The 57,671-nt window shown below is 53.2% G+C and carries 52 protein-coding genes, 2 tRNA genes, 2 other RNA genes and 1 other annotated feature (2 of these 57 only partly in view); of the genes, 38 read left to right on the top strand and 18 right to left on the bottom strand.

Annotated elements, in window-relative coordinates; genetic code table 11:
- The 3 genes from nirB to ACLGE8_RS02215 form a co-directional block, all read left to right on the top strand.
- On the top strand, positions 1 to 1,971 hold the 3' portion of the coding sequence (gene nirB / locus ACLGE8_RS02225; RefSeq protein WP_410996067.1) for a nitrite reductase large subunit NirB. It extends 2,094 nt beyond the left edge of the window; 1,971 of the gene's 4,065 nt are visible here — the last part of the coding sequence; its start codon lies off the left edge, out of view; it ends in the stop codon at positions 1,969 to 1,971.
- Positions 1,968 to 4,574 (top strand): molybdopterin-dependent oxidoreductase, encoded by a 2,607-nt coding sequence (locus ACLGE8_RS02220; RefSeq protein WP_410996065.1) that lies wholly within the window; start codon positions 1,968 to 1,970, stop codon positions 4,572 to 4,574. The genes nirB and ACLGE8_RS02220 overlap by 4 nt, the downstream gene beginning before the upstream one ends.
- A gap of 63 nt (positions 4,575 to 4,637) precedes the next feature.
- Entirely contained in the window at positions 4,638 to 6,092 is a 1,455-nt protein-coding gene (locus ACLGE8_RS02215; protein ID WP_410996063.1) for a YchO/YchP family invasin, read from the top strand.
- Positions 6,093 to 6,101: 9 nt separating this feature from the next.
- Here the strand turns inward: ACLGE8_RS02215 and narL are convergent, their stop codons facing one another.
- Positions 6,102 to 6,752, bottom strand: coding sequence for a two-component system response regulator NarL (gene narL / locus ACLGE8_RS02210; protein ID WP_035895589.1), 651 nt, complete (start codon positions 6,750 to 6,752; stop codon positions 6,102 to 6,104).
- Positions 6,745 to 8,544 (bottom strand): nitrate/nitrite two-component system sensor histidine kinase NarX, encoded by a 1,800-nt coding sequence (narX, locus tag ACLGE8_RS02205; RefSeq protein WP_410996061.1) that lies wholly within the window; start codon positions 8,542 to 8,544, stop codon positions 6,745 to 6,747. Before narX ends, narL begins: the two co-directional genes overlap by 8 nt.
- A 311-nt stretch (positions 8,545 to 8,855) precedes the next feature.
- Between narX and ACLGE8_RS02200 the strand changes: the two genes are divergently transcribed.
- The 5 genes from ACLGE8_RS02200 (at position 8,856) to narI (ending at position 17,303) form a co-directional block, all read left to right on the top strand.
- Positions 8,856 to 10,247, top strand: a complete 1,392-nt coding sequence (locus ACLGE8_RS02200; RefSeq protein ID WP_410996059.1) for a NarK family nitrate/nitrite MFS transporter — start codon at positions 8,856 to 8,858, stop codon at positions 10,245 to 10,247.
- A 393-nt stretch (positions 10,248 to 10,640) separates the two neighbouring features.
- Positions 10,641 to 14,384, top strand: a complete 3,744-nt coding sequence (locus ACLGE8_RS02195; protein ID WP_410996057.1) for a nitrate reductase subunit alpha — start codon at positions 10,641 to 10,643, stop codon at positions 14,382 to 14,384.
- Positions 14,381 to 15,919 (top strand): nitrate reductase subunit beta, encoded by a 1,539-nt coding sequence (gene narH / locus ACLGE8_RS02190; RefSeq protein ID WP_410996055.1) that lies wholly within the window; start codon positions 14,381 to 14,383, stop codon positions 15,917 to 15,919. The genes ACLGE8_RS02195 and narH overlap by 4 nt, the downstream gene beginning before the upstream one ends.
- Positions 15,916 to 16,626 carry a nitrate reductase molybdenum cofactor assembly chaperone gene (gene narJ, locus ACLGE8_RS02185; RefSeq protein WP_410996053.1) on the top strand — a complete coding sequence of 237 codons (711 nt, stop codon included), beginning with the start codon at positions 15,916 to 15,918 and terminating at the stop codon, positions 16,624 to 16,626. Before narH ends, narJ begins: the two co-directional genes overlap by 4 nt.
- On the top strand, positions 16,626 to 17,303 hold the full coding sequence (gene narI, locus ACLGE8_RS02180) for a respiratory nitrate reductase subunit gamma (RefSeq protein ID WP_410996051.1): 678 nt from the start codon (positions 16,626 to 16,628) through the stop codon (positions 17,301 to 17,303). The genes narJ and narI overlap by 1 nt, the downstream gene beginning before the upstream one ends.
- Before the next feature lie 235 nt (positions 17,304 to 17,538).
- Here narI and ACLGE8_RS02175 read toward each other — a convergent pair.
- The 6 genes from ACLGE8_RS02175 to ACLGE8_RS02150 all read right to left on the bottom strand — a co-directional run bounded on the left by ACLGE8_RS02175 (position 17,539) and on the right by ACLGE8_RS02150 (position 19,599).
- Positions 17,539 to 17,666: non-coding RNA, RtT sRNA (locus ACLGE8_RS02175), on the bottom strand.
- A 46-nt stretch (positions 17,667 to 17,712) separates the two neighbouring features.
- A non-coding RNA gene (locus ACLGE8_RS02170) (RtT sRNA) lies at positions 17,713 to 17,840 on the bottom strand.
- Positions 17,841 to 17,886: 46 nt separating this feature from the next.
- Positions 17,887 to 17,971, bottom strand: a tRNA-Tyr gene (locus ACLGE8_RS02165).
- Between the two features lie 34 nt (positions 17,972 to 18,005).
- Positions 18,006 to 18,090: transfer RNA gene (locus tag ACLGE8_RS02160), tRNA-Tyr, on the bottom strand.
- 162 nt (positions 18,091 to 18,252) lie between these two features.
- The gene (gene purU, locus ACLGE8_RS02155) at positions 18,253 to 19,095 is read right to left on the bottom strand and encodes a formyltetrahydrofolate deformylase (RefSeq protein ID WP_185669725.1); all 843 of its coding nucleotides are present in this window, start codon (positions 19,093 to 19,095) and stop codon (positions 18,253 to 18,255) included.
- Between the two features lie 45 nt (positions 19,096 to 19,140).
- Positions 19,141 to 19,599 (bottom strand): YchJ family protein, encoded by a 459-nt coding sequence (locus ACLGE8_RS02150; RefSeq protein WP_410996049.1) that lies wholly within the window; start codon positions 19,597 to 19,599, stop codon positions 19,141 to 19,143.
- Positions 19,600 to 19,710: 111 nt separating this feature from the next.
- On the opposite strand from ACLGE8_RS02150, the gene rssA reads away from it, so the two are divergent.
- The 3 genes from rssA to galU all read left to right on the top strand — a co-directional run bounded on the left by rssA (position 19,711) and on the right by galU (position 22,956).
- Positions 19,711 to 20,622 carry a patatin-like phospholipase RssA gene (rssA, locus tag ACLGE8_RS02145; protein WP_410996047.1) on the top strand — a complete coding sequence of 304 codons (912 nt, stop codon included), beginning with the start codon at positions 19,711 to 19,713 and terminating at the stop codon, positions 20,620 to 20,622.
- 91 nt (positions 20,623 to 20,713) lie between these two features.
- Positions 20,714 to 21,727 (top strand): two-component system response regulator RssB, encoded by a 1,014-nt coding sequence (gene rssB, locus ACLGE8_RS02140; RefSeq protein WP_185669728.1) that lies wholly within the window; start codon positions 20,714 to 20,716, stop codon positions 21,725 to 21,727.
- Between the two features lie 320 nt (positions 21,728 to 22,047).
- On the top strand, positions 22,048 to 22,956 hold the full coding sequence (gene galU / locus ACLGE8_RS02135; RefSeq protein WP_410996044.1) for a UTP--glucose-1-phosphate uridylyltransferase GalU: 909 nt from the start codon (positions 22,048 to 22,050) through the stop codon (positions 22,954 to 22,956).
- A gap of 167 nt (positions 22,957 to 23,123) precedes the next feature.
- Here the strand turns inward: galU and hns are convergent, their stop codons facing one another.
- Entirely contained in the window at positions 23,124 to 23,531 is a 408-nt protein-coding gene (hns, locus tag ACLGE8_RS02130) for a histone-like nucleoid-structuring protein H-NS (RefSeq protein ID WP_185669730.1), read from the bottom strand.
- A gap of 910 nt (positions 23,532 to 24,441) precedes the next feature.
- Here hns and tdk point away from each other — a divergent pair.
- Positions 24,442 to 25,071 carry a thymidine kinase gene (gene tdk / locus ACLGE8_RS02125; RefSeq protein WP_410996042.1) on the top strand — a complete coding sequence of 210 codons (630 nt, stop codon included), beginning with the start codon at positions 24,442 to 24,444 and terminating at the stop codon, positions 25,069 to 25,071.
- A gap of 137 nt (positions 25,072 to 25,208) precedes the next feature.
- Here the strand turns inward: tdk and adhE are convergent, their stop codons facing one another.
- Positions 25,209 to 27,878, bottom strand: a complete 2,670-nt coding sequence (adhE, locus tag ACLGE8_RS02120) for a bifunctional acetaldehyde-CoA/alcohol dehydrogenase (RefSeq protein ID WP_410996040.1) — start codon at positions 27,876 to 27,878, stop codon at positions 25,209 to 25,211.
- Between the two features lie 496 nt (positions 27,879 to 28,374).
- Between adhE and ACLGE8_RS02115 the strand changes: the two genes are divergently transcribed.
- From ACLGE8_RS02115 to ACLGE8_RS02080, 8 genes are all read left to right on the top strand, one after another.
- Entirely contained in the window at positions 28,375 to 29,022 is a 648-nt protein-coding gene (locus ACLGE8_RS02115; protein WP_220440816.1) for a YchE family NAAT transporter, read from the top strand.
- A 591-nt stretch (positions 29,023 to 29,613) separates the two neighbouring features.
- Positions 29,614 to 29,736 carry a hypothetical protein gene (locus ACLGE8_RS02110; RefSeq protein WP_333500087.1) on the top strand — a complete coding sequence of 41 codons (123 nt, stop codon included), beginning with the start codon at positions 29,614 to 29,616 and terminating at the stop codon, positions 29,734 to 29,736.
- A 47-nt stretch (positions 29,737 to 29,783) separates the two neighbouring features.
- A complete protein-coding gene (gene oppA, locus ACLGE8_RS02105; protein ID WP_410996037.1) occupies positions 29,784 to 31,412 on the top strand; it encodes an oligopeptide ABC transporter substrate-binding protein OppA in 1,629 nt (542 codons plus the stop codon).
- Positions 31,413 to 31,496: 84 nt separating this feature from the next.
- Entirely contained in the window at positions 31,497 to 32,417 is a 921-nt protein-coding gene (gene oppB, locus ACLGE8_RS02100; protein WP_333500085.1) for an oligopeptide ABC transporter permease OppB, read from the top strand.
- A gap of 14 nt (positions 32,418 to 32,431) precedes the next feature.
- A complete protein-coding gene (gene oppC, locus ACLGE8_RS02095; RefSeq protein ID WP_410996035.1) occupies positions 32,432 to 33,340 on the top strand; it encodes an oligopeptide ABC transporter permease OppC in 909 nt (302 codons plus the stop codon).
- A gap of 11 nt (positions 33,341 to 33,351) precedes the next feature.
- Positions 33,352 to 34,347 (top strand): ABC transporter ATP-binding protein, encoded by a 996-nt coding sequence (locus ACLGE8_RS02090; protein ID WP_410996034.1) that lies wholly within the window; start codon positions 33,352 to 33,354, stop codon positions 34,345 to 34,347.
- The gene (gene oppF / locus ACLGE8_RS02085) at positions 34,344 to 35,348 is read left to right on the top strand and encodes a murein tripeptide/oligopeptide ABC transporter ATP-binding protein OppF (RefSeq protein WP_410996033.1); all 1,005 of its coding nucleotides are present in this window, start codon (positions 34,344 to 34,346) and stop codon (positions 35,346 to 35,348) included. The genes ACLGE8_RS02090 and oppF overlap by 4 nt, the downstream gene beginning before the upstream one ends.
- A 53-nt stretch (positions 35,349 to 35,401) precedes the next feature.
- Complete coding sequence (locus tag ACLGE8_RS02080) at positions 35,402 to 36,244, top strand: ion transporter (protein WP_410996032.1); 843 nt, start codon at positions 35,402 to 35,404, stop codon at positions 36,242 to 36,244.
- A gap of 40 nt (positions 36,245 to 36,284) precedes the next feature.
- On the opposite strand, the gene ACLGE8_RS02075 is transcribed toward ACLGE8_RS02080, so the two are convergent.
- Positions 36,285 to 36,614 carry an HI1450 family dsDNA-mimic protein gene (locus ACLGE8_RS02075; RefSeq protein ID WP_185669961.1) on the bottom strand — a complete coding sequence of 110 codons (330 nt, stop codon included), beginning with the start codon at positions 36,612 to 36,614 and terminating at the stop codon, positions 36,285 to 36,287.
- Between the two features lie 33 nt (positions 36,615 to 36,647).
- On the bottom strand, positions 36,648 to 38,108 hold the full coding sequence (gene cls / locus ACLGE8_RS02070; protein WP_410996031.1) for a cardiolipin synthase: 1,461 nt from the start codon (positions 38,106 to 38,108) through the stop codon (positions 36,648 to 36,650).
- Between the two features lie 143 nt (positions 38,109 to 38,251).
- On the opposite strand from cls, the gene ACLGE8_RS02065 reads away from it, so the two are divergent.
- Positions 38,252 to 38,425, top strand: a complete 174-nt coding sequence (locus ACLGE8_RS02065) for a YciY family protein (protein WP_123652457.1) — start codon at positions 38,252 to 38,254, stop codon at positions 38,423 to 38,425.
- 63 nt (positions 38,426 to 38,488) lie between these two features.
- Here the strand turns inward: ACLGE8_RS02065 and ACLGE8_RS02060 are convergent, their stop codons facing one another.
- The gene (locus ACLGE8_RS02060; protein ID WP_064545104.1) at positions 38,489 to 38,785 is read right to left on the bottom strand and encodes a YciI family protein; all 297 of its coding nucleotides are present in this window, start codon (positions 38,783 to 38,785) and stop codon (positions 38,489 to 38,491) included.
- A gap of 220 nt (positions 38,786 to 39,005) precedes the next feature.
- Here ACLGE8_RS02060 and tonB point away from each other — a divergent pair, with 220 nt between their 5' ends.
- Positions 39,006 to 39,719, top strand: coding sequence for a TonB system transport protein TonB (gene tonB, locus ACLGE8_RS02055; RefSeq protein WP_220440820.1), 714 nt, complete (start codon positions 39,006 to 39,008; stop codon positions 39,717 to 39,719).
- Between the two features lie 29 nt (positions 39,720 to 39,748).
- On the opposite strand, the gene ACLGE8_RS02050 is transcribed toward tonB, so the two are convergent.
- Positions 39,749 to 40,609, bottom strand: coding sequence for a fructosamine kinase family protein (locus ACLGE8_RS02050; protein ID WP_410996030.1), 861 nt, complete (start codon positions 40,607 to 40,609; stop codon positions 39,749 to 39,751).
- 274 nt (positions 40,610 to 40,883) lie between these two features.
- The gene (pfkB, locus tag ACLGE8_RS02045) at positions 40,884 to 41,816 is read right to left on the bottom strand and encodes a 6-phosphofructokinase II (protein ID WP_410996028.1); all 933 of its coding nucleotides are present in this window, start codon (positions 41,814 to 41,816) and stop codon (positions 40,884 to 40,886) included.
- Between the two features lie 316 nt (positions 41,817 to 42,132).
- On the opposite strand from pfkB, the gene ACLGE8_RS02040 reads away from it, so the two are divergent.
- Complete coding sequence (locus ACLGE8_RS02040) at positions 42,133 to 42,891, top strand: YdiY family protein (protein ID WP_410996027.1); 759 nt, start codon at positions 42,133 to 42,135, stop codon at positions 42,889 to 42,891.
- A 268-nt stretch (positions 42,892 to 43,159) separates the two neighbouring features.
- Positions 43,160 to 43,405 carry a hypothetical protein gene (locus ACLGE8_RS02035; protein ID WP_185668623.1) on the top strand — a complete coding sequence of 82 codons (246 nt, stop codon included), beginning with the start codon at positions 43,160 to 43,162 and terminating at the stop codon, positions 43,403 to 43,405.
- Positions 43,406 to 43,674: 269 nt separating this feature from the next.
- Here ACLGE8_RS02035 and yniD read toward each other — a convergent pair whose 3' ends face one another.
- A complete protein-coding gene (gene yniD, locus ACLGE8_RS02030) occupies positions 43,675 to 43,782 on the bottom strand; it encodes a small membrane protein YniD (protein WP_185668624.1) in 108 nt (35 codons plus the stop codon).
- A gap of 292 nt (positions 43,783 to 44,074) precedes the next feature.
- On the opposite strand from yniD, the gene thrS reads away from it, so the two are divergent.
- The 14 genes from thrS to selO all read left to right on the top strand — a co-directional run bounded on the left by thrS (position 44,075) and on the right by selO (position 56,801).
- Positions 44,075 to 46,003 (top strand): threonine--tRNA ligase, encoded by a 1,929-nt coding sequence (thrS, locus tag ACLGE8_RS02025; RefSeq protein WP_035896278.1) that lies wholly within the window; start codon positions 44,075 to 44,077, stop codon positions 46,001 to 46,003.
- A gap of 3 nt (positions 46,004 to 46,006) precedes the next feature.
- On the top strand, positions 46,007 to 46,549 hold the full coding sequence (gene infC, locus ACLGE8_RS02020; protein WP_048997935.1) for a translation initiation factor IF-3: 543 nt from the start codon (positions 46,007 to 46,009) through the stop codon (positions 46,547 to 46,549).
- 96 nt (positions 46,550 to 46,645) lie between these two features.
- Positions 46,646 to 46,843 carry a 50S ribosomal protein L35 gene (rpmI, locus tag ACLGE8_RS02015; RefSeq protein WP_003030583.1) on the top strand — a complete coding sequence of 66 codons (198 nt, stop codon included), beginning with the start codon at positions 46,646 to 46,648 and terminating at the stop codon, positions 46,841 to 46,843.
- A gap of 52 nt (positions 46,844 to 46,895) precedes the next feature.
- The gene (gene rplT, locus ACLGE8_RS02010) at positions 46,896 to 47,252 is read left to right on the top strand and encodes a 50S ribosomal protein L20 (protein ID WP_000124850.1); all 357 of its coding nucleotides are present in this window, start codon (positions 46,896 to 46,898) and stop codon (positions 47,250 to 47,252) included.
- A 118-nt stretch (positions 47,253 to 47,370) separates the two neighbouring features.
- Positions 47,371 to 47,495, top strand: a sequence feature (Phe leader region).
- Entirely contained in the window at positions 47,376 to 47,420 is a 45-nt protein-coding gene (pheM, locus tag ACLGE8_RS02005) for a pheST operon leader peptide PheM (RefSeq protein WP_001386830.1), read from the top strand. Its footprint overlaps the feature before it by 45 nt.
- Before the next feature lie 60 nt (positions 47,496 to 47,555).
- Positions 47,556 to 48,539, top strand: a complete 984-nt coding sequence (gene pheS / locus ACLGE8_RS02000) for a phenylalanine--tRNA ligase subunit alpha (protein WP_035896277.1) — start codon at positions 47,556 to 47,558, stop codon at positions 48,537 to 48,539.
- A gap of 15 nt (positions 48,540 to 48,554) precedes the next feature.
- Positions 48,555 to 50,942: a phenylalanine--tRNA ligase subunit beta gene (gene pheT / locus ACLGE8_RS01995; protein WP_410996026.1), complete on the top strand. Its 2,388-nt coding sequence runs from the start codon at positions 48,555 to 48,557 to the stop codon at positions 50,940 to 50,942.
- Positions 50,943 to 50,946: 4 nt separating this feature from the next.
- The gene (gene ihfA / locus ACLGE8_RS01990; protein WP_003030571.1) at positions 50,947 to 51,246 is read left to right on the top strand and encodes an integration host factor subunit alpha; all 300 of its coding nucleotides are present in this window, start codon (positions 50,947 to 50,949) and stop codon (positions 51,244 to 51,246) included.
- 99 nt (positions 51,247 to 51,345) lie between these two features.
- A complete protein-coding gene (gene btuC / locus ACLGE8_RS01985; protein ID WP_410996025.1) occupies positions 51,346 to 52,329 on the top strand; it encodes a vitamin B12 ABC transporter permease BtuC in 984 nt (327 codons plus the stop codon).
- A gap of 100 nt (positions 52,330 to 52,429) precedes the next feature.
- A complete protein-coding gene (locus tag ACLGE8_RS01980) occupies positions 52,430 to 52,984 on the top strand; it encodes a glutathione peroxidase (protein ID WP_410996024.1) in 555 nt (184 codons plus the stop codon).
- Entirely contained in the window at positions 52,981 to 53,742 is a 762-nt protein-coding gene (gene btuD, locus ACLGE8_RS01975) for a vitamin B12 ABC transporter ATP-binding protein BtuD (protein WP_410996023.1), read from the top strand. Before ACLGE8_RS01980 ends, btuD begins: the two co-directional genes overlap by 4 nt.
- Positions 53,743 to 53,838: 96 nt before the next feature.
- Positions 53,839 to 54,303 carry an NlpC/P60 family protein gene (locus ACLGE8_RS01970; protein WP_185668630.1) on the top strand — a complete coding sequence of 155 codons (465 nt, stop codon included), beginning with the start codon at positions 53,839 to 53,841 and terminating at the stop codon, positions 54,301 to 54,303.
- A 280-nt stretch (positions 54,304 to 54,583) separates the two neighbouring features.
- Positions 54,584 to 55,297: an EAL domain-containing protein gene (locus tag ACLGE8_RS01965; protein ID WP_410996022.1), complete on the top strand. Its 714-nt coding sequence runs from the start codon at positions 54,584 to 54,586 to the stop codon at positions 55,295 to 55,297.
- Between the two features lie 61 nt (positions 55,298 to 55,358).
- A complete protein-coding gene (gene selO / locus ACLGE8_RS01960) occupies positions 55,359 to 56,801 on the top strand; it encodes a protein adenylyltransferase SelO (RefSeq protein ID WP_410996021.1) in 1,443 nt (480 codons plus the stop codon).
- 31 nt (positions 56,802 to 56,832) lie between these two features.
- Here selO and hemP read toward each other — a convergent pair whose 3' ends face one another.
- Both hemP and aroH read right to left on the bottom strand, forming a co-directional pair.
- Positions 56,833 to 57,012, bottom strand: a complete 180-nt coding sequence (gene hemP / locus ACLGE8_RS01955) for a hemin uptake protein HemP (RefSeq protein WP_410996020.1) — start codon at positions 57,010 to 57,012, stop codon at positions 56,833 to 56,835.
- A 138-nt stretch (positions 57,013 to 57,150) separates the two neighbouring features.
- A protein-coding gene (gene aroH / locus ACLGE8_RS01950; RefSeq protein WP_410996019.1) for a 3-deoxy-7-phosphoheptulonate synthase AroH crosses the window boundary here: on the bottom strand, positions 57,151 to 57,671 show its end. The gene runs 526 nt beyond the window's last position; only the last 521 of its 1,047 coding nucleotides appear in the window; its start codon lies beyond the right edge, outside the window; the stop codon is at positions 57,151 to 57,153.

Here is a 57,671-nt window from a genome sequence, read left to right as displayed (position 1 = left end):
GCCGGGGCGTTGGCAGGTGAAACGAGCGAATTTACCGGGGCGGATATGAGCACCAAGCTCAAGCTGCTCGGCGTCGACGTGGCCTCATTTGGCGATGCGCAAGGGCGCACCGCCGGAAGCCAGAGCTATCAATGGGTTCACGGCCCGGAGCAAATCTATAAGAAGATTGTGGTCAGCGCGGATGGCAAAACGCTGCTCGGCGGCGTACTGGTAGGTGATGCCAGCGACTACGCCACGCTGCTGCAAATGATGCTCAACGATATTGCGCTGCCGTCGCACCCGGAATCGCTGATCCTGCCTGCGCTCTCCGGCAGCGCGCCGAAAGCGCTTGGCGTGGCGGCGCTGCCGGACAGCGCGCAAATCTGCTCCTGTCACAACGTCAGCAAAGGCGATATCTGCCATGCGGTGAGCAACGGGGCCAGCGAGATGGGGGCCATTAAAAGCTGCACCAAAGCGGCCACCGGCTGCGGCGGCTGTAGCGCACTGGTCAAACAGGTGATGGAGTATCAGCTGGCGCAGCAGGGCGTGGAGGTGAAAAAAGACATCTGCGAACACTTCCCGTACTCGCGTCAGGAGATCTATCACCTGGTGCGCGTCAACCGAATTCACACCTTTGAACAGCTGATTGCTCGCTACGGCCACGGCGACGGCTGCGAAATCTGCAAACCGCTGGTGGGGTCGGTGCTGGCCTCCTGCTGGAATGAGTACCTGCTGAAGCCCGCGCATTTGCCGCTGCAGGACACCAACGACCGCTACTTTGCCAATATCCAGAAAGACGGCACCTATTCCGTGGTGCCACGTATGCCTGCCGGCGAGGTAACGCCGGACGGGCTGATTGCCATCGGGCAGATAGCCAAACGCTACGCGCTATACAGCAAAATTACCGGCGGCCAGCGTATTGACCTGTTTGGCGCGCGGCTGGAGCAGCTTCCCGCTATCTGGCACGAGCTGGTGGAGGCCGGTTTTGAGACCGGACATGCCTACGGCAAGTCGCTGCGCACGGTGAAATCCTGCGTCGGTTCAACCTGGTGTCGCTATGGGGTGCAGGATTCCACCGGGCTGGCGGTAACCCTGGAGCACCGCTATAAAGGGCTGCGCGCGCCGCACAAAATTAAAATGGCGGTCTCCGGCTGCACCCGAGAGTGCGCGGAAGCGCAGGGCAAAGACGTTGGGGTGATTGCCACCGACAAGGGCTGGAACCTCTATCTGTGCGGTAACGGCGGGATGAAACCGCGTCATGCGGATCTGTTCGCCAGCGACCTCGACGACGCGACGTTGTTGCGCACCATCGACCGTTTTCTGATGTTTTACATCCGTACCGCCGACCGTCTGCAGCGCACCAGTACCTGGATGGATAATCTGGAAGGTGGGCTGGAGTATCTGCGCAGCGTGATCCTCGACGATTCGCTGGGCATTGGCGAAGAGCTGGAGCAGGAGATGGCGCGGGTCATCGATAGCTACCAGTGCGAGTGGCAAACCACGCTCAATGACCCGCAGCGCCTGACGCTGTTCCGCTCTTTCGTAAACAGCGACACGCCAGACGAAGCGGTGCAGCGTGAAACCGTGCGCGGGCAGCCGCAGCTGTCGCCCGTCACCGTGATGCCGACGCTGGCAGGCAGCCGCAAGCCGTGGCAGGCGGTGTGTTCGCTGGAAGATATCCCGGCGCAGGCTGGGATTGGCGCGCGGTTGGGCGAGATGCAGATTGCACTTTTCCGCCTCAACGGCCACGTCTATGCGCTGGATAATCAGGAACCCGGCAGCCAGGCTAACGTCCTGTCGCGCGGCCTGCTGGGCGATGCCAGCGGTGAACCGATTGTTATCTCACCGCTCTATAAGCAGCGTATTCGCCTGCGCGACGGTCGCCATCTGGAGAGCGGCGAGCCGGTGGTGCGCGCCTGGCCGGTGAAAGTTGAAGGCGGCAAAGTGTGGGTCAGTAGCCAGGAACTGGTGATGCGCGCGGAGGCTTCATGACAGAAACCCGAACAACGTGCCCTTACTGCGGCGTTGGCTGCGGGGTGCTGGCTACGGTGATTGACGGCGAGGTCAGCGTGAAGGGTGATGAGGCACATCCGGCAAACTTTGGCCGCCTGTGCGTGAAGGGCTCGGCGCTCGGCGAAACCACCGGTCTGGAGGGGCGCTTGCTGCATCCGTCCGTTGACGGCCAGAATGTCAGCTGGGCGCAGGCGCTGGATGCGACCGGTGAGCGGCTACAGGCGATTATCGACGAGCACGGCCCGCAGGCGGTGGCGTTTTATGCCTCCGGACAGCTGTTGACCGAGGACTATTACGCCGCCAATAAGCTGATGAAAGGCTTTATCGGCGCGGCGAATATCGATACCAACTCGCGGCTGTGTATGTCATCGGCGGTGACAGGCTATAAACGTGCGTGGGGCGCGGACGTGGTGCCATGCAGCTTTGAGGACGTAGAACGCAGTGACCTGGTGGTTCTGGTAGGTTCCAACGCGGCCTGGGCGCACCCGGTGCTCTATCAGCGACTGGTGCAGGCGAAGCAGCAAAACCCGCAAATGAAGGTCGTTGTTATTGACCCGCGTCGTACCGCCACCTGCGATATTGCCGACCGCCATCTGGCGATTGCCCCCGGCACGGATGCCGGGCTATTTGTTGGGCTGCTACATGCCATTGCCGAGCGCGGTGCAAAGGTGGACGATTTTACCGATGCGCCCGCCGCGCTTGAGGCGGCACAATCCTGGAGCATTGAGCGCGTGGCGGCATTTTGCGGGCTGCCCTTCGCGGAGGTCGCCGCGTTTTATCAGGACTTTATTGCCGCCCCGAGGGCTATCACGCTCTACACCATGGGTATAAATCAATCCTCCAGCGGCAGCGACAAATGCAACGCGATTATTAACGTCCACCTTGCCAGCGGCAAATTTGGTCGCGAAGGCTGCGGCCCCTTTTCGCTGACCGGGCAGCCAAATGCGATGGGCGGTCGCGAGGTGGGCGGGCTGGCGACGATGCTGGCGGCGCATATGAACTTCGAACCTTCCGACCTCGCCCGGGTGGCGCGTTTCTGGGGTACCGAGCGGCTGGCGCAAACGCCGGGGCTGATGGCGGTGGATCTCTTCGCTGCTATCGGGCGCGGTGAGGTGAAAGCGGTGTGGATCATGGGCACCAACCCGGCGGTATCACTGCCGGACAGCCACGCGGTAAGCCAGGCGCTGAAGCGCTGCCCGTTGGTGATTGTCTCCGAAATTGCCGCGCAGACGGAAACCTCGCAGTACGCACATATTCGCTTCCCGGCGCTGGGCTGGGGGGAGAAAAACGGCACCGTGACCAACTCCGAGCGGCGTATTTCGCGCCAGCGGGCGTTTCTGCCGGCCCCCGGCGAGGCGCGGGCCGACTGGTGGATCATCGCCCGCGTTGCCGAGCGCCTGGGCTGCGGTGCGGCGTTTGCCTGGCAGCATCCCCATGAGGTCTTTAGTGAACATGCGGCGCTCTCCGGTTTTGAAAATGACGGCCAGCGGGCGTTTGATATCAGCGGGCTTGCCGAATTAAGCCGCGAGGCGTGGGATGAACTTGCGCCGGTGCGCTGGCCGGTCAGCCGCCGTAACGTCTCGTTGGATCTGCATCGTGGCTGGCGAGAGGATGGAAGGGTGCGTATGGTGCCGGTCACACCGCGCGGCATGCTGGCTCAAACACAGCCGCTCTATCCGCTGATCCTCAACAGCGGGCGTATTCGCGACCAGTGGCACACCATGACCCGCACCGGTAGTGTGCCGCGCCTGATGCAGCATATTGCGCAGCCGATAGTGGAAGTCTCGCCGCAGGATGCTGCGCATTTTGCGCTGTTACCGGGCGGCCTGGCGCGCATCAGTTCGCCGCATGGCGTGATGGTGGCGAAGGTGGTGGTGACGGAGAGTCAGCGCCGTGGCTCGCTGTTTACGCCGATGCACTGGAACGACTGCTTTGCCCGTCAGGGGAAGGTAAACGGGCTGGTGGCCTCGGTGGTCGACCCGCACTCCGGGCAGCCGGAAAGTAAGCAGACCGCCGTGCGCATCGCGCCGTGGCAGCCGTTGTGGCAGGGTGAGCTTTACTCCCGCAGCGAAGTGCCGCTGCCGGGTCATCTGCACTGGTGGCGTAAAGCCGCGCCGGGGCTGCACCACGTCACCCTCTGCGGCGATCGTCTGGTACAACACGAGATACTGGCCTGGTGCCAGCAGCAGGGTTGGCAGGTGCAACTCGCCAACGCTGGCGATATCTGGCATTTGCTGGCGTGGCAGGACGGACGCTTGATGCTCGGCTTCTGGAGCGGCGATGCGCTACCGGAAGTGGATGATGCATTAGTGTGCCGGGCGTTTAATGAGGCGCCACAGACGCTGGCGGCGCGTCATGCGCTGCTGAGCGGCCAGGATCTGGCACGTCCGGCGGTGGGGAAAATTGTTTGCAGCTGTTTCAGCGTTGGTGAAAAAACCATCCTTGAAGCGATTGAAAAACAGGGCTGCCGCACGGCGGGCGAGCTGGGCGAACGGCTGAAATGCGGCACCAACTGCGGATCCTGCATACCGGAGCTGAAGGCGCTGCTCGCCAGCACGGCAATGAAGGTGACGATTTTATGACCTTCAGGCAATTCTTATAAGAGGCCACCAGGGCTGAACCCTGTCCGCAAAGGCGCTAGACTAATGGCTTTGGGGCTGATTTTTTCAGCCTGCATTGAAGCTGGCTATGAGGTTGTGGTTTTGTCTTTGCGTTTTTACTCGTCATTTTTCGTGCTGCTGGCGTTAACCAGCACAAGCGCGTATGCGCTGACGTCGTTTGTCGAAGAGGCGGAACATCCCTTCGATAATCAGGCCGATAGCCTGCCGGATCTGAGTATCGCCCCGGAAAATCATGACGCGGAGAAACACTTTGCCGAGATGGTGAAGGCCTTCGGCGAAGCCAGTATGACCGATAACGGTTTGGATACCGGCGAGCAGGCGCGGCTATTTGCCATGACGCAGTTGCAGGACAAGGTTAACGGCCAGATGAACCAGCAGCTCGAAAGCTGGCTCTCTCCTTGGGGCAATACCAATATTCAGCTGCTGGTGGACGATCAGGGCAAAATGACCGGCAGCCACGGAAGTTGGTTTGTACCGCTGCAGGACAATACGCAGTATCTCACCTGGAGCCAGCTTGGCCTGACGCAGCATGACGAAGGGCTGGTGGGTAATCTGGGGCTGGGACAGCGCTGGGTCACCGGGCAGTGGCTGCTTGGCTACAACACCTTTTATGACAGCCTGCTCGATGCCCATCTCAATCGCGGCGGGCTTGGCGCGGAAGCGTGGGGCGAAAACCTGCGTTTTTCGGCGAACTACTACTATCCACTGCACGATTGGCAAAACAGCGGCACCACGCTGCAACAGCGCATGGCGCGCGGCTATGACCTGACCGCACAGGCATGGATCCCGGCTTACAATCACATCAACACCAGCCTCAGCGTCGAGCAGTATTTTGGCGACAGCGTCGATCTGTTTCGCAGCGGCACGGGCTACCGTAATCCGGTCGCGGTCTCGCTGGGCCTGAACTACACCCCGGTACCATTATTTACCTTCAGCGCCCAACATAAGCAGGGGGAGAGCGGGGTAAATCAGAACAACCTCGGCATGAAGGTCAACTACCGCTTTGGCGTGCCGCTGAAGAAGCAGCTTGCCGCCGATGAGGTGGCGCAAACCCGCACGCTGCGTGGCAGCCGCTACGATGCGCCAGAGCGTAACAACCAGCCTGTGATGGAGTTTCGTCAGCGCAAAAGCCTGAGCGTGTATCTCGCTACTCCGCCGTGGGATCTCACGGGCTACGAAACGGTGGCGCTGAAAATTCAGGTTCACGACGAATATGGGATCAAATCAATCAGCTGGCAGGGCGATACCGAAGCCTTAAGCCTGACGCCGCCAGCCGCGGGCAACAGCACCGATGGCTGGAGCATTATCATGCCGGCCTGGGATCCGACGGAGGGGGCCAGCAATATCTGGCATCTGTCGGTGGTGGTGGAAGATGGCAAGGGCCAGCGCGTCACCTCGAATGAGATCACGCTGGCGTTGACCGAACCTGTCGTCAGCTTTGCCCCGCAGGGCAATAGCTGGTTGGAGATGACGCCGTAGCGGCGATTTTCAGAAAATACGTTCCTGGTGCACCCACACGGCGGCTTCGACGCGGGATTTCAGCTTCATTTTCTTCAGCATATGCTTCACGTGAACCTTCACGGTGCTTTCCGTAATGTCCAGACGGCGGGCAATCATCTTGTTTGGCAGACCCTGGGCAATCAGCTTGAGAATATCGCGCTCGCGCGGGGTCAACTGGTTGATGTCGCGGTCAGAGGTGGCGCGGTTGGCGCGCAGGCTGGCAGCCAGCACCGGCGTTAACGCTTCGCTCAAGACCATCTCACCGGCGGCAGCCTGTTGCAGGGCTTTCAGCAGATCTTCCGGCTCCATATCTTTCAGCAGGTAGCCATCAGCACCGCGTTTGAGCGCGGTAACCACGTCTTCTTCATGGTTGGACACGCTGAACACCACCACACGGCCAGACAGTGATTTCTCACGCAGCTTGTCGAGGGTTTCCAGACCGTTCATGCCAGGCATGTTGAGATCGAGCAGAATCAGATCGGGATCGAGGGTTTCTGCCAGTTCGATTCCTTGTTCACCATTGCTGGCTTCGCCTACAACCTGAATATCTGATGCCATACTGACCAGCTGTTTGACACCGGTACGCAGCATAGGGTGATCGTCAATTAACAGGATAGTAGCCCGTTCCTGATTACTCATGGGTATCTCCTTGGGGAGTAGAAAGCGATTGATCGGGGACAAACGTAACCACGACTTCCGTGCCGCCGCTTTCACGACGACGAACCTGGCAATCGCCTCGCAGGCTTTGTGCGCGGTCACGCATAATAATAAGGCCATAATGGTTGCTGCGTTCGGCGTGCAGCGGGACGCCACAGCCGTTGTCGGCCACCACCAGTTTGACCTGGTTTTTTTGTTGGGTAACGCTGACTTTCACTTCTGTCGCCTGCGAGTGTTTAAGCGCGTTGCTTAAAGCCTCACGGGCAATCTGCAGCAGGTGAATGGCCTGGTGCGACGGTACGTAGCGCGGCGGTAACTGATAGTCGAGCTGCACCGGGAAGCCGAAATGGCTGCTGTACTCCTGGCAGCTGGCTTCCAGCGCCGGGCGCAGGCCGGATTCGGTCAGCTTCAGGCGGAAGGTGGTCAACAGTTCGCGTAGCTGCGCCCACGAGGTGTTGAGTTCATTACGCACCTGGCTCAAGAGTTCGCGGCTTTCCGGAGACGACTGCTCTTTTTGCATCATCTGCAGACAGCTGACCTGCATCTTCATACAGGAGAGCGACTGGGCGATGGAGTCGTGAAGCTCGCGGGCAATCGTTGAGCGCTCTTCCATTACAATAAGCTGCTGCTGGCGCTCCAGCTGTTTATCCAGCGCCAGCGTCGAGGTAATTTGCTCGAGCAGGGTATCAACCAGCTGCTGCTGATCGTGGCTCAGTTCGTGGCCGTGCGGCAGGGTTGCCAGCAGGATGCCGTACTGGTTACGCGGGTCGGTCAGCCGCCATTTTAGCGTGATGCCGTCATGGGCTGCGGTATCGACGTCGCGTGGGCAGAGGTAGCAGCCTCTGTCGTCGCACTCCCAGCCGGAGTGGCAGCTAAATTCCTGATGGTTATCTTCATCTTCGGTATCGTAAACCCGGACTTCAATTTCCCGCAGCGGGGTGAGTTCCTGAAGGCCATTCAGCACCGGAGAGATACGTTCGCACAGCGGCGCGCTGGAGTGCAGGCGGCGGTTAGCCTGCCACAGGAAGGAGAGAATGGCATTCTTTTGCTCCAGACCGGCGGTTTTCTCCTGCACGCGACGCTCCAGTGAGGCGTAGCTTTCCGCCAGTTCGGCGGACATATTATTCAGCGCCATGCCGAGGGTCGCCATTTCGTTGCGACCGCTAATTTGCGCACGATGGGTGAAATCGCGGTGGCTGATAGCATCGGCCATGCGCAGCAGCTGTCGCCACGGGTGCAGCAGCCGTGTACGCAGCCAGAAGACGGTAAAGATCAGCAGTACCGCCATCAAAAAGGCCATCAGACGGTGCATCCACACCACGTGGGAAATGCGCTCTTCGGTGGTGTGGTCGAAAACCGTCACCAGTTGATTAATGCGATCGACGAATCCGGCGGTATCATCTATGACGTCATCCGGATTTCTCGCCTCACGAATGTCCGGGCTCAGATGCTTCAGCCAGTACTGCTGGAGTTCGTGAAGCTGAGTTACCTGACCATCGCGCTCGGCGGCCAGCTGTAATTCTGGGCTGAAGACGGTTTTTTGCATCTCAGCGAACAGCGGCTCGTCGTTCTGTTCCACCGGGATTGCGGCCAGCAGGCGGTAGCTCTGCATACGCAGCGAACCCGCCTGGTTAATGGCGTGCGCGCTGCCCTGGACGCCGTTCACCAGGCGTGCGGAAATCATCATACTCGCCACGCCGATGAGGGTGGACAGCAGTACGATGAGGGCCAGTTGATTCACCAGCGTGAGTGGTGTAAAAAAACGTCTAAACATGGTGCGATACGGCTCCTGGCGGAAGACTCTCCGGCGAGTGGCGTTATTTTCGACTATCGCCTGGAGTATACCCATACCCCCAAAGAGTTACTCCTTTATTTCCATAATAGCTGAGGCGTCTGGGGTAGAGGGGTACAAGCGTAACAGCCACGTGATAAAACAGGTTTTTTTATCAATAAAAAACTACCCATAAAGGGTGATGATGTTTTTTTACACAAGATTAAGTCAACTTTTCCTTTGATTTATATCAACTTACCGCGTGGTGTAAACCCTAATGTGGCAAGGGTTGATATTAATAATCAGAGGTGTCTATGAGTCACTCCACTGCCCCCGAAAGGGCAACCGGCGCTGTCATTACCGACTGGCGACCGGAAGATCCGGCGTTCTGGCAAGAACGCGGCCACCGTGTTGCAAGCCGGAACCTGTGGATTTCCGTTCCATGTTTACTGCTGGCTTTCTGCGTATGGATGCTGTTCAGCGCGGTCGCCGTCAATTTACCAAAAGTGGGCTTCCAGTTTACAACCGATCAGCTGTTCATGCTGACCGCGTTACCTTCCGTTTCTGGCGCACTGCTGCGCGTACCGTATTCCTTCATGGTACCGCTGGTGGGTGGCCGTCGCTGGACGGCGTTCAGCACCGGGATCCTTATCATTCCTTGCGTATGGCTGGGCTTTGCCGTTCAGGACACCTCCACGCCGTTTAGCACCTTCATCATTATCTCTCTGCTGTGTGGCTTCGCGGGTGCAAACTTCGCGTCCAGCATGGCGAACATCAGCTTCTTCTTCCCGAAAGCGAAGCAGGGCGGTGCGCTTGGCCTTAACGGCGGCCTCGGCAATATGGGCGTGAGCGTGATGCAGCTGGTAGCTCCACTGGCGATCTCCCTCTCCATCTTCGCCGTTTTTGGTAGTCATGGCGTAACGCAGCCGGACGGCAGCGAGCTGTATCTGGCGAACGCGGCGTGGATCTGGGTACCGTTCCTGGCGATTTTCACCGTAGCGGCCTGGTTTGGCATGAACGAACTGGCTACCTCTAAAGCGTCGCTGAAAGAGCAGTTGCCGGTGCTGAAACGTGGTCACCTGTGGATCATGAGCCTGCTGTATCTGGCGACCTTCGGCTCGTTTATCGGCTTCTCCGCCGGTTTCGCGATGCTGTCGAAAACCCAGTTCCCGGAAATTCAGATCCTGCATTACGCCTTCTTCGGTCCGTTTATCGGTGCGCTGGCACGTTCTGCCGGCGGGGCTATTTCCGACCGTCTGGGCGGGACTCGCGTGACGCTGATTAACTTTATTCTGATGGCGGTATTCAGTGCGCTGCTGTTTATGACCCTGCCAACCAACGGCGAAGGCGGCAGCTTCATTGCCTTCTACGTGGTCTTCCTGGCGCTGTTCCTGACGGCCGGGCTGGGTAGCGGTTCTACCTTCCAGATGATTTCCGTTATCTTCCGTAAGCTGACGATGGATCGGGTGAAAGCAGAGGGTGGTTCCGACGAGAAAGCGATGCGTGAAGCAGCTACCGATACGGCGGCAGCGCTGGGCTTTATCTCAGCGATTGGTGCAATCGGCGGTTTCTTTATTCCGAAAGCGTTCGGGACTTCGCTGGATTTAACCGGCTCACCGGCGGGCGCGATGAAAGTATTCCTCGTGTTCTATATTGTCTGCGTCGTGGTGACCTGGGCGGTATACGGTCGTAAAGCGAAAAAATAACGGCTGACGTTATTTCTGCAACAAAGGCGCGAGTTTTCGCGCCTTTATTTTATCCCTGATTAGTTACAACATACTTTTATGGTTTAACGTTCTGTTGGCATTGTGCCTGGGTGGAAGAACGTCGGCCAGTAATGGCTCTACCCCTTAATACCGTCAGGGCTAAATTTTACATATTGAAATATGCACTTTCTATAAAAAAGCTTTATTTATCAATGTAGTGAAAAATAATAATGTATACCACCTTGGTGGTATGTGCCTTTTTTTCGGCATTTGTTAAGCAGTGCCGCCTTGATCGTTATCAATTCCCTTCATCTTTCAGCGCGTTAACTTCGCTGCAAATTCAGCAATGTCGATTTATCAGAGAGCCGTGAGGCTCCAAACAGGAGAGACCCGATGAGTAAATTCCTGGACCGGTTTCGCTACTTTAAACAGAAGGGTGAAACATTTGCCAATGGGCACGGACAGATTCTAGATACCAACCGGGATTGGGAAGATGGATACCGCCAGCGCTGGCAGCATGATAAAGTTGTGCGTTCCACGCACGGCGTAAACTGCACCGGTTCCTGTAGCTGGAAAATTTATGTCAAAAACGGTCTGGTTACCTGGGAAACCCAGCAGACTGACTATCCGCGCACCCGTCCGGATCTGCCAAATCACGAACCTCGCGGCTGTCCGCGTGGGGCGAGCTATTCATGGTACCTCTATAGCGCCAACCGTCTGAAATATCCGCTGATGCGTAAACGCCTGATGAAAATGTGGCGTGAAGCGAAAAAACTGCACAGCGATCCGGTTGATGCCTGGGCATCCATCATTGAAGACGCCGACAAAGCAAAAAGCTTCAAACAAGCGCGCGGTCGCGGCGGCTTCGTACGTTCCTCCTGGCAGGAAGTGAACGAACTGATTGCAGCGTCCAACGTTTACACCGTCAAAACCTACGGTCCTGACCGTGTAGCAGGCTTCTCGCCAATTCCGGCGATGTCGATGGTTTCCTATGCTTCTGGCGCACGCTATCTCTCACTGATTGGCGGTACCTGCCTGAGCTTCTACGACTGGTACTGTGACCTGCCACCGGCTTCTCCGCAGACCTGGGGCGAACAGACCGATGTTCCGGAATCCGCCGACTGGTATAACTCCAGCTATATCCTCGCCTGGGGTTCCAACGTTCCGCAGACCCGTACCCCGGATGCGCACTTCTTCACTGAAGTTCGCTATAAAGGCACCAAAACCGTTGCCATCACCCCGGACTACGCGGAAATCGCTAAGCTGTGCGACCTGTGGTTAGCTCCTAAGCAGGGTACCGATGCGGCGATGGCGCTGGCGATGGGCCACGTGATGCTGCGTGAATTCCACCTCGACAAACCGAGCCAATACTTTACCGACTACGTTCGCCGCTACACCGACTTCCCGATGCTGGTGATGCTGGAAGAGCGCGAAGGTTATTACGCTGCGGGCCGTATGCTGCGTGCTGCTGACCTGGTTGACGCTTTGGGCCAGGAAAATAACCCAGAATGGAAAACCGTTGCCGTCAATACTGATGGCGAGATGGTGGCACCGAATGGTTCTATCGGTTTCCGTTGGGGCGAAAAAGGTAAATGGAACCTTGAGCAACGTGACGGCAAATCCGGTGATGAAACCGAACTGCAACTGAGCCTTCTGGGTAGCCACGATGAGATTGCTCAGGTGGGCTTCCCTTATTTTGGTGGTGAAGGCACCGAGCACTTCACCAGTGTCGAGCTAGAAAACATTCTGCTGCACAAACTGCCGGTGAAACGTCTGCAACTTGCCGACGGCACTACCGCGCTGGTGACCACCGTTTACGACCTGAACATGGCTAACTACGGCCTGGATCGTGGTCTGAACGATGAAAACTGTGCAACCAGCTACGATGATATCAAGGCATATACCCCGGCGTGGGCTGAGAAAATTACCGGTGTTCCACGTGCGCAGATTATTCGTATTGCTCGCGAGTTTGCCGATAACGCCGATAAAACGCACGGTCGTTCAATGATCATCGTCGGTGCCGGCCTTAACCACTGGTATCACCTCGATATGAACTATCGTGGCCTGATTAACATGCTGGTGTTCTGCGGTTGTATCGGTCAGAGCGGCGGCGGTTGGGCCCACTATGTCGGCCAGGAAAAACTGCGTCCGCAGACCGGTTGGCAGCCACTGGCATTCGGTCTTGACTGGCAGCGTCCAGCGCGTCACATGAACAGTACTTCCTACTTCTATAACCACTCCAGCCAATGGCGTTATGAGTCGGTTACCGCGCAGGAACTGCTGTCACCGATGGCGGATAAATCTCGCTACACAGGTCATCTGCTGGACTTTAACGTCCGTGCAGAACGTATGGGCTGGCTGCCGTCTGCACCGCAGTTAGGCACAAACCCACTGCGTATTGTTGATGATGCGAAGAAAGCCGGGATGGATCCGGTTGATTACACCGTTAAGGCGCTGAAAGAAGGCACCATTCGTTTTGCGGCTGAACAGCCAGAAAACGGTAAAAACCACCCGCGTAACCTGTTCATCTGGCGTTCTAACCTGCTGGGCTCCTCCGGTAAAGGTCATGAATACATGCTGAAATACCTGCTGGGTACCGAACACGGTATTCAGGGGATGGATCTGGGCAAGCAGGGCGGCCTGAAGCCTGAAGAAGTGGAATGGCAGGACAACGGTCTCGACGGTAAATTGGATCTGGTGGTGACGCTGGACTTCCGTCTGTCGAGCACCTGTCTGTATTCCGATATCGTGCTGCCAACGGCAACCTGGTATGAAAAAGACGACATGAATACCTCGGATATGCATCCGTTTATTCACCCGCTGTCTGCTGCTGTTGACCCGGCATGGGAATCAAAAAGCGATTGGGAAATCTACAAAGGCATTGCGAAGAAATTCTCAGAAGTCTGCGTGGGTCACCTCGGCCAGGAAACGGACATCGTTACGCTGCCAATTCAGCATGACTCTGCGGCCGAGCTGGCACAGCCGTTAGACGTGAAGGACTGGAAAAAAGGCGAATGTGACCTGATCCCAGGTAAAACCGCACCGCACATTATCCCGGTTCAACGTGATTATCCGGCGACCTACGAGCGCTTTACCTCCATCGGGCCATTGATGGAAAAAATCGGTAACGGCGGTAAAGGGATTGCCTGGAACACCCAGAGCGAAATGGATCTGCTGCGTAAGCTCAACTACACCAAAGCAGAAGGCCCGGCGAAAGGCCAGCCGATGCTGGATACGGCGATTGATGCGGCAGAGATGATCCTCACCCTGGCGCCGGAAACCAACGGTCAGGTGGCGGTGAAAGCCTGGGCAGCGTTGAGCGAGTTTACCGGTCGTGACCACACGCACCTGGCGCTCAATAAAGAAGACGAAAAAATACGCTTCCGTGATATTCAGGCGCAGCCGCGCAAGATTATCTCCAGCCCAACCTGGTCCGGTCTGGAAGACGAACACGTCTCTTACAACGCTGGCTATACCAACGTTCACGAGCTGATTCCATGGCGTACGCTGTCTGGTCGTCAGTCCTTGTATCAGGACCACCAGTGGATGCGTGACTTCGGTGAAAGCCTGCTGGTTTACCGCCCACCTATCGACACCCGTTCGGTGAAAGAGGTGATGGGTAAGAAATCCAACGGTAACCCAGAGAAGGCGCTGAACTTCCTGACCCCGCACCAGAAATGGGGTATTCACTCAACCTACAGCGACAACCTGCTGATGCTGACCTTAGGTCGCGGTGGTCCGGTGGTGTGGATGAGCGAAGAAGATGCCAAAGAGATCGGTATCGAAGATAACGACTGGATTGAAGTCTTCAACAACAACGGTGCGCTGACGGCACGTGCAGTTGTGAGCCAGCGTGTACCGGCTGGGATGACCATGATGTACCACGCGCAGGAACGTATTGTTAACCTGCCAGGTTCAGAAATTACCGGTCAACGCGGTGGTATCCATAACTCAGTGACCCGCATCACGCCAAAACCGACCCATATGATCGGCGGCTATGCGCACCTGGCTTATAGCTTTAACTACTACGGTACCGTGGGTTCGAACCGTGATGAGTTTGTGGTGGTACGTAAGATGAAGAACATTGACTGGTTGGACGGCGAAGGCAATGACCAGGTACAGGAGAGCGTAAAATGAAAATTCGTTCACAAGTCGGCATGGTGCTGAATCTCGATAAATGCATCGGCTGTCATACCTGTTCAGTGACCTGTAAAAACGTCTGGACCAGCCGTGAAGGGACCGAGTACGCGTGGTTCAACAACGTTGAAACCAAGCCGGGTACTGGTTTCCCGACCGACTGGGAAGACCAGGAAAAATACAAAGGCGGTTGGATCCGTAAAATCAACGGCAAACTGGTGCCGCGCATGGGTAATAAAGCGCTGCTGCTGGGTAAAATCTTCGCTAACCCGCATCTGCCGGGTCTGGACGATTACTACGAGCCGTTTGATTTTGACTACCAGACGCTGCACAACGCACCGGCTGATAGCAAGGCACAGCCGATTGCCCGTCCACGCTCGCTGATTACCGGTAAGCGCATGGACAAAATCACCAAGGGTCCGAACTGGGAAGACGACCTCGGCGGTGAGTTTGAGAAGCTGTCGAAAGACAAGAACTTCGAGAACATGCAGAAGGCGATGTACGGCCAGTTTGAAAACACCTTCATGATGTACCTGCCGCGCCTGTGCGAGCACTGCCTCAACCCGGCGTGCGTGGCAACCTGCCCGAGCGGTGCTATCTACAAGTGTGAAGAAGACGGCATCGTACTGATCGATCAGGATAAATGCCGTGGCTGGCGTATGTGCATCACCGGTTGCCCGTACAAAAAAATCTACTTCAACTGGAAGAGCGGCAAGTCTGAAAAATGCATCTTCTGCTACCCGCGCATCGAAGCGGGTCAGCCGACTGTGTGTTCAGAGACCTGCGTAGGCCGTATTCGCTACCTCGGCGTGCTGCTGTATGACGCGGATGCGATTGAAACTGCAGCGAGCACCGAGAACGAGAAAGATCTGTACCAGCGTCAGTTGGACGTGTTCCTTGATCCGAACGATCCGAAAGTGATTGAGCAGGCGCAGAAAGACGGTATTCCGCTGAGCGTGATTGACGCGGCGCAGAAATCGCCGGTTTATAAAATGGCGATGGACTGGAAGCTGGCGCTGCCGCTGCACCCGGAATACCGCACTCTGCCGATGGTCTGGTACGTGCCGCCATTGTCACCAATTCAGTCCGCAGCCGATGCGGGTGAACTGGGCAGTAACGGTATCCTGCCGGACGTAGAAAGTCTGCGTATCCCGGTTCAGTACCTGGCAAATCTGCTGACCGCAGGCGACACCCAGCCGGTGCTGCTGGCGCTGAAACGTATGCTGGCAATGCGTCACTTCAAACGTACGGAAACCGTCGATGGTGTTATCGATACTCGTGCGCTGGAAGAGGTCGGTCTGACCGAAGCGCAGGCGCAGGAAATGTATCGTTACCTGGCGATTGCCAACTACGAAGATCGTTTCGTGGTGCCAAGCAGTCACCGTGAACAAGCGCGCGAAGCGTTCCCAGAGAAAAACGGTTGTGGCTTTAGCTTCGGCGATGGCTGCCACGGTTCGGACACTAAGTTCAACCTGTTTAACAGCCGTCGTATTGACTCTGTGGATGTGAGCAGCAAAACGGAGCCGCACGCATGATTGAACTCGTGGTGATTTCTCGTCTCCTTGAGTACCCGGATGCTGCCTTATGGCAGCATCAAGGCGAACTCTTTGACGTTCTGTCTGAATCAGAAAAACTGGAACCCGCAGATGCTCAGGCCCTGGGCGTCTTCCTGCGCGATTTAACCGCGCAGGATCTGCTGGATGCTCAGGCCGCCTACAGCGAACTGTTTGACCGTGGCCGCGCGACGTCGCTGCTGCTGTTCGAACACGTGCATGGCGAATCCCGCGACCGCGGGCAGGCGATGGTCGATTTGCTGAACCAGTACGAGCAGCATGGTCTGGTCCTCGACAGCCGCGAGCTGCCGGATCACCTGCCGCTGTATCTGGAGTACCTGGCGCAGCTGCCAGAGAGCGAAGCGATTGGTGGTCTGCAGGACATCGCGCCGATTCTGGCGCTGCTCTGCGCGCGCCTGCAGCAGCGTGAGAGCCGTTATGCAGTGCTGTTTGAACAACTGCTGAAGCTGGCGAACAGCGCGGTGGATGAAGCGAAAGTGGCGGAAAAAATTGCGGACGAAGCCCGTGATGATACGCCACAGGCGCTGGACGCGGTATGGGAAGAAGAGCAGGTAAAATTCTTTGCCGACCAGGGCTGCGGTGATTCGGAAATTACCAATCACCAGCGTCGTTTTGCCGGAGCCGTGGCCCCGCAATATTTGAATATCTCTAACGGAGGACAGCAATAATGCACTTCCTGAATATGTTCTTCTTTGACATTTATCCGTACATTGCGGGTTCTGTCTTCCTGATTGGCAGCTGGCTGCGCTATGACTACGGCCAGTACACCTGGCGCGCCGCTTCAAGCCAGATGCTGGATCGCAAAGGGATGAACCTGGCGTCGAACCTGTTCCACCTTGGGATTCTGGGCGTGTTCGCCGGTCACTTCCTGGGGATGCTGACTCCGCACTGGGTGTATGAATCGTGGTTACCGCTGGAAGTGAAACAGAAAATGGCGATGATTGGCGGTGGCGCGGCTGGCTTGATGTGTCTGGTCGGCGGCGTGCTGCTACTTAAACGCCGTCTGTTCAGCCCGCGCGTGCGTGCCACGACGACAGGTGCCGATATTCTGGTGCTGTCCGTGCTGGTTATCCAGTGCGCGCTGGGCCTGCTGACCATTCCGTTCTCTGCGCAGCATATGGACGGTAGCGAGATGATGAAACTGGTGGGTTGGGCGCAGTCCGTGGTGACTTTCCACGGTGGCGCTTCCGCACACCTGGACGGCGTGGCGTTTATCTACCGTATGCACCTGGTACTGGGGATGACGCTGTTCCTGCTGTTCCCATTCTCGCGCCTGGTGCACATCTGGAGCGTGCCGGTGGAGTATCTGACCCGCAAGTATCAGATTGTTCGTGCGCGTCATTAATACGGTTCTATGATGCTCTAAACCCCGCTTCGGCGGGGTTTTTTGTTTGTGCGGCCAGTTCCCCGGCGGCGCTGCGCTTGGCCGGGCTACAAATGCGTTAATGTTCATGTAGCCCGGCCAAGCGCAGCGCCGCCGGGACATATATGGCAGAGAGGCAAAATAGAATGAGAAAACCAAAAGAGATAATTAAGGCAGATTTGGATATTTAATTAGAGGAGTTACTACCGGGAGAAGATGGTGGTGGGAGAAGGATTACTCGGCTGCGCCTCGCCCTTCGGGTCATTGCCTGCGGCAACGCTTTCTCGCTGGCGCTCGAATCGAACCTTTGTCGAAGCTTCTCATCCTTCCCTGTTTGGGCAGAATATAGGTTTTTAGCGCTTTAATTTAATCGAGTGCTTTCAGGAAGTGATGGTGGTGGGGGAAGGATTACTCGGCTGCGCCTCGCCCTTCGGGTCGTTGCCTGCGGCAACGCTTTCTCGCTGGCGCTCGAATCGAACCTTTGTCGAAGTTTCTCATCCTTCCCTGTTTGGGCAGAATATAGGTTTTTAGCGCTTTAATTTAATCGAGTGCTTTCAGGAAGTGATGGTGGTGGGGGAAGGATTCGAACCTTCGAAGTCGATGACGGCAGATTTACAGTCTGCTCCCTTTGGCCGCTCGGGAACCCCACCAGGGGCAATTCAAATTGTAGGTAAAGCTTGGAGATGGTGGTGGGGGAAGGATTCGAACCTTCGAAGTCGATGACGGCAGATTTACAGTCTGCTCCCTTTGGCCGCTCGGGAACCCCACCACGGGGTAAAGCTTGGTTTTACTGGCCTGCTTCCTTCTGGGGAAGCGGGGCGCATCATATCAAATGACGCGCCGCTGTAAAGCATTCGTTTACCGAAAGTGAACTGTTTGCGTGCTTTTTGTCCGTAACGGATTAAAGCTAATCAATTCATTTCACTAGCGATTAAAGAATAATCGTTCGGTTACCGTAAACGAAGACGCGCTGCGCTAATACCTGGTACAGCGCACGGCTGAGAACGTTTTTCTCCACGTCGCGGCCAGCACGCATCATATCTTCTGCCGTGTAGGTGTGATCGACGTGAATCACGTCCTGCATAATGATCGGGCCTTCGTCCAGATTATCGTTCACGTAGTGCGCCGTAGCGCCAACAATCTTCACGCCGCGCTCGTAGGCCTGATGGTACGGACGCGCGCCGATAAACGCCGGCAGGAACGAGTGGTGGATATTGATAATCTTGTTCGGGAAGCGAGAAACGAATTCAGGGGTCAACACGCGCATATATTTCGCCAGCACTACGTAGTCCGGCTGGTGCGCTTCAATGGCATCGGCCATCAGCTTGTCGTGCTCTTCACGCGCCAGCCCTTCATGGCTGACCAGCTCGAATGGAATACCGAAACGCTCAACCAGAGAACGCAGCGTGTCGTGATTGCCAATAACGGCGGCAATATCGACGTCCAGGCCGCCATAGTTGGCCTTCATCAGCAGGTCGCCAAGGCAGTGAGCCTCTTTGGTCACCAGAATCACGATACGACGGCGACCGGCTGGATTTAATTCGCGAACGGAGCCTTCCGGCAGCGCGCTGTCTAAGTCTGCTAGCAGGGTGGAATCATTGAAGATCCCTTCCAGCTCGGTACGCATAAAGAACCGGCCGGTGCGGTGATCGACGAACTCGTTGTTCTGCACGATATTGAGCTCGTGCTTGTAGCAGATATTGGTGATGCGCGCGATAAGCCCTTTTTGGTCAGGACAGATGGTGCGAAGAACTTTACGTTGAATGGAATGCATTGCCGGGTAAATCCTGTTGATGATGTTTGCGAAGCTGTTCCGGGCTTATTGCCCGCAGCATTTTTTAAATTTTTTCCCTGAGCCACAGGGGCAGGGGTCATTTCTGCCAATTAATGGACGGGTGCCATCAATATAGTACCACCGGCCGTTTTCATTTAAGAATCGTGAACGCTCAATGATGGCGCCATTCTTGTTATTTTCTCTAAAACGGGCCACGAAGCTGACAAAGCCTTCATCAGGTGAACGGCCTGGTTCAGTCGCGAAGACGGTTAGCCCCAGCCATTCGGTCTGACCAAATCCGTTCTGGATATCGTCACGAAAGGTTACAGCCTGACAGGAAGGGTGCCAGGTTTTCACCAGGTAATCGGCATCCCGCTTAACAAAGGCGGTGTAGCGTGAGCGCATCAGCAGTGACGGCTCGGCGGCACATTCGTTACCGGACAGATAACGCTGGCAACATAAGCTATACTCGAGAGCGCTGCCACAAGGGCACAGTTCAGACAAAGACAACTCCTGAATCGATAATTAACGGCGTTTTAACGCCCGATAGCACTATGTTAACCGAGCGCTGGCAATGATGCCACGCTATCAGTAAGAGGATGTTCATCGGTCGCAATGAGAAAAATTAAAATTGGCCTGGCATTAGGCTCAGGAGCTGCGCGAGGCTGGTCACATATTGGGGTCATTAAAGCGCTACAGAAGATGGGCATCGAGATTGATATTGTCGCGGGGTGTTCCATCGGTTCACTAGTCGGGGCGGCATATGCCAGCAACCGGCTTCCTCAACTGGAGGAGTGGGTCTGTTCATTCAGCTACTGGGACGTATTGCGCCTGATGGATCTCTCCTGGCGGCGCGGCGGGCTTTTGCGCGGCGAGCGGGTGTTTAATCAGTATCGGCAGATTATGCCTAACGAAGTGAATGAACAGTGCGAGAGGCGTTTTGCGGCCGTAGCGACTAATCTGAGTACCGGACGTGAGCTGTGGTTTACCGAAGGCGACCTGCATATGGCGGTGCGCGCATCCTGCAGTATCCCAGGGTTGATGGCGCCAGTGCTACATAATGGCTACTGGCTAGTTGACGGCGCGGTGGTTAACCCGGTTCCCGTTTCGCTGACTCGTGCTCTGGGTGCCGATATTGTGATAGCGGTCGATTTGCAACATGACGCACATCTTATGCAGCAGGATCTCCTGTCCGTCCATATTCAGCCCGATGAAGAGATGAATGAATCAGCAGATGAGCTATCATGGCATGAGCGTCTTCGTGCCCGGCTCGGCCGCGCCGCAGCACGTCGTTCGGTGGTAGCGCCGACGGCGATGGAAATCATGACGACCTCAATCCAGGTGCTGGAAAACAGGCTTAAGCGAAACCGCATGGCGGGTGACCCGCCGGATATTTTATTACAGCCGTTTTGCCCCCAGATCTCGACACTGGATTTTCATCGAGCCTCATCTGCAATAGCCGCGGGTCAACAGGCGGTTGAAAAAAAGACAGATGAGCTTTTGCCTTTGGTACAGAGTTCGACTTAAGGCATTTTTTTCGACTACTTCAGCATATTCTGACAGGCGATTATCACAATAGCATGCCACTATTTAATTATCGTCGGGCAGGGGAGACATCATGACGCAGCCGTTGGCGGGAAAACAGATTTTGATAGTCGAAGACGAACCCGTTTTCCGCTCACTTATGGACTCATGGCTTTCGTCACTGGGCGCGAAAACGCTGGTGGCGCAGGACGGCGTTGACGCTCTGGCGCAGATGGCGCTGCAAAAACCTGACCTGATGATCTGCGATCTCGCAATGCCCCGCATGAATGGGCTGCAGCTGGTGGAGCACGTACGTAACGCCGGCGAGCAGATCCCTATCCTGATTATTTCCGCCACTGAAAATATGGCCGATATTGCCAAAGCGCTACGCCTTGGCGTACAGGACGTCTTATTAAAACCGGTGAAAGACCTTAACCGGCTGCGTGAGACGGTGCTGGCCTGTCTTTATCCCAATATGTTTAATTCCCGGGTGGAAGAAGAAGAGCGGTTATTTGAAGACTGGGACGCGTTGGTTAACAATCCTGCTGCCGCGGCTAAGCTCTTACAGGAGTTGCAGCCGCCGGTACAGCAGGTTATTTCACGCTGTCGTATAAATTATCGCCAATTAATGGCGGTGGACGCACCGGGGTTGGTGCTCGATATTGCGCCGCTATCCGAACACGACTTGGCTTTTTATTGCCTGGATGTCACCCGGGCAGGGGATAATGGCGTGCTAGCGGCGTTATTACTTCGCGTGCTTTTTAATGGCCTGCTTCAGGAGCAGCTTTCCCACCAGGGGCAACGACTGCCGGAATTGGGCAGTTTGTTAAAACAGGTCAACCAACTTCTTCGCCAGGCAAATCTTCCAGGTCAGTTCCCGCTATTGGTTGGCTATTATCATAGCGGATTAAAAAATCTTATCCTCGTGTCGGCCGGATTGAATGGAACCTTAAATACCGGTGAACATCAAATACAAATAAGCAATGGCGTTCCTTTGGGGACGTTAGGAACGGCCTATCTCAATCAAATAAGTCAACGCTGCACTTCATGGCAGTGTCAGATTTGGGGTAATGGCGGTCGTTTACGCTTAATGTTGTCTGCGGAATGAGCAAACGCATTTTTTTACAGGGATAGCTTTAACAGCTTATCTGCCGTAGTGATACTATCTGGCAAATTGATGTGGATATACTCGTCATGTTTCAGCGTGCTGGTGCGTTGGTCAGGTTCATTACTTTTGTGACAGTGTTTCAATCTGTAACCTGAGTTTATGAGCGGCGTTCCCTCCTACAGCTCGACTTCTTCGAGTATTAATCTTAATTCGAGGTTAACGCATCCTTTTCGGAGCAGCCTCATGTGGCTGTGATGATATACTTATTGCGTTATTAATTAACGAGCAAGTTCAAAGTTTGAACAGTTCAGGAGATTTGAATGGCTGCCCTAAATTCGAAAGTAAGAAAGGCTGTAATCCCGGTGGCGGGATTAGGTACAAGGATGCTGCCAGCAACGAAAGCAATTCCTAAAGAAATGCTGCCGTTGGTGGATAAGCCTTTAATTCAGTATGTTGTGAACGAGTGTATTGCAGCTGGTATCACTGAAATTGTACTGGTTACCCATTCTTCCAAGAATTCCATTGAAAACCACTTTGACACCAGCTTCGAGCTTGAAGCCATGCTGGAGAAGCGCGTAAAACGTCAGCTTCTGGAAGAGGTGCAGTCTATCTGTCCACCACACGTGACCATCATGCAGGTGCGTCAGGGGCTGGCGAAAGGCCTGGGCCATGCGGTGCTGTGTGCTCACCCGGTCGTGGGTGATGAACCCGTTGCGGTTATTCTGCCAGACGTGATTCTGGATGAATATGAATCCGATCTGAGCCGTGACAACCTTGCTGACATGATTGAGCGTTTCGATGAAACTGGCGCAAGTCAGATCATGGTTGAGCCGGTAGCAGACGTGACGGCGTACGGCGTGGTTGACTGTAAAGGTGCCGCTCTGAACCCAGGCGATAGTGTTCCGATGGTTGGCGTGGTTGAGAAACCAAAAGCTGACGTTGCGCCGTCTAACCTGGCCGTTGTAGGTCGTTATGTCCTGAGCGCTGAAATCTGGCCGCTGCTGGCAAAAACCCCTCCTGGTGCCGGTGACGAAATTCAGTTAACCGATGCTATTGATATGCTGATCGAAAAAGAAACGGTTGAAGCGTATCACATGAAAGGCAAAAGCCACGATTGCGGGAATAAACTCGGTTATATGCAGGCGTTTGTTGAATACGGTATTCGCCACAATACGCTGGGCGAAGATTTCAAAGCCTGGCTGCAAGACACGCTGGGCGTTGCAAAGTAATTTAACGAATGTTGCTAAAGCCGGGGAAACCCGGCTTTTTTATATCTAAATAACACAAATGGATAAAAAACGAGCGTCATTGTACCTGCTTGTTATCATCGACGGTGTTTTTCAGATATAAAAAATCCCGCCGAAGCGGGATTTTTACGAAGCAGGATGGATTAACCTTAGATCAGGAAATCGTCCAGGGATTTACCCTGTTCTTCCATTGCTTTTTTGATAACTGCTGGAGTACGGCCCTGGCCAGTCCAGGTTTTAGTTTCGCCGTTTTCGTCTACGTAGCTATATTTAGCCGGACGAGCAGCACGTTTAGCTTTAGTGCCAACTTTAGCAGCAGCCATGCTATTCAGCAGTTCGTTCGGGTCAATACCGTCAGCAATCAGCATTTCGCGATATTGTTGCAGTTTACGAGTGCGCTCTTCAACTTCAGCAGCTGCCGCATTTTCTTCTTCACGACGTTCGTTAACAACAACTTCTAATTTTTCCAGCATTTCTTCAAGCGTTTCAAGGGTGCATTCTCTTGCCTGCGCACGAAGAGTACGGATGTTGTTCAAAATTTTAAGTGCTTCGCTCATTGTAGTATTCTCAAACTTATATTGTGGGGTGGTTTGTTGAGGTAATAATAGAGCGATAAAATCAGTTGTGCAATAGGGAAGAATGTAAGGAATTCAAAATAACCTGTTATTTGGTGCGATATTTAATATGTATAAGTTAAATTGCTGACGAACATCCACTGCCGCGCTGCGCTTATTGTTGAAGGGCAACACGTGATTACACGCGGGGTGTGGGACGGTTTACCCGCATAAATATACTCCGTATGGATAAATATCAACCTTATGTATTAGTCAGAGTGCATCCTTTGCTGAACAGGGTTTTATCGTAGATAAAAGAGATGGACCCTTACTGCTTTGTGCCCTCCAGGCTTTCTGTTGCTCTGTTTCTTAACCATCTTTCATCTATTTGATTGATAGCATGCGGCGATAAATTGTATACGCACGGTAAGTAAGTTCAATGGCCGAGAATGGCTATTGTGCTTGACGGCATACAGGACTACGGGGTTATGTCCATAGTTATGACGATGTTATTTTCGAGAGATTACGTTTAATTTGCAGATAACAATGGTAAGGACTCCGCTACACAAATTGTGGTGGATCACATTTTCTCTGCTGAACTCATTAATCTTTTCAACTATTAATCTAGCTAGCTATTTTTTTACCCTGTGATCATTACCCCTACGCGCGTGCAGTGAGGCAAACGATTAAATAGTTCAATTGAATGATGATGTTACGGGTGTGTGTCGAGACATTATGCAAGAGGGCGTTGGGGTATTGTCTAATATTTCCAGTCAGCATCGCGTATGCCAGTACGCTGTGTTTCTCTCTATGTTGAGGTATACATAACGTCTGGATGACACAGGAAGCCTGGGGGTTAATATGGTACACTGCGCTCCGTTTAAAAAACGCATCGATTAGGACTCCTCAGCCAATGGCACAACTTTATTTCTACTACTCAGCAATGAATGCGGGCAAATCGACGGCACTTTTACAGTCGTCGTACAATTACCAGGAGCGGGGGATGCGCACCATCGTTTATACCGCTGAAATAGACGATCGCTTTGGTGCGGGTAAGGTTAGCTCGCGTATCGGCCTCTCATCACCTGCAAAGCTGTTTAATCAGAACAGCAAGTTGTTTGATGAAATTCACGCTGAGAACGCTCGTGAGGCGGTTAATTGCGTGCTGGTGGATGAGTGCCAGTTCCTGACGCGTGAGCAGGTCTACGCGCTCTCTGACGTGGTGGATAATCTGGATATTCCAGTATTGTGCTATGGCCTAAGAACCGATTTCCGTGGTGAGCTGTTTAGCGGCAGTCAGTACCTGCTGGCGCTCTCTGATAAGCTGGTCGAATTAAAAACGATTTGCTTCTGCGGGCGTAAGGCCAGCATGGTGCTGCGCCTCGATCAAGAAGGGCGTCCCTACAACGAAGGTGAGCAGGTGGTGATTGGCGGTAACGAGCGCTATGTCTCCGTTTGCCGTAAGCATTACAAAGAAGCGCTGGAAGAGGGCTCACTGGCCGTTATCCAGGATCAACACCGTCTTACCCGCCGTTCCTGTTAATCCCTTCCTGATGCGTTTCCTGCCGTTCTAGCGACGGGCAGTGAGCGCATCTTTCGTTTTTACCGTTTATCAGACATAAAATAGCCCCATCAATGATGGGGCTTGTTCATTTTGCTTTTCAGCCAGAAATTAGCGGATTATTTCTTCGCTTTTTTCTCTGCTTTAGCTGGAGCAGCTTCTTTCTTCTCTTCTACAGTGCCTTCTACGAAGTTACGGCCGTAGTAAGTATCCATCAGGATCTGTTTCAGTTCAGAAATCAGTGGGTAACGCGGGTTAGCACCGGTGCACTGGTCATCAAACGCATCTTCAGACAGTTTGTCAACGTGTGCCAGGAAGTCAGCTTCCTGTACACCAGCTTCGCGGATAGACTTAGGAATACCCAGTTCAGCTTTGATCTCTTCCAGCCAGCCCAGCAGTTTTTCGATTTTCGCTGCGGTACGGTCGCCCGGCGCAGACAGACCCAGATGGTCAGCGATTTCAGCGTAGCGACGACGTGCTTGCGGACGGTCGTACTGGCTGAATGCAGTCTGTTTAGTTGGGTTGTCGTTCGCGTTATAACGAATAACGTTGCTGATCAGCAGGGCGTTCGCCAGACCGTGAGGAATGTGGAACTGAGAGCCCAGTTTGTGCGCCATGGAGTGACATACACCCAGGAAGGCGTTCGCAAACGCGATACCTGCAATGGTGGCTGCACTGTGAACGCGCTCACGTGCTACCGGGTTCTTAGAACCTTCGTGGTAGGACGCTGGCAGGTTTTCTTTCAGCAGTTTCAGAGCCTGCAGAGCCTGACCGTCGGAGAACTCGGAAGCCAGCACGGAAACGTAAGCTTCCAGGGCGTGAGTCACCGCATCCAGACCACCGAAAGCACACAGGGACTTCGGCATATCCATAACCAGGTTGGCATCAACAATCGCCATGTCTGGAGTCAGCGCGTAGTCAGCCAGTGGGTATTTCTGGCCAGTTGCGTCGTCGGTTACTACCGCAAACGGCGTCACTTCAGAACCGGTACCGGAAGTGGTGGTGATAGCAACCATTTTCGCTTTCACGCCCATTTTCGGGAACTTGTAGATACGTTTACGGATGTCCATAAAGCGCAGCGCCAGTTCTTCGAAGTGAGTTTCTGGGTGTTCGTACATGACCCACATGATTTTTGCTGCGTCCATCGGGGAACCGCCGCCCAGCGCGATGATCACGTCTGGTTTGAAGGAGTTCGCCAGCTCTGCACCTTTACGTACGATGGTCAGAGTCGGGTCAGCTTCAACTTCGAAGAACACGTCAGTTTCAACGCCAGCTGCTTTCAGTACAGAAGTGATCTGGTCTGCGTAGCCGTTGTTGAACAAGAAGCGGTCGGTCACGATCAGCGCGCGTTTGTGGCCATCGGTAATCAGCTCATCTAACGCGATTGGCAGTGAGCCACGACGGAAGTAGATAGATTTCGGAAGTTTGTGCCACAACATGTTTTCAGCTCGCTTAGCAACGGTTTTCTTGTTGATCAGGTGCTTAGGACCAACGTTTTCCGAGATGGAGTTACCACCCCATGAACCACAACCCAGAGTCAGGGAAGGTGCGAGTTTGAAGTTGTAGAGGTCACCGATACCACCCTGGGAAGCAGGGGTGTTGATCAGGATACGCGCGGTTTTCATCATCTGACCGAAGTGGGCAACGCGTTCTGGCTGGTTGTCCTGGTCGGTGTACAGGCAAGAGGTATGACCGATACCGCCCATCGCAACCAGTTTTTCAGCTTTCTCAACAGCATCGTTGAAGTCTTTTGCACGATACATCGCCAGAGTTGGAGACAGTTTTTCGTGTGCAAACGGCTCACTCTCATCAACAACTTTCACTTCACCAATCAGGATCTTAGTGGTTGTCGGTACGGTGAAGCCCGCCAGTTCAGCAATTTTGTATGCTGGCTGACCAACGATAGCGGCGTTCAGCGCGCCATTTTTCAGGATGATGTCCTGAACGGCTTTCAGCTCTTTGCCCTGCAGCATGTAGCCGCCGTGGCTTGCGAAACGTTCGCGAACGGCATCGTAAACGGAGTCAACAACAACAACGGACTGTTCAGAAGCACAGATTACGCCGTTATCGAAGGTTTTAGACATCAGAACAGATGCCACAGCACGTTTGATATCAGCGGTTTCGTCGATAACAACAGGAGTGTTACCTGCACCTACGCCGATAGCTGGTTTACCGGAGCTGTATGCCGCTTTAACCATGCCTGGACCACCGGTCGCGAGGATCAGGTTGATATCCGGGTGGTGCATCAGTGCGTTAGACAGTTCTACAGACGGTTGGTCAATCCAGCCGATCAGGTCTTTCGGTGCGCCAGCAGCGATTGCAGCCTGCAGAACGATATCTGCTGCTTTGTTGGTTGCATCTTTAGCACGTGGGTGCGGAGAGAAGATGATGGCGTTACGCGTCTTCAGGCTGATCAGCGATTTGAAGATAGCGGTAGAAGTTGGGTTAGTGGTCGGTACGATACCGCAGATGATGCCGATTGGTTCAGCAATGGTGATGGTACCGAAAGTGTCGTCTTCAGACAGAACACCACAGGTTTTTTCATCTTTATAGGCGTTGTAGATATACTCAGAAGCGAAGTGGTTTTTGATCACTTTGTCTTCAACAATACCCATGCCGGATTCGGCAACGGCCATTTTTGCGAGAGGGATTCGAGCATCTGCAGCGGCCAGAGCGGCGGCGCGGAAGATTTTGTCAACTTGCTCTTGAGTGAAACTGGCATATTCACGCTGGGCTTTTTTTACGCGCTCTACGAGTGCGTTAAGTTCAGCGACATTAGTAACAGCCATAATGCTCTCCTGATAATGTTAAACTTTTTTAGTGAATCATCTGCTCGACAAGTCAGTATAGACAAATCGCCTGCAGCTGGCGAAAAAGTTAAGGAAACAAGGTGTTATCCACGAACTGATTCACTGATTTACTAAAAGAGCTTCGATTTAGCCAAGGAGCTCACCGGCCAGGATACGCTGTTTTTATTAAGGCGTTTCCCTTTCGGTGTAAGCAGATTACCCACTTCTGAGTACGATTTGCATGATCTAAATCAAGTTTAAGCCAAGCTGACACCTTTCAGCAGGGCGCTTTTAGCAAATTATAAATGCCGTTAATCAATCGTGAGTAGTTGTGGGCTTAACATTAGCATATTTTATACAACTCGGTAACACTCTGTTTTGTACCCGGTTTTATGGATAATTCAGATGAACCTAAGGCCTAAACAGGGTATTGTCAGCGCAAATTATGGTTTGCCGTTCGTCAACTACTAACTTTTAATGATGCTCTGGGGTTAACGTGATTCAAACGCTGTTTGATTTTCCTATCTTCTTTAAGTTCTTTATCGGCCTGTTTGCGCTGGTCAATCCGGTTGGGCTGATTCCTGTTTTCATCAGTCTGACGAGCAATCAGACGGCGATGGTGCGAAATAAAACCAATCTGACGGCGAGCCTTTCCGTCGCCATCATCCTGCTGACGTCTTTATTCCTTGGCGACCTTATTCTGCAGCTGTTCGGGATCTCCATTGATTCCTTCCGTATCGCCGGTGGGATTCTGGTAGTGAGCATCGCTATGTCGATGATCAGCGGCAAGCTAGGAGAGGACAAACAGAATAAGCAGGAGAAATCGGAAACCTCGGTGCGCGAAAGCCTTGGCGTGGTACCGCTGGCTCTGCCGTTGATGGCCGGGCCGGGGGCGATAAGTTCGACCATCGTGTGGGGCACGCGCTTCCACTCTCTTCCTTATTTACTCGGCTTTTCGCTGTCCATCGCGCTGTTTGCTTACTGCTGTTGGGGGATTTTCCGTATCTCGCCGTGGTTAGTTCGTATGCTGGGGCAGACGGGGATCAACGTGGTGACGCGTATTATGGGGCTACTGTTGATGGCGCTGGGCATTGAGTTTATTGTGACCGGCATCAAATCTATCTTTCCCGGTCTGGTCGGTTAATTATGCTGCGGCGGTAGTGGCGTTGTAGTCGCGATTACCGCCGTGACTATCGGAAAAACATATTCTTAAACTTTTGTTGCAAGCCATATATAATTAATTTGAATGCTTTAAAAAATTGATTTTAATCAATCGGATACTCTCACGCCCTGTCTGCTTTCTCAGCAACTCACATGTTATTTCTCTCACACCATACTCTGGCGCTTGCTGTTAGATAATTGAAATGATATTAGTAATTTCAGTTTCAATGCAGAGTTATGTGCTAAAAAATAAGCAACTGTTAAATTTTCGTACAAAAAACGCACACCTTTGCAGAGCGCACTTGCGCAGGGCATTAGTTTTTATCTATCTAATTGAAAAATATTGATTTCAGATAGGTTGATTTTGCGGCTACGCTAGCGGATAACGCGCAGTATGTTGAGCAAAAGAGAATTGCTTAACAAATTTGCAAATTATATTGGCGGCAGTGATAGGCATTTGGTACTTTCCGGCCTGAGTTATTCGCAAGATAAAATTTTGTAAACGATAACTGTTTCTGGTTGTAAGCGGTTATTAACGGATAAGAAAGGTTTCCCGACAGGGGGGAAGCTTTTAATGAATCGACGTCAGGTTGCCAATAAGAGCAACCGTAATAAAAAAGTCGGTGATAGCAGCAGTAAAACGACCCGGCAGACGCAAAAATCTCCTGCGCTGTACGGGAACCCGAAAGGGGACTAAACAGGCTGGCGTGAGTCAGTAATAATAATGAACGGAGTATCAACACAATGTCCATCATCACAAAAAAAAGCCTGGTTGCGGCAGGCATTCTATCCGCACTGATCGCGGGAAATGTTATGGCTGCAGATGTTCCTGCAGGCGTACAGTTGGCAGAAAAGCAAACGCTGGTGCGTAATAACGGCTCCGAAGTGCAGTCGCTTGATCCACATAAGATCGAAGGCGTTCCAGAATCCAATATTAGCCGCGATCTGTTCGAAGGATTACTCGTTAGCGACCTGGACGGCCATCCGGCACCGGGTGTTGCAGAGTCCTGGGATAATAAAGATTTTAAAGTCTGGACCTTCCATCTGCGTAAAGATGCCAAATGGTCAGATGGTACCCCAGTCACCGCACAAGATTTCGTATACAGCTGGCAGCGTTCGGTTGATCCGAAAACCGCATCTCCCTATGCAAGCTACCTGCAGTATGGCCATGTCGCCGGTATTGATGAGATCCTCGAAGGTAAAAAACCAATTACCGATCTCGGCGTAAAAGCCGTTGACGACCACACCTTAGAAGTGACCTTAAGTGAGCCGGTTCCTTATTTCTTCAAACTGCTGGTGCACCCGTCGACTTCGCCGGTACCAAAAGCGGCAATCGAAAAATATGGCGAAAAATGGACTCAACCAGCGAATATCGTCACCAACGGCGCCTATAAATTAAAAGATTGGGTGGTGAACGAGCGTATCGTCCTTGAACGCAGCCCAACCTATTGGAATAACGCCAAAACGGTTATCGATCAGGTTACCTTCCTGCCAATCTCTTCTGAAGTGACTGATGTAAACCGCTACCGTAGTGGCGAAATCGACATGACCTATAACAATATGCCGATTGAACTATTCCAGAAGCTGAAAAAAGAGATCCCGAGCGAAGTTCATGTCGACCCGTATCTCTGTACCTATTATTACGAAATTAACAACCAGAAAGCACCGTTTACCGATGCGCGCGTTCGTACCGCACTGAAGCTGGGTATCGATCGCGATATTATTGTTAATAAGGTTAAAGCGCAGGGCGATATGCCAGCTTATGGCTACACGCCGCCTTATACCGATGGCGCAAAACTGACGCCACCAGAATGGTTTGGTTGGACGCAGGCTAAACGTAACGAAGAAGCGAAGAAATTGCTGGCCGAAGCGGGCTACACTGCGGATAAACCGCTGACCATTAATCTTCTGTACAACACGTCAGATCTGCACAAGAAGCTGGCGATTGCTGCCGCGTCATTGTGGAAAAAGAACATTGGCGTGGATGTGAAATTGGTTAACCAGGAGTGGAAAACCTTCCTGGATTCCCGTCACCAGGGGACGTTCGATATCGCACGTGCAGGCTGGTGTGCGGACTATAACGAACCGACCTCTTTCCTGAATACCATGTTGTCTAACAGTTCAATGAATACCGCGCACTATAAGAGCCCGGCATTCGATAGCATCATGGCTGAAACGCTGAAAGCGACCGATGAAGCGCAGCGTACCGCGCTGTATAGCAAAGCAGAGCAGCAACTCGATAAAGACAGCGCGATTGTACCGGTTTATTACTATGTAAACGCCCGCCTGGTGAAACCGTGGGTCGGTGGTTATACCGGCAAAGATCCGCTGGACAACACCTATACAAGAAACATGTATATTATTAAGCACTAATGGCAATACGTGGGTCAGGCCTTGCTTGACCCACGGTGTCTCGCGTTACTGCATTATTACAGGCACAGCCAAAAGGTATGGGCAATGTTGAAATTTATTCTCCGTCGTTGTCTGGAAGCGATTCCGACGCTATTTATTCTTATCACTATTTCGTTCTTTATGATGCGCCTTGCGCCGGGAAGCCCTTTTACGGGTGAGCGTACGTTGCCGCCAGAAGTGATGGCAAATATCGAAGCGAAATATCATCTGAACGATCCTATTACCACTCAGTATTTTAACTATCTGAAACAGCTCGCTCATGGCGATTTTGGGCCATCGTTTAAATACAAAGATTATACGGTGAACGACCTGGTGGCGAGCAGCCTGCCGGTATCGGCCAAGCTTGGCGCCGCGGCGTTTCTGCTGGCTGTCATTCTCGGTGTGTCGGCGGGAGTGCTGGCTGCGCTGAATCAAAACACCAAATGGGATTACGCGGTAATGGGGGTGGCAATGACCGGGGTGGTCATACCGAGCTTTGTTGTCGCACCGCTGCTAGTGATGATATTCGCGATCACGCTGCATTGGCTGCCCGGCGGTGGCTGGAACGGCGGGGCGATTCAATTCATGATCCTGCCAATGGTGGCGCTCTCTCTGGCCTATATTGCCAGCATTGCGCGTATCACCCGCGGCTCGATGATTGAGGTTTTACACTCCAACTTCATCCGTACCGCACGGGCGAAAGGGTTACCGATGCGGCGGATTATTTTCCGTCACGCGTTAAAACCTGCGCTGTTGCCGGTGCTTTCTTATATGGGGCCAGCCTTCGTCGGTATTATTACCGGTTCGATGGTTATCGAGACAATCTACGGTTTACCAGGGATTGGACAGCTGTTCGTTAACGGGGCGCTTAACCGCGATTACTCCCTGGTGTTGAGCCTGACCATTCTGGTTGGTGCACTGACGATCCTGTTTAACGCGGTGGTAGACGTGCTCTACGCCGTGATTGACCCGAAAATCCGTTACTAAGGCTGGAGTTCGCCATGATGTTAAGTAAAAAAAACAGCGAGGCGCTGGAAAACTTCAGTGAGAAGCTGGAAGTTGAAGGGCGTAGCCTCTGGCAGGATGCGCGTCGGCGCTTCATGCACAACCGCGCGGCGGTTGCCAGCCTGGTTGTGCTCGTTGTAATTGCACTGTTCGTGACGCTGGCACCCATGTTGTCGCAGTTCTCCTACTTCGACACCGATTGGGGCATGATGTCCAATGCGCCAGATATGGCCTCCGGGCACTACTTCGGCACCGATTCCTCCGGGCGTGACCTGCTGGTGCGCGTGGCTATCGGTGGGCGAATCTCCCTGATGGTCGGGATCGCTGCTGCGCTGGTGGCCGTGATTGTGGGCACATTGTATGGCTCTCTGTCCGGTTATCTGGGCGGTAGAGTCGACTCGGTGATGATGCGTCTGCTGGAAATCCTCAACTCCTTCCCGTTCATGTTTTTCGTTATTCTGCTGGTGACCTTCTTTGGGCAAAACATCCTGCTGATCTTCGTGGCTATCGGGATGGTGTCATGGCTGGATATGGCGCGTATCGTGCGTGGTCAGACCCTCAGTCTGAAGCGCAAAGAGTTCATTGAAGCGGCACAGGTAGGTGGTGTATCGACCGTCAACATTGTGGTTCGCCATATCGTGCCGAACGTGCTGGGCGTGGTAGTGGTTTACGCCTCGCTGCTGGTACCGAGCATGATCCTGTTTGAATCCTTCCTGAGCTTCCTCGGCCTGGGTACCCAGGAACCGCTGAGTAGCTGGGGCGCATTGTTAAGCGATGGGGCAAACTCAATGGAAGTGTCGCCGTGGCTTTTGCTGTTCCCGGCTGGATTCCTGGTTGTGACCCTGTTCTGTTTTAACTTTATCGGCGATGGCCTGCGTGATGCCCTCGACCCGAAAGACCGTTAAGGAGAGTTGCCATGAGCACAATTGAAACGGCAACGGCATCTGAGCGGTTGCTTAGCGTTAAAGACCTGCGCGTCACCTTTAAAACCCCGGACGGCGACGTGACCGCCGTGAACGACCTCAACTTCAGCCTGCGTGCGGGTGAAACGCTGGGCATCGTTGGCGAGTCCGGTTCCGGTAAATCGCAGACCGCATTTGCGCTGATGGGGTTGCTGGCCAGCAACGGGCGCATTGGTGGTTCGGCGCTGTTTAACGGCAATGAGATCCTTAACCTGCCCGAGCATCAGCTGAACAAGCTGCGCGCCGAGCAGATTTCGATGATTTTCCAGGACCCAATGACCTCGCTGAACCCGTATATGCGCGTTGGCGAGCAGTTAATGGAAGTCCTGATGCTCCATAAAGGCATGGGTAAGGCCGAAGCGTTTGAAGAGTCGGTTAGAATGCTGGACGCGGTCAAAATGCCGGAAGCGCGTAAGCGCATGAAGATGTATCCGCACGAGTTCTCCGGCGGCATGCGTCAGCGCGTGATGATCGCCATGGCGCTGCTGTGCCGGCCAAAATTGCTGATTGCCGATGAACCAACCACCGCACTGGATGTGACCGTTCAGGCACAAATTATGACCCTGTTGAACGAGCTGAAGCGCGAGTTCAATACGGCGATTATCATGATCACCCACGATCTGGGCGTTGTTGCCGGGATCTGCGATAAGGTGCTGGTGATGTACGCCGGGCGAACCATGGAATACGGTAAGGCGCGTGATGTGTTCTATCATCCGGCGCATCCATACTCCATAGGCCTGCTGAATGCCGTTCCCCGTCTTGATACCGAGGGCGAGTCGCTGCTGACAATCCCTGGTAACCCACCGAACCTGCTGCGTCTGCCGACCGGTTGCCCGTTCCAGCCTCGCTGTCCACATGCGATGGAGGCATGCAATAGCGCGCCGCCGCTGGAAGAGTTTGCGCCGGGCCGTTTACGTGCCTGCTTTAGAAACGTGGGGGAACTGGTATGAGCGCCGTGACTGACGAAAGAAAAGTGTTGCTCGAAATCGCGGACTTAAAGGTTCATTTCGAGATCAAAGATGGGAAACAGTGGTTCTGGCAGCCGCCAAAAACGCTGAAAGCAGTCGACGGCGTAACCCTGCGTCTGTATGAAGGTGAAACCCTGGGTGTGGTAGGCGAGTCAGGCTGTGGGAAGTCAACTTTCGCGCGTGCCATTATCGGGCTGGTGAAGGCAACGGAAGGCAAAGTGGCCTGGCTTGGCAAAGATCTGCTGGGGATGAAACCGGATGAGTGGCGCGCCGTGCGCAGCGATATTCAGATGATTTTCCAGGATCCGCTGGCTTCGCTGAACCCGCGTATGACCATTGGTGAAATCATCGCCGAGCCGCTGCGAACCTACTATCCGAAAATGCCGCGTCAGGAAGTGCGCGATAAAGTGAAAACCATGATGATGAAGGTAGGTCTGCTGCCAAACCTCGTCAACCGTTATCCGCATGAGTTTTCCGGAGGTCAGTGCCAGCGTATCGGTATTGCCCGCGCGCTGATCCTCGAACCAAAGCTGATCATCTGTGATGAACCGGTGTCGGCGCTGGACGTATCAATCCAGGCGCAGGTGGTGAACCTGCTGCAGCAACTGCAACGTGAGATGGGACTGTCGCTTATCTTCATCGCCCACGATCTGGCGGTGGTGAAGCATATCTCCGACCGCGTACTGGTGATGTATCTGGGGCATGCGGTGGAGCTCGGTACCTATGATGAGGTGTACAACAATCCACTTCATCCATATACCAAAGCGCTAATGTCCGCGGTGCCGGTTCCTGACCCGGATCTGGAGCAGAACAAAACTATCCAACTGCTGGAAGGTGAACTGCCGTCACCGATTAACCCGCCGTCAGGCTGCGTATTCCGTACGCGCTGCCCGCTGGCGGGGCCAGAATGTGCGAAAACGCGTCCACTTCTGGAAGGGAGTTTCCGCCACGCGGTTTCCTGTCTCAAGGTTGACCCGTTATAATCGTCAGGGCTGGCAAGTTGCCAGCCCTTTTATTTTGACGAGGAGATAACGTGGTGGCTATTAGCGCTTTGCGCCATCGTCTTTATCATTTCTTATTCGATCAACGTACGCGCACCGGCCGGCGGTTTGAAGCGCTGTGCGGACTGTTTGCGCTATTAAGCGTTATTGTTATTTTTATCGAATCAGGGATTGGCACAACCTACCATCTGACCTTCGACGAATGGCATGCATTCGTGCTGCTGGAAGTCGGATTTACCCTTATGTTTACCCTGGAATATCTTCTGCGGGTCTTCTGCTGGCCAAAGCCGGCGCGTTACGTTTTTAGCTTCTGGGGATTTATCGATCTCGCGACGATTCTGCCGCTGTACGTTATTTTACTGTGGCCTGAGATCGGTGTGGAATATCTATTTGCATGGCGAGCGATGCGCGTGATCCGCGTATTGCGTATTCTGAAACTGCTGCGCCTGATGCCTGCGCTGAACAGCTTGTGGAGCGCTATCGTTAATTCGCGGCATCAGCTGATTCTGTTCTATGCCTTTATCGGTATTGTCATGGTCGTTGCGGGTGCGCTGATGTATGGTATAGAAGGGCCGGTTAACGGCTTTACCACGCTGAGTACCTCTGTGTATTGGGCGATTGTAACGGTGACGACAGTCGGCTATGGCGATATTACGCCGCATACCGCACCAGGTAGAATGGTGGCCTCGGTTCTTATCTTAATCGGCTACTCTGTCATTGCTATCCCAACCGGGATTATTACCGCACAGATGACCAGCGAATTTCAAAAGCGCCGCCATGAACGTGTGTGTCCGCATTGCAAACAGCGCGACCACGATCCGAAGGCGCGTTACTGCAATGGATGTGGGACGGCGCTTCCCCGTGAGCTTGGGGCATAAAAAAGGGCAGCGTTACGCTGCCCTTTGATCAACATTTAACTTATTCGCGCCACAGAATATGGCAGAGCTTGTGATCTTTTTCGCGGCACAGCAGAACGCGCGCAAAGATATCGTTCAGTTCGCCGCCGTCGGTGTCCGCCAGGCCGATCACTACTTCCGCAAAGAAGTCCGGGTTCAGGTCGTAATCAACGTGTTCCTGCCAGTCTTCCGCTGGATCGAAAAGTTCGGCACCGCCGCGCTCTTCAAACTGCAGGTTAAACAGAAGGACATCGGCGGGGTCGAGATTATCAACCGCCAGCTCGAGGAAAATGTCGTAAGCCTGCTCGAGCGTTTCGTCTTCGGTAAGACGATTATTTAAATCCATATCCATGATGGCTACCTGTTGAGTTCTGTTGGGCACGTTTTACAGCAACGGACTGAAGAAGTAAAACAGACGTTCAGCAATGCGGTGCCAGAAGGGACGTTTAACCCATAACCGCGCATCCAGTAACCGGGATCGGGAAATGTAGTCGTCCTGCACGGAGGCTAAATCGGCGCCGAATCCGGCATCATCAATCACCAGCGTGATCTCGAAATTGAGCCACAGGCTGCGCATATCAAGGTTGACGGTACCGACCAGGCTCAGTTCCCCATCGACTAGCACGCTTTTAGTGTGCAGCAGGCCACCTTCGAACTGATAAATTTTAACCCCTGCTGCCAGCAATTCGGTAAAGAAGGCACGGCTTGCCCAACCTACCAGCACAGAATCGTTCTTACGCGGCAGAATAATGCTGACATCAACCCCACGCTGAGCCGCAGTGCAGATGGCATGCAGCAGGTCTTCGCTCGGGACGAAGTAGGGGGTGGTCATGATCAGATACTCACGAGCAGAGTACGCCGCCGTCAGCAATGCCTGATGAATCAAATCTTCCGGGAAACCCGGGCCTGAGGCGATGGTCTGGATGGTGTGCCCGCTGGCCTCTTCAAACGGCATTATGTTGAGGTCTGGGGCTGGGGGCAAAATACGCTTGCCGGTTTCTATCTCCCAGTCACAGGAGTAGACAATTCCCATGCCGGTGGCGATAGGGCCTTCCATACGCGCCATCAGATCAATCCACTGACCGACGCCAGAATCCTGTTTAAAGAAGCGCGGGTCGACCATATTCATACTGCCGGTGTAGGCAATATAGTTATCAATCATGATCATTTTGCGATGCTGGCGTAAGTCCATACGGCGTAGGAAAACACGCATCAGGTTAACTTTGAGGGCTTCCACCACCTCAATGCCAGCATTGCGCATCATCGCTGCCCACGGGCTACGGAAAAACGCCACGCTGCCGGCTGAGTCGAGCATCAGGCGGCAGTGCACGCCGCGTCGGGCTGCGGCCATCAGCGACTCGGCCACCTGATCGGCCATGCCGCCGGGCTGCCAGATATAGAAGACCATCTCGATATTATGCCGTGCGAGTTGAATATCGCGGATGATGGCCTGCATCACATCATCGGATTCTGTTAACAGCTGTAGCTGATTGCCCTTAAGGCCAGCAATGCCCTGGCGGCGTTCGCACAGTTTGAACAGTGAAGAGGCGACCTGGCTGTTGTCTTCGGCAAAAATATGTTTGCAGGCTTTGAGATCGTTAAGCCACTTTGCCGTCGACGGCCACATCGCGCGGGCACGTTCGGCACGGCGTTTGCCGAGATGGAGTTCCCCTAATGAGAGGTAGGCGATAATCCCAACCAGCGGCAGGATATAGATAATCAGCAACCAGGCCATCGCTGAGGGCACGGCGCGGCGCTTCATTAAAATACGTAGCGTTACCCCGGCTATCAACAACCAATACCCCAAAATTGCCATCCAACTCACTACGGTGTAGACGGTTGTCATATATCGAAAATCCTTTTGAATGCCAGTTGTTAAGAGTTTACGCATCAGGAGGCATCTGGCAAATAAAAACACCATGAGAAAGCGCTGGTCAGCACTAAGCGAGGGGCTATAATGGTCCGTCTTTTTTTGAAAGAGCGTTAGAAATGAAGCGTAGTAGACCGGAAGTGGGACGCTGGCGGATGCTGAGACAGGCGAGCCGTCGCAAGTCGCGTTGGCTGGAAGCTCAGTCTCGCCGCAATATGCGTATCCACTCCATCAGAAAGTGCCTTGTCGGTCGGCAGCGCAATTGCCTGCTGTTCGCCATCTACGATCTCTGATGATATAAAAAGGGCACCGTCAGGGTGCCCTCAGTTTTATAAGCAGGTGCCAGCCTGCTTTTATTAGAATACTTTCTTATAAGGTTTTACTGAAACCTGCTGATATACACCCGCGGCAACGTACGGGTCGTCCTGCGCCCATGACTGTGCAGCTTCCAGTGATTCAAATTCTGCAATAACCGTCGAACCGCTGAAACCAGCGGCACCCGGATCGTTGCTATCAACGGCAGGCATTGGGCCTGCGGTCAGCAGGCGGCCTTCGTCGTGCAAAAGCTGCAGGCGAGCGAGATGGGCAGGGCGCACAGAAAGACGTTTTTCAAGAGAGTCGGCGATATCCTGGGCATAGATGACGTAAAGCACGGGCGGAACTCCTGTTTAAATAATTTGCGAATTACGGTAAGGGAAAGCGTCAGCGACTGCAACGCAAAGTTTTAGCAGCGTGAAAAGTTGTGTTTTGGCGGGTTTTTTTTAGGCAGGAAGGGGAAAAAATTGATCGAAGATAAGATGTCTTATTGAATATGATTGTCATTTGCATTTAAAATCGGGGTCTCATTTTTCAACTGTAACGACTATGACTGCAATGACCCTTGATTTACCTCGCCGCTTCCCGTGGCCGACGTTACTCTCTGTTGGTATTCACGGTGCCGTCGTCGCTGGTCTGCTTTATACCTCGGTACATCAGGTTATTGAACTGCCCGCACCCGCTCAGCCGATTACCATTACCATGGTCGCGCCTGCCGATTTAGAGCCGCCACAGGCGGTGGTTCAGCCGCAACCGGTCGTCGAGCCTGAACCCGAGCCAGAGCCGGAACCGATCCCGGAAGTACCGCAGGCCCCGGTCGTTATTCATAAACCGAAGCCTAAGCCGAAACCTAAACCGAAGCCGGTGAAAAAGGTTGAGCAGCCGAAACCGGAAGTTAAGCCTGTTGAACAGCGTCCGCTTTCTACGGTGAACAACGATGCGCCACCAGCGCGATCCGTTGCTAACAATCTGCCAGGGGCAAGTGCGCCTTCGGTGAATACGCCAACGGGACCACGTGCGCTGAATCGTCCGCAACCGGGTTACCCAACGCGTGCGCAGGCATTACGTATTGAAGGTAAAGTGCGGGTGAAGTTTGACGTGACCGCCGATGGCCGCGTTGAAAACGTAGAAATTCTCTCCGCTCAGCCATCTAACATGTTTGAACGTGACGTGAAAACGGCGATGCGTAAATGGCGCTACGAATCCGGTAAGCCGGGAACGGGGCTGATTATGAATATTGAGTTCCGCCTGAAGGGCGTACAGATGAACTAAAGCAAAGCCCCCGAAAGGGGGCTTTGTCGTTATACGGCAAGGACGTTATCCAGCGCCTTTTGCGCGATAACCAGATGCTGCCCACCAAACAGAATGGCCCGGTTAATGAGGGTATACAGCTGATACACCGGTTGGCGTTCAAGGAAATCGGCCGGCAGCGGTGAGACGGACTGATAGCCATCGTAGATTTGCGGCGGTTGGTCAGGATGGAGCGGTAACATGGCAAGGTCGCACTCGCGGTCTCCCCAATAACAGGCGGGGTCGAAAATATACGGCCCGTTTGGCCCCAGCGCGCAGTTGTTTGACCACAAATCACCGTGTAGTAAAGAAGGCTGCGGTTGGTGGGAACTCAGGCGCTGTTGAACGTGGTCGACTATCGCATCAATATCACCAAACTCCATTCCTTTCTCTGCTGCTAATTCCAACTGCCAGCCAATACGCTGTTCGGCGAAAAAGGTGGACCATCGCCGTTGCCAGGCATTGGGTTGCGGGGTGGTAGACAGGTCGTTGTCGAAGTCGAGGCCAAACTGAGGTTGATCGCTCCATTCGTGCAAGCGGGCCAACTGTTGCCCCAGCAAGAAAGCATTATGCGCATCCAGCGGACGCGGTGGGAGATATTCCATGACCAGGAAGCTATAGTCACGATCGGTGCCGACAACGAAAACTTCAGGGACGGCCACGGTTTTGCTGCGAGAGAGCAGTTCAAGCTGATCGGCCTCCGCAGTAAAAATGGGCAGTAATTCTCGTTCATCGCATTTGACGAAAAAATCTCGACCTGCATAGCGCATATGCCATGCGGCATGGATCTCTCCACCGGGCAGTTCAGTTCGCTGATCGATTTCGCCACTTCCAAGTTGCTCGCCTAACAGGTTACTGATCGCTTGCCACATGATGTCTCTCCCCATGTTTTCTGCCATATCATAAGGTTAGCGCATAAAGACCGGGTAAAAATACGAGCTAGACCGCACAACGGGTAAAAAGAGTGTAGAAAGCAGAGGCAAGGTCGTATGCCCTCTGCGACAAACGCATGGTGGCTCACCCGCGGTAATAGTTGGTTCAACCATCGCGATGCACGCCATTGTTAACAATGGAGTTTTGTTAGCATAGCCGATAACGACAATTTCGCGACTCGTGGCGGGTTCCGCGAGTCCGATTTTTGTACATTTAGTGCTGTTGCAGGTAATCGTAAATTTTTTGGGTATTTTCCTGTGAGCACAGGCGTGTGCCTTGGTTGATCGTGGCTGCGCTGCCAGCGGCGACCCCGAAGCGGACCATCTCTTCAAGACTCGCGTGCTCAGCAAGTTTCAGGGTCATCGCGCCGACCATGCTATCACCGGCCCCCACGGTGCTCTGGCTTTTAATTGGCGGGGGAACAACCTGCACGCAGTTTTGTTCATCCACTGCCAGCGCCCCCTGGGCCCCTAATGACACTACCACTCGACGCGCCCTACCGCTGCGGACAATCTCCTGCGCGGCATTGCGGACGTCATCAGGCTGGACAAGCTCACGCTGGACCAGTGCGCTCAACTCTTTCTGATTCGGTTTAACCAGCTCGATTTGGCCAATGGCTAACGCGGCGGTAAGTGCATCACCAGAGCTGTCGATAACGCAGCGCAATCCATGGTGTTGAGCCGCTTTAATGAGCGCCGTGAACTGCTCCAGGGAAACGCCGGGCGGTAGACTGCCGCTGATAACCAGCAGAGAGCCAGGTGCAATTTGCAGAACCTTTTGCTGAATTTGTTGCAGTTCATCGTTGTTGAGCGTTGCGCCGGGCATGACAAAGCGATACTGCTCGCCGCTGGCATTGACGTGAACGTGAAGGTTCTGGCGGGTCCATTCGTGCGCATTGATATTTTCAACGGGAACATTTTCCTGCTGGAGCAGGGCGATCAGGTGCTCGCCGGTGGCACCACCAGACGGGAAGATAGCGGTAGCACGGCCTCCGAGAAAGGTAATTGCGCGGGCAACGTTGATACCGCCGCCGCCAGGTTCAAACACAGGGGAACTGCAGCGCAATTTACCTTCCGGATAAATTTGTGGCGTTTGGGTGGCGCTGTCGAGAGAAGGGGCGAGCGTCAGCGTGTAGATCTGGACCATAGCGATAACCTCCCTTTATGAGCCAGCAGACGGCTCTGAACACAATTGGTTTTAAGTCTGGCACTGGTTCACCAATAAGGAAAGTAACAACGGACTGATTTTTATAGAAAAGTGTAAAGAAGTCGTCGTTTTTTATTATGAAATAAAACGTGCTTTGAGAGGGCTCTTATTCAAAAAATGAAAGAAGAATAGATTGCTATGTTATACGTGCCTTTTTATAATTTGTTGCCTTTCTACGGACCACTCCATCGTTGATCCTCGCGAAAGTTTTCCGGGACGAAATCGTCTCCTATTTTGTTGTACGGACCTTTAATAAATGAAGCTTTTGAAGACAGTACCGGTAGCGGTTGTGCTGCTGGGGGGCGTGTTTGCGTCTATGTATGCAACCGCCAGTGATACCGTTTTTACTGTCATGGATGACCCAACTACCGCTAAGAAGCCTTTTGAAGGCAACGTCAATGCGGGCTATCTCTCGCAGGCTGGCAACACTAAAAGTACGTCAGCAACCGCAGATTCCACGCTCACATGGTACGGTAGCGAGACGGCATGGTCCTTATGGGGCGCAGCCAGCAACACCTCTGCAAATGATGAACGTTCTTCCGAGAAATACTCCGTCGGTGGTCGTAGCCGTTACAACATGACACACGAAGACTACCTGTTTGGTCAGGCTAGCTGGTTAACCGATCGCTATAATGGTTACCATGAGCGCGATGTGTTTACGGCAGGTTATGGTCGTCAGTTCCTGAACGGGCCAATCCACAGCTTCCGTTTTGAATTCGGTCCTGGTGTTCGCTATGACGAATATACCGATGGCAATACGGAAACCCAGCCACTGGGCTATGCTTCCGCTACCTACGCCTGGCAGATGACCGACACGGCTAAATTCACTCAGGGCGTTTCCGTCCTTGGGGCTGAAGATACCACCGTGAACTCAGAAACCGCGCTAAACGTTGCTATTAACGCACACTTTGGTTTGAAAGTGGCCTACAACGTGACCTGGAACTCTGAGCCACCAGCAACGGCGCCGAATCATACCGACCGCCGTACATCGCTGACCCTGGGTTACACGATGTAATCATTTACAGGCTGGGGAATCCCCGGCCTGTATTTTCAATTTATCGTTTTGTGTTATTATTAAAAACAACCGCTGTTTTATTTTATTAAAAATACAAGTTCTTCATAATATCTCCATATTCGACCTTTCTGACATATATTCAGTAAATTTGACACGAATAGCTAAATATTTTGACTAGGCAAAAGTGTGATCTGGATCTAGACTATGTTCAAGGGCAGAATGATGCCTTAGCGTTCTAAAGTCTTAATCAAGTCAGAGAATAAACATTATGAAAAATATCAAAATCGCATCTGCAGCTATTTTGCTGTCAGCACTCTCTTTCGGCGTATTTGCTGCCGAACCAGTAACTCAACCTGCCAGTTCTACAAACACTACAACCGCACAGCACATCGGTATCTCCAATGCGCACGACGTTGAAGCAGGCTCTAACATGGCGCCAGGCTCACAGTCTACCGGTCAGTCTATGGATGACGCATTTAACGTACACACTCTGGTTGCGGGCGGTTGGTCCTAATATTTCTGTGCTGTAATAATTTGATTTTCGTTCAGTTATCAATACCGGCAGAGAAAACCGGGTAGAGTAGTACCGGTTTTTCTTGCTGCTATTTATTTTAAATTCAAATATCAGTTTTTGTATTTTACATGTAAATCTGCATCAGATTTAGTCGCACATATTGTCAATTAATCTGCGTTAACAGCATTTTATGTATATATTTTAGTGTGCTGGCTTGAATGTTAAATTTGCTTCAATGCCTCACGTTATTAATCACAACGTCCTCGTCATTATCCCCAGATCATCGCCGCCCATCGGAGCAGAAGCATTGCGCCGCAGATAGCGATCAGTACCAGTACCATCTTCCAGTGTTTTTTCGCAAATCGATGTGAAGGCATTTTCTATCTCTATGTCTTTAAGATTAAACGTAGTGTATCAGAATTGTTGGTAAAGATAGCAGTGTGTACCACGCAGGGTAATTGCGGCTTTTATCATGTCCTGATGATGTGTAAACTAACCCACGGTGTTATCGGCAGGCGGATGCAGGCGGAGCAGGGTACACAATTTGTACACGCTCCTCATTTTTTGCAGAGTGAAGCAGAAATCAATCCATAACCTGTTGATAAATTTAATCATATAGTTTTGTATGTGCTCTTTCGTGTGGGGCACCACTGCAAATAAGGACATTAAATGCCTGTAATTACTCTTCCTGATGGCAGCCAACGCCATTACGACCACGCTGTTAGCCCAATGGATGTTGCTCTGGACATCGGTCCTGGCCTGGCAAAAGCTACCATCGCTGGGCGCGTAAACGGTGAACTGGTTGACGCTTCCGATCTGATTGAAAACGATGCCACCCTGTCTCTCATCACCGCAAAAGATGAAGACGGTCTGGAAATCATTCGTCACTCCTGTGCCCACCTGCTTGGTCATGCGATCAAACAGCTTTGGCCAAATACAAAAATGGCTATCGGCCCGGTGATTGATAACGGCTTCTATTATGACGTTGATCTTGACCATACGCTGACCCAGGAAGACATCGACGCGCTCGAAAAACGTATGCACGAGCTCGCCGAGAAAAACTACGATGTCATCAAGAAGAAAGTGAGCTGGCATGAAGCCCGCGAAACTTTCGTCAAACGTGGTGAAAACTATAAAGTTTCCATCCTGGATGAAAACATCGCGCACGATGACAAGCCAGGCTTGTATCATCACGAAGAATACGTCGACATGTGCCGTGGTCCGCACGTGCCGAATATGCGTTTCTGTCACTACTTCAAGCTGATGAAAACCGCCGGTGCTTACTGGCGCGGCGACAGCAACAATAAGATGCTGCAGCGTATCTACGGTACTGCATGGACGGACAAAAAAGCCCTCAATGCTTATCTGCAGCGTCTGGAAGAAGCGTCAAAACGCGATCACCGTAAAATTGGTAAGCAGCTTGACCTGTATCATATGCAGGAAGAAGCGCCGGGTATGGTGTTCTGGCATAACGATGGCTGGACTATCTTCCGTGAACTGGAAACTTTCGTTCGCTCCAAGCTGAAAGAGTACCAGTACCAGGAAGTGAAAGGCCCGTTCATGATGGACCGTGTGCTGTGGGAAAAAACCGGCCACTGGGACAACTACAAAGATGCGATGTTCACCACCTCTTCAGAGAACCGTGAATACTGCATCAAGCCAATGAACTGCCCTGGCCACGTTCAGATCTTCAACCAGGGTCTGAAATCCTACCGCGACCTGCCGCTGCGTATGGCGGAGTTCGGTAGCTGCCACCGTAATGAACCGTCAGGTGCACTGCATGGCTTAATGCGTGTACGCGGCTTCACTCAGGATGACGCCCATATCTTCTGTACGGAAGAGCAGGTGCGTGATGAAGTGAACGCATGCATTCGTTTAGTCTATGATATGTACAGCACTTTCGGTTTCGAAAAAATCGTGGTCAAACTTTCAACGCGTCCGGAAAAACGTATCGGTAGCGATGAAATGTGGGACCGTGCTGAAGCGGATCTGGCGGTTGCGCTGGAAGAAAACAACATCCCGTTTGAATATCAACTGGGTGAAGGCGCATTCTACGGTCCGAAAATTGAGTTTACCCTGTATGACTGCCTCGATCGTGCATGGCAGTGCGGTACTGTACAGCTGGACTTCTCTCTGCCGTCTCGTCTGAGCGCCTCTTATGTAGGCGAAAACAACGAGCGTCAGGTACCGGTGATGATTCACCGCGCAATTCTGGGGTCTCTGGAGCGCTTCATTGGTATCCTGACCGAAGAGTTCGCTGGTTTCTTCCCAACATGGCTTGCCCCTGTGCAGGTTGTGGTGATGAATATCACTGATTCTCAGTCTGAATACGTTAACGAATTGACCCGCAAACTACAAAATGCAGGCATTCGTGTAAAAGCGGACTTGAGAAATGAGAAGATTGGCTTTAAAATCCGCGAGCACACTTTACGTCGTGTCCCTTATATGTTGGTCTGCGGTGACAAAGAGGTGGAAGCTGGCAAAGTTGCCGTTCGCACCCGCCGTGGTAAAGACCTGGGCAGCCTGGACGTAAGTGAAGTGATTGAGAAGCTGCAACAAGAGATTCGCAGCCGCAGTCTTCAACAACTGGAGGAATAAGGTATTAAAGGCGGAAAACGAGTTCAAACGGCACGTCCGAATCGTATCAATGGCGAGATTCGCGCCCTGGAAGTTCGCTTGACAGGTCTGGAAGGCGAAGCTTTGGGTATTGTGAGTCTGAGAGAAGCTATCGAAAAGGCTGAAGAAGCCGGAGTAGATTTAGTTGAAATCAGCCCTAACGCCGAACCGCCAGTTTGTCGTATCATGGACTACGGCAAGTTCCTTTATGAAAAAAGCAAGTCTTCTAAGGAACAGAAGAAAAAGCAAAAAGTTATCCAGGTTAAGGAAATCAAATTCCGTCCTGGGACCGATGATGGCGATTACCAGGTAAAACTCCGCAGCCTGGTTCGCTTTCTCGAAGATGGCGATAAGGCTAAGATCACACTGCGTTTCCGCGGTCGTGAAATGGCCCACCAGCAGATCGGTATGGAAGTGCTTAACCGCGTCCGTGACGATCTGAGTGAACTGGCAGTAGTCGAATCCTTCCCTACGAAGATCGAAGGCCGCCAGATGATCATGGTGCTCGCTCCTAAGAAGAAACAGTAAGGCCTTCAAGTAGCAATGACAGTGGAGCCTTAGGGCTTCACTGATATTGTTCGCCTACGTTTCGTTTATTAACAATGCGAAGTGGAAGTTATTAAGATGCCAAAAATTAAGACCGTACGCGGTGCTGCTAAGCGCTTCAAAAAAACCGGTGGTGGTGGATTTAAGCGTAAGCACGCAAACCTGCGTCATATTCTGACCAAAAAATCTACTAAACGTAAACGTCACCTGCGTCCAAAAGGCCTCGTGTCTAAAGGCGATCTGGGTCTGGTTATCGCGTGCCTGCCGTACGCATAAGCCGTTAACGTTTAATTTTTTTTACTAAGAATATAGATACAGGAGAGCTCACATGGCTCGCGTAAAACGTGGTGTAATTGCTCGTGCACGTCACAAAAAAATTCTGAAACAAGCTAAAGGCTACTACGGTGCGCGTTCTCGCGTATACCGCGTTGCCTTCCAGGCTGTTATCAAAGCTGGTCAGTACGCTTACCGTGACCGTCGTCAACGTAAACGTCAGTTCCGTCAGCTGTGGATTGCACGTATCAATGCAGCAGCACGTCAGAACGGTATTTCTTACAGCAAATTCATCAACGGCCTGAAAAAAGCCTCTGTTGAAATCGACCGTAAGATCCTGGCTGACATCGCAGTATTCGACAAAGTAGCGTTTACCGCTCTGGTCGAAAAAGCGAAAGCAGCACTGGCGTAAGCCAGTTGGAAGAGGGAGCTAGTCTCCCTCTTTTCATTTTAAGCGTATCAATGCATTGACTTTTATTACCGTAGACCTTTCAATAAAGACTCTGCGCTTTTTATCACACAAGGTAACGCAAGCATGAATGCTGCTATTTTCCGCTTCTTCTTTTACTTTAGCACCTGAACTCAGGAGGCTTGCGCGTGAAAGAAGAAACGAAAAATCAGCGCCAATAAGCCTCCGGATGGAGGCTTTTTTTGTATCTGAATTCGAGATTAAGTCCACCAAACCGGTGTCTGCACCGACATAATGAGGAAAACCATGTCACATCTCGCAGAGCTGGTTGCCAGTGCCAAGGCAGCCATTAACCAGGCTTCAGATGTTGCCGCGTTAGACAATGTCCGCGTCGAATATCTGGGTAAGAAAGGGCACCTGACCCTTCAGATGACCACACTGCGTGAACTGCCGCCAGAAGAGCGTCCAGCAGCGGGTGCCGTCATCAACGAAGCAAAAGAGCAGGTGCAACAGGCACTGAACGCGCGTAAAGCCGACCTTGAAAACGCCGTGTTGAATGCCCGTCTGGCCGCAGAAACCATCGATATCTCCCTGCCGGGCCGTCGCATTGAAAACGGTGGTTTACACCCGGTGACCCGCACTATCGACCGTATTGAAAGTTTCTTCGGTGAGCTCGGCTTTACCGTTGCGACGGGGCCGGAAATCGAAGATGACTACCATAACTTCGATGCGCTGAATATCCCCGCGCACCACCCGGCACGCGCTGACCACGACACTTTCTGGTTTGATGCTACCCGTCTGCTGCGTACGCAGACCTCCGGCGTACAGATCCGCACCATGAAGGATCAGGAACCGCCAATCCGTATTATCGCGCCGGGCCGCGTATATCGTAACGATTACGATCAGACGCACACCCCAATGTTCCATCAGATGGAAGGCCTGATTGTTGATAAGAACATCAGCTTCACCAATCTGAAGGGCACGATTCACGACTTCCTGCGTAACTTCTTTGAAGAAGATCTGCAGATTCGTTTCCGCCCGTCCTACTTCCCGTTCACCGAACCTTCCGCTGAAGTCGATGTGATGGGTAAAAACGGTAAATGGCTGGAAGTGCTGGGCTGCGGTATGGTGCACCCGAACGTACTGCGCAACGTTGGTATCGATCCGGAAGTTTACTCCGGCTTCGCCTTCGGCATGGGCATGGAGCGTCTGACCATGCTGCGTTACGGCGTCACCGACTTACGTGCATTCTTCGAAAACGATCTGCGTTTCCTCAAACAGTTTAAATAAGGGCAGGAAAAAACAATGAAATTCAGTGAACTGTGGTTACGCGAATGGGTGAATCCGGCAATTGATAGCGAAGCGCTGTCGGGCCAAATCACCATGGCTGGCCTGGAAGTGGACGGCGTTGAAGCCGTTGCCGGCAGCTTCAACGGCGTAGTTGTCGGTGAAGTGGTTGAGTGCGGCCAGCACCCGAACGCAGACAAACTGCGCGTGACGAAAGTGAACGTAGGCGGCGAACGTCTGCTGGATATCGTCTGCGGTGCGCCAAACTGCCGTCAGGGCCTTAAGGTTGCCGTGGCGACCATCGGTGCCGTACTGCCAGGTGACTTCAAAATTAAAGCCGCTAAGCTGCGCGGTGAGCCGTCTGAAGGGATGCTGTGCTCGTTCTCTGAGCTGGGCATTTCCGACGACCATAGTGGTATTATCGAACTGCCGGCCGATGCGCCGCTGGGTACCGATATCCGTGAATACCTGAAGCTTGATGACAACACCATTGAAATCAGCGTGACGCCGAACCGTGCCGACTGCTTAGGCATTATCGGCGTTGCTCGCGACGTTGCCGTGCTGAACAAGCTGCCGCTGAACGAGCCGGAAATCAAAGCCGTTGCTGCAACGATTGCTGACGTGCTGCCGATCCAGGTCGACGCTGCCGACGCGTGCCCACGCTACCTCGGCCGCGTAGTCAAAGGCATTAACGTTAAAGCGCCAACGCCGCTGTGGATGAAAGAAAAACTGCGTCGCTGCGGTATCCGTTCCATCGATGCGGTTGTCGATATCACCAACTACGTCCTGCTCGAACTGGGTCAGCCAATGCATGCGTTCGATAAAGATCGCATTGAAGGCGGCATCGTTGTGCGTATGGCGAAAGAGGGTGAAACCCTGGTACTGCTGGATGGTACCGAAGCGAAGCTGAACGCCGATACTCTGGTGATTGCCGACCATAACAAAGCGCTGGCGATGGCCGGTATCTTTGGCGGCGAGCACTCTGGCGTGAACGATGAAACGCAAAACGTGCTGCTGGAATCCGCATTCTTCAGCCCGCTGTCTATCACCGGCCGCGCTCGTCGTCATGGCCTGCACACCGATGCGTCTCACCGTTACGAGCGTGGCGTTGACCCGGTACTGCAGTACAAAGCGATTGAACGCGCTACCGGCCTGCTCCTCGAGATCTGCGGTGGTGAAGCGGGTCCAATCATCGATGTCACTAACGATTCCACGCTGCCTAAGCGCGCGACCATCACCCTGCGCCGCAGCAAGCTGGATCGTCTGATTGGTCATCATATTGCCGATGAGCTGGTGACCGATATTCTGACCCGTCTGGGCTGCGAAGTGACCGTGGGTAATGACGAATGGCAGGCCGTTGCTCCGACCTGGCGCTTCGATATGGAGATTGAAGAAGACCTGATCGAAGAAGTGGCGCGTATTTACGGCTACAACAGCATCCCGAACGAGCCGGTACAGGCTGGTCTGGTGATGGGCAGCCATAAAGAAGCTAACCTGTCGCTGAAGCGGGTGAAAACCATGCTTAACGACAAAGGCTATCAGGAAGTGATTACCTATAGCTTCGTGGATCCGAAGGTCCAGCAACTGGTTCACCCAGGTGAAGAAGCGCTGATTCTGCCAAACCCAATTTCCAGCGAAATGTCGGCAATGCGTCTGTCCCTGTGGACCGGCCTGCTGTCTACCGTGGTTTATAACCAGAACCGTCAGCAGAGCCGAGTACGTATCTTCGAAACCGGTCTGCGCTTTGTGCCGGACACTCAGGCTCCGTTGGGTATCCGTCAGGACGTGATGCTGGGTGGCGTTATCTGCGGTAACCGCTACGATGAGCACTGGAACCTGGCAAAAGAGACCGTTGATTTCTATGATCTGAAGGGCGATCTGGAGTCTGTTCTCGACCTGACCGGTAAATTATCTGAAATTCAGTTCAAGGCAGAAGCAAACCCAGCCCTTCATCCAGGCCAGTCCGCGGCGATTTATCTGAAAGGTGAACGTGTTGGTTTCATTGGTGTTATTCACCCGGAACTGGAACGTAAGCTGGATCTGAACGGCCGTACTCTGGTGTTCGAACTGGAGTGGAACAAGCTCGCAGACCGCGTGGTTCCTCAGGCTCGTGACGTTTCACGCTTCCCGGCAAACCGTCGCGACATCGCGGTTGTGGTTGCTGAAAATGTGCCAGCAGCGGATATTTTAAACGAATGTAAGAAAGTTGGCGTAAATCAGGTAGTTGGCGTAAACTTATTTGACGTGTACCGTGGTAAGGGTGTTGCGGAAGGCTATAAGAGCCTTGCTATCAGCCTGATCCTACAAGATACCAGCCGTACACTCGAAGAAGAGGAGATTGCCGCTACCGTCGCCAAATGTGTAGAGGCATTAAAAGAGCGATTCCAGGCATCATTGAGGGATTGAACCTATGGCGCTTACAAAAGCTGAAATGTCAGAATATCTGTTTGATAAGCTTGGGCTTAGCAAGCGGGATGCCAAAGAACTGGTGGAGCTGTTTTTCGAAGAGATCCGTCGCGCTCTTGAAAACGGTGAGCAGGTAAAACTCTCCGGTTTTGGTAACTTTGATTTGCGTGACAAAAACCAACGCCCGGGACGTAACCCTAAAACGGGTGAAGATATTCCCATTACAGCCCGGCGTGTGGTGACCTTCAGACCAGGACAGAAGTTAAAAAGCCGGGTCGAAAACGCAACACCCAAAGAAGAGTAATCTGAACTAACTAAAAAGGCCGCGCATGCGGCCTTTTTCTTTTCCTGGTGGCTGAACCACCGTAAAATCAAACGCTTCTCTACGAGCTTACGGATAACTATGCTGGTTTATGCATCCCAACTGCAGCGGCTTCACCGCCGCTGGCTCATCGCACTGTCGCTTCTTCTCCTTTTGATGCTGGTTATCGGCCTGTGCGCCGGTGACCAATGGATTGCACCAGATGAGTGGTTCACGGCGAAAGGGCAGCTCTTTATCTGGCAAATCCGCCTGCCGCGTACGCTGGCTGTTGTGCTGGTGGGGGCGGCGCTGGCTTTGTCCGGTACCGTGATGCAGGCGCTGTTTGAGAACCCGCTAGCTGAGCCGGGTCTGCTTGGGGTTTCAAACGGGGCAGGCGTAGGGCTGATTGCCGCGGTGATGCTAGGACAAGGGCTGCTACCGGCCTGGGGACCAGGGCTTGCGGCTATCGTTGGTGCGCTAACCATCACCACAATTCTGATGCGCTTCGCTCGTCGACATTTATCGACCAGCCGTCTGCTGCTAGCCGGAGTCGCGCTGGGGATTATCTGTAGCGCACTGATGACCTGGGCCGTCTATTTCTCAACTTCGTTCGATCTGCGTCAGCTGATGTACTGGATGATGGGCGGTTTTGGCGGCGTTGACTGGCAGCAACTCTGGCTGATGGGGGCGCTGGTTCCGGTGATAATCTGGCTTTGTTGGCAATCGCAGCCGCTAAACCTGTTGGCGCTGGGTGAAACCTCCGCGCGCCAGCTTGGGGTGCCCATTGCGCTGTGGCGTAAACTACTGGTGATGGCGACCGGCTGGCTGGTGGGTGTCAGCGTAGCGCTAGCGGGGGCAATCGGCTTTATTGGACTAGTGGTGCCGCATATGTTGCGCCTGTGTGGCCTGACTGACCATCGGGTACTGCTGCCCGCCAGCGCGCTGGCGGGGGCCAGCACGCTGCTGTTTGCCGATATCGTGGCGCGGTTGGCGCTGTCCGCTGCCGAGTTGCCGATTGGCGTCGTCACGGCAACCCTGGGTGCGCCGGTGTTTATCTGGCTGCTGCTTAAATCGGGCAAATACTGAATCAACATCCTGATTAAAAAGCCTTGGTGTCGCGCCCGCGTCTCTGGCTATTATTAAAGGCCGGGCGATAAGACCCTAAACACGCTGAAAAGAGGATGCTATGCAAACCAATGTTCTGAATACCCCCGTGACCACCATTGATGGTGAAAAAACCACCCTGGAAGGTTATAAGGGCAAGGTGCTGCTGATCGTTAATGTGGCTTCGAAATGTGGCCTGACGCCGCAGTATGAGCAGCTGGAAGCGCTTCAGGAGTCTTTGCAGGGTGAAGGCTTTACCGTGCTGGGCTTCCCATGTAATCAATTCTTGGGCCAGGAGCCGGGCAGCGAAGATGAGATCAAAACCTTCTGCAGCACCACTTACGGCGTGACCTTCCCGCTGTTTAGCAAAGTTGAGGTGAACGGCGAGCAGCGCCATCCGCTGTATAGCCTGCTGACGCGTGCTGCGCCAGACGCTGTTGCGCCTGAAGGCAGCGGTTTCTACGAGCGTATGGCGAGCAAAGGCCGTGCGCCCGCGCAGCCGGGCGATATCCTGTGGAATTTTGAGAAGTTCTTAATTGGTCGCAATGGAGAGGTGATTAACCGTTTCTCGCCTGATATGACGCCTGACGATCCGATCCTGACCTCAGCCATTAAGCAGGCTCTCGCGCAGTCATGATGTCCTTGATGCAGCTTCAGAACGTCAGTGAAAACGGCAGGCTCGAGGGTATTACCGCCGACGTTAAGCGCGGTGAAATGGTGCATCTGGTGGGGCCAAACGGTGCCGGGAAAAGCACGTTGCTGACGAGAATGGCCGGGCTCAGCCGGGGGGAAGGGGGGATAACGCTCAACGGTCAGTCGTTGGATGACTGGTCGACCGTCCAGCTGGCACGTCATCGTGCCTATCTTTCTCAACACCAGTCTGCACCGTTCGCCATGCCCGTCTGGCAGTTTCTGATGCTGCATCAATCAACTACTCAGGACGCTCCCTTGTCTGCTTACGTGGCGAAGGCGCTGGGGCTAAGCAATAAGCTGGGTCGTAACGTCAGCCAACTCTCCGGCGGTGAATGGCAGCGCGTACGGCTGGCAGCCGTGATTTTACAGATTCATCCCGCAGCCAACCCGGACGGTCAGTTATTATTACTGGATGAACCGATGAACAGCCTCGATGTCGCTCAGCAGGCGGCGCTGGATAAGCTACTGGTGGAGTTGTGTGCTGCGGGCGTAGCCGTAGTGATGAGTAGCCACGATCTTAACTATACGCTGCGCCATGCTGGCCGCACGTGGTTATTATGTGAAGGGCGAATGATTGCCAGCGGCGATACTGAAAGCGTATTGCAGGCTGATTATTTAGCCGTCGCTTATAATATGACTTTTCAGAAACTGGAAATAGCTGGTCACCAAATGCTCATTTATGACAATGACGGCGAAAATTAATCCATACTCTTCTTGCCGTTAGAGGCATTGCTTGCCAGCCGATCGTGAATCGATATAATTTGTTAGCTGATTAAAAAAACAGAGGATGCGCTGGATATGCGTTTCTGGACTCTTTTTCTTGTGGCATTCATTTTAGCAGGGTGTAGCAGCCACCGTGCGCCGCCGCCTAATCCCCGGCTTTCGGACTCTATTGCCGTGATTGCCGGTCTAAATGACCAGCTCCAGAACTGGCACGGTACGCCTTACCGTTACGGCGGCATGACCCGCCGCGGCGTCGACTGCTCGGCGTTTGTGCTGATGACTTTCCGCGATAAGTTTGAAATGCAGTTGCCGAGAGAAACGCGGCAGCAGGCGAAGATTGGTACCGAGATAGACAAAGGCGATCTGTTACCCGGTGACCTGGTCTTTTTCAAAACCGGGGCTGGCGAAAGCGGGCTACACGTTGGTATTTACGATACCGATAACCAGTTTATTCATGCTTCGACCAGCCAGGGTGTGACGCGGTCCTCACTGGATAACGTCTACTGGCGAAAGAATTTCTGGCAAGCCAGGCGAATTTAATCAAAAAGAAAAGGAGGCGAAATGCCTCCTTTTCTTTTAATAGATTGTGAAATTTATAATAAGTAGCCTGCTATTTTCTTAATTTTGTTAGGCAAGATCATAGAACTTAAGGTTGATTGTGTTATTCCATTACTTTCGATTACAATCATTACGATCCAGTGACGGATTGATGAAATAAAAAGGAACCGATGAAAGGAATAGATACCGTCTCCATCACCGCAGGTTTTTTGCTTTGTGACGTCAGGAACCCGGACATGGCTTTAAGTGAAGGGCAGTCGCAATGATTGTATCGCTGGATAATACATATACTTCTCAGTTGTATTTTCTTCCCGCCCGTAATAGCGAGGAGCAACTTGTTGGTCTGAAAGTGGTGTGTCAGTTTACTGGCCTTAATAACCACGTCCGAATTCCCACAAGCTTGGTGTTACCCCGTCTTACCCAACAACAAGAAATAACGTTGTTTCAGGAAAAACTGGCCTTACTGACCACCTGTCAGCTGTTCTTTATGCAGCATAATTTAACGGCATGGATAATGATTCCGCCGGGCGTGGTTGAGGCACTACTCAGCGACGACGAACTGGCTGCCAGCGTTCAGCGTTTGCCTTTTCTTGAATTGGCCGTTAGTGAGCAGTATCCAGGTCTCAATGATATTGATGAAAACCATCCGCTCACCCGCTTGAGCCAACGTTTTCCGCTCGCGCTCAGCGACTTTGGCGCAGGAAATGCCTCCACGAAAGCCGTTTTTGCCGGGCTATTCAAACGCATTGTGCTGGATAAGAGTTTTGTGCAGCGTCAGCTGAAATCACTCTCTTTTGAGCCGTTTATGCGCGCCATTGTGACTCAGATTCAGCCTTACTGTCAGGGGATTATGGTGTCAGGTATTGATGATGAAAATATCCGCCAGCGCGTTATTCCTTATGGATTTAGCGGGATGCTCGGCACGTTGTGGCCGGTAGTATCGGAATCTTCATTAATAACATTAGTGCAACAATAACCCTGCGTTTCCTCGGGTGTTTAACGTACCGTAACCCAATACACTACGGGCAGGAGGAACCATGAACCTGTCATTTAACACTCGCTGGCGCGATGAGCTGCCGGGATTTTACAGTGCACTACAGCCGACGCCGTTAACCAATGCCCGTCTCATCTGGCATAACGCGCCGCTGGCGCACGAACTCGCTGTTCCTGACTCGCTGTTTGCCCCTGAACATGGGGCCGGTGTCTGGGGTGGTGAAACGCTGTTGCCAGGCATGTCGCCGCTGGCGCAGGTCTACAGCGGACACCAGTTTGGCGTCTGGGCCGGTCAGCTAGGCGACGGTCGCGGGATCCTGCTCGGTGAGCAACAGCTGGAAAACGGTAAAACGGTTGACTGGCACCTGAAAGGCGCCGGGCTGACGCCCTATTCGCGAATGGGCGATGGGCGCGCGGTATTACGTTCCACGCTGCGGGAAAGCCTGGCCTCTGAAGCGATGCACTATCTGGGGATCGCGGGCACCCGTGCGCTGGCGATCGTCACCAGCGACACGCCGGTTTATCGTGAAACCGTAGAGTCTGGCGCGATGCTGATGCGTATCGCCGAAAGCCATATTCGTTTTGGTCACTTCGAGCATTTCTACTATCGCCGGGAGATGGATCGCGTTCGCCAGTTGGCGGAATACACCGTTCGCCACCACTGGCCGCATTTGCAGGACGAGCCGGATGGTTATGGTCTGTGGTTCAAGGATGTTGTTGCCCTAACTGCCCGCATGATTGCCCGCTGGCAAACGGTCGGCTTCGCCCATGGGGTAATGAACACTGATAATATGTCGATCCTCGGCCTGACGCTGGACTACGGGCCGTTCGGTTTCCTTGATGATTATCAGCCGGGGTACATCTGTAACCACTCTGATCACCAGGGACGCTATCGCTTTGATAATCAACCAGCAGTTGGTCTGTGGAACCTGCAGTGCCTGGCGCAGGCGCTGTCGCCGCTGATTGACGTGGATACGCTCAACGCGGCGCTGGATAGTTATCAGTCTGTGCTGTTCCGGGAATACGGTCAGCGGATGCGTCAGAAGCTTGGACTTTTCAGCGAAGAGAGCGGCGACAATGATCTGCTAAACGGGCTGTATGCGCTGATGGAACGCGAGGGCAGCGACTATACGCGAACCTTCCGCATGCTGAGCCATACCGAGCAGCACAGCGCCGCTTCGCCGCTGCGCGATGAGTTTATCGATCGTGCTGCTTTTGATACGTGGTTTACGCAGTACCGCACGCGCTTGCAGCAGGAGCAGGTTGATGATGCCCTGCGCCAACGGGCGATGAAGCAGGCGAATCCTACCGTTGTCCTGCGTAACTGGCTGGCGCAGCGTGCCATTGAACAGGCTGAAAAGGGCGATTATCAGGAGTTACACCGTCTGCATGAAGCGCTTCGCGATCCATGGAGCGACCGCGATGATGACTATAGCCGCCGTCCACCGGATTGGGGTAAGCGGCTGGAAGTGAGCTGTTCAAGTTAATCAATACGCTGCGCTGCCTATGGCGGCGCAGCTATTTCGTCAAAATGAGTTTTCCCGCCTGAGTCTGGCGCAGTAAATATTGCTGTTCGCCATGTTCGATGATGATCCGACCTTCCTTGCCTAACAGCGCTACGCTGTCAATCCGACGGTCGTTGGGGAGAGGACGAGGAGAATTATCCTTTTGTGGTTCCACTGTTGCGCACGTATCCATTAGCGACATTTTTCATAATGAAAATCAATGTAACAATGATAACCATTATCAGTAATCGTTATGTTAACCGCAAGCGTTATTTATCAATTTGTGTGATAAGGGATTTATTGCCCGCTACGATGCAGCGGGCAGGGGATACTACAGGCGAGTGGCGACGGCTGCAGCCAGTTTTTCCAGCAGCAGTTCCGTGTCTTCCCAGCTCAGACAAGGGTCGGTAATCGACTGGCCGTAGGTTAATGGTTGGTCGGCAACGATCTTCTGTGTGCCTTCGCGCAGGAAGCTTTCCGCCATGATACCGGCAATCGCCGAGGAGCCGTTGCGGATCTGCTGACAAATGTCATCGCACACTTCCAACTGGCGGCGGTGCTGTTTCTGGCAGTTGCCGTGGCTGAAGTCGACCACCAGATGCTCCGGCAGGTCGAATTCATGCAGCGTATCGCAGGCTGCTGCAATATCGTCGGCGTGGTAGTTCGGCTTTTTGCCGCCGCGTATGATGATATGGCCGTATGGGTTGCCGCTGGTCTGGTAAATGGTCATCTGGCCATTTTTGTCCGGCGACAGGAACATGTGGCTGGCGCGGGAGGCGCGAATGGCATCCACCGCGATCCGCGTGTTGCCGTCGGTGCCGTTTTTAAAGCCGACCGGGCAGGAGAGCGCAG

It is taken from the genome of Kluyvera sp. 142486 (genome assembly GCF_046569695.1).
GTDB lineage: Bacteria > Pseudomonadota > Gammaproteobacteria > Enterobacterales > Enterobacteriaceae > Kluyvera.
This window is presented reverse-complemented; position numbering and strand designations above follow the sequence as displayed.

Coding starts and splice junctions, on each gene's coding strand:
- rssA (WP_410996047.1), top strand. CDS start 19,711: ATGAGAAAAATTAAAATTGGCCTGGCATTAGGCTCAGGAGCTGCGCGA.
- btuC (WP_410996025.1), top strand. CDS start 51,346: ATGCTGGTTTATGCATCCCAACTGCAGCGGCTTCACCGCCGCTGGCTC.
- narX (WP_410996061.1), bottom strand. CDS start 8,544: ATGTTTAGACGTTTTTTTACACCACTCACGCTGGTGAATCAACTGGCC.
- ACLGE8_RS02075 (WP_185669961.1), bottom strand. CDS start 36,614: ATGGATATGGATTTAAATAATCGTCTTACCGAAGACGAAACGCTCGAG.
- narI (WP_410996051.1), top strand. CDS start 16,626: ATGCACTTCCTGAATATGTTCTTCTTTGACATTTATCCGTACATTGCG.
- ACLGE8_RS02050 (WP_410996030.1), bottom strand. CDS start 40,609: ATGTGGCAAGCGATCAGTAACCTGTTAGGCGAGCAACTTGGAAGTGGC.
- pheS (WP_035896277.1), top strand. CDS start 47,556: ATGTCACATCTCGCAGAGCTGGTTGCCAGTGCCAAGGCAGCCATTAAC.
- ACLGE8_RS02215 (WP_410996063.1), top strand. CDS start 4,638: ATGGCTTTGGGGCTGATTTTTTCAGCCTGCATTGAAGCTGGCTATGAG.
- purU (WP_185669725.1), bottom strand. CDS start 19,095: ATGCATTCCATTCAACGTAAAGTTCTTCGCACCATCTGTCCTGACCAA.
- ACLGE8_RS02090 (WP_410996034.1), top strand. CDS start 33,352: ATGAGCACAATTGAAACGGCAACGGCATCTGAGCGGTTGCTTAGCGTT.
- rpmI (WP_003030583.1), top strand. CDS start 46,646: ATGCCAAAAATTAAGACCGTACGCGGTGCTGCTAAGCGCTTCAAAAAA.
- ihfA (WP_003030571.1), top strand. CDS start 50,947: ATGGCGCTTACAAAAGCTGAAATGTCAGAATATCTGTTTGATAAGCTT.
- ACLGE8_RS02220 (WP_410996065.1), top strand. CDS start 1,968: ATGACAGAAACCCGAACAACGTGCCCTTACTGCGGCGTTGGCTGCGGG.
- btuD (WP_410996023.1), top strand. CDS start 52,981: ATGATGTCCTTGATGCAGCTTCAGAACGTCAGTGAAAACGGCAGGCTC.
- ACLGE8_RS01970 (WP_185668630.1), top strand. CDS start 53,839: ATGCGTTTCTGGACTCTTTTTCTTGTGGCATTCATTTTAGCAGGGTGT.
- narH (WP_410996055.1), top strand. CDS start 14,381: ATGAAAATTCGTTCACAAGTCGGCATGGTGCTGAATCTCGATAAATGC.
- ACLGE8_RS02195 (WP_410996057.1), top strand. CDS start 10,641: ATGAGTAAATTCCTGGACCGGTTTCGCTACTTTAAACAGAAGGGTGAA.
- ACLGE8_RS02040 (WP_410996027.1), top strand. CDS start 42,133: ATGAAGCTTTTGAAGACAGTACCGGTAGCGGTTGTGCTGCTGGGGGGC.
- selO (WP_410996021.1), top strand. CDS start 55,359: ATGAACCTGTCATTTAACACTCGCTGGCGCGATGAGCTGCCGGGATTT.
- narL (WP_035895589.1), bottom strand. CDS start 6,752: ATGAGTAATCAGGAACGGGCTACTATCCTGTTAATTGACGATCACCCT.
- rssB (WP_185669728.1), top strand. CDS start 20,714: ATGACGCAGCCGTTGGCGGGAAAACAGATTTTGATAGTCGAAGACGAA.
- yniD (WP_185668624.1), bottom strand. CDS start 43,782: ATGCCTTCACATCGATTTGCGAAAAAACACTGGAAGATGGTACTGGTA.
- tonB (WP_220440820.1), top strand. CDS start 39,006: ATGACCCTTGATTTACCTCGCCGCTTCCCGTGGCCGACGTTACTCTCT.
- rplT (WP_000124850.1), top strand. CDS start 46,896: ATGGCTCGCGTAAAACGTGGTGTAATTGCTCGTGCACGTCACAAAAAA.
- pfkB (WP_410996028.1), bottom strand. CDS start 41,816: ATGGTCCAGATCTACACGCTGACGCTCGCCCCTTCTCTCGACAGCGCC.
- adhE (WP_410996040.1), bottom strand. CDS start 27,878: ATGGCTGTTACTAATGTCGCTGAACTTAACGCACTCGTAGAGCGCGTA.
- ACLGE8_RS02035 (WP_185668623.1), top strand. CDS start 43,160: ATGAAAAATATCAAAATCGCATCTGCAGCTATTTTGCTGTCAGCACTC.
- ACLGE8_RS02200 (WP_410996059.1), top strand. CDS start 8,856: ATGAGTCACTCCACTGCCCCCGAAAGGGCAACCGGCGCTGTCATTACC.
- ACLGE8_RS01965 (WP_410996022.1), top strand. CDS start 54,584: ATGATTGTATCGCTGGATAATACATATACTTCTCAGTTGTATTTTCTT.
- cls (WP_410996031.1), bottom strand. CDS start 38,108: ATGACAACCGTCTACACCGTAGTGAGTTGGATGGCAATTTTGGGGTAT.
- ACLGE8_RS02110 (WP_333500087.1), top strand. CDS start 29,614: ATGAATCGACGTCAGGTTGCCAATAAGAGCAACCGTAATAAAAAAGTC.
- oppC (WP_410996035.1), top strand. CDS start 32,432: ATGATGTTAAGTAAAAAAAACAGCGAGGCGCTGGAAAACTTCAGTGAG.
- oppF (WP_410996033.1), top strand. CDS start 34,344: ATGAGCGCCGTGACTGACGAAAGAAAAGTGTTGCTCGAAATCGCGGAC.
- ACLGE8_RS02065 (WP_123652457.1), top strand. CDS start 38,252: ATGAAGCGTAGTAGACCGGAAGTGGGACGCTGGCGGATGCTGAGACAG.
- hemP (WP_410996020.1), bottom strand. CDS start 57,012: ATGGATACGTGCGCAACAGTGGAACCACAAAAGGATAATTCTCCTCGT.
- pheT (WP_410996026.1), top strand. CDS start 48,555: ATGAAATTCAGTGAACTGTGGTTACGCGAATGGGTGAATCCGGCAATT.
- thrS (WP_035896278.1), top strand. CDS start 44,075: ATGCCTGTAATTACTCTTCCTGATGGCAGCCAACGCCATTACGACCAC.
- galU (WP_410996044.1), top strand. CDS start 22,048: ATGGCTGCCCTAAATTCGAAAGTAAGAAAGGCTGTAATCCCGGTGGCG.
- oppA (WP_410996037.1), top strand. CDS start 29,784: ATGTCCATCATCACAAAAAAAAGCCTGGTTGCGGCAGGCATTCTATCC.
- oppB (WP_333500085.1), top strand. CDS start 31,497: ATGTTGAAATTTATTCTCCGTCGTTGTCTGGAAGCGATTCCGACGCTA.
- hns (WP_185669730.1), bottom strand. CDS start 23,531: ATGAGCGAAGCACTTAAAATTTTGAACAACATCCGTACTCTTCGTGCG.
- ACLGE8_RS01980 (WP_410996024.1), top strand. CDS start 52,430: ATGCAAACCAATGTTCTGAATACCCCCGTGACCACCATTGATGGTGAA.
- narJ (WP_410996053.1), top strand. CDS start 15,916: ATGATTGAACTCGTGGTGATTTCTCGTCTCCTTGAGTACCCGGATGCT.
- tdk (WP_410996042.1), top strand. CDS start 24,442: ATGGCACAACTTTATTTCTACTACTCAGCAATGAATGCGGGCAAATCG.